Annotated in this window: 53 protein-coding genes (1 of these 53 only partly in view); 22 read left to right on the top strand and 31 right to left on the bottom strand. The window is 71.6% G+C overall.

From position 1 onward, the window contains the following. Both ACIBP6_RS45625 and ACIBP6_RS45620 read left to right on the top strand, forming a co-directional pair. Positions 1-629: the 3' end of a DUF885 family protein gene (locus ACIBP6_RS45625; protein ID WP_397061389.1), read on the top strand. 865 nt of this gene lie to the left of the window's left edge; the window shows 629 of its 1,494 coding nt (coding positions 866-1,494); the start codon falls outside the window, past its left edge; it ends in the stop codon at positions 627-629. 69 nt (positions 630-698) lie between these two features. Beyond that, on the top strand, positions 699-824 hold the full coding sequence (locus ACIBP6_RS45620; RefSeq protein ID WP_397061387.1) for a hypothetical protein: 126 nt from the start codon (positions 699-701) through the stop codon (positions 822-824). Here the strand turns inward: ACIBP6_RS45620 and ACIBP6_RS45615 are convergent. After that, on the bottom strand, positions 815-1,762 hold the full coding sequence (locus tag ACIBP6_RS45615; RefSeq protein WP_397061385.1) for a hypothetical protein: 948 nt from the start codon (positions 1,760-1,762) through the stop codon (positions 815-817). The genes ACIBP6_RS45620 and ACIBP6_RS45615 overlap by 10 nt on opposite strands. Before the next feature lie 98 nt (positions 1,763-1,860). Here ACIBP6_RS45615 and guaA point away from each other — a divergent pair, with 98 nt between their 5' ends. The 4 genes from guaA (at position 1,861) to ACIBP6_RS45595 (ending at position 6,794) form a co-directional block, all read left to right on the top strand. Beyond that, entirely contained in the window at positions 1,861-3,408 is a 1,548-nt protein-coding gene (gene guaA / locus ACIBP6_RS45610) for a glutamine-hydrolyzing GMP synthase (protein ID WP_397061383.1), read from the top strand. Positions 3,409-3,553: 145 nt separating this feature from the next. After that, positions 3,554-4,732, top strand: coding sequence for a PP2C family protein-serine/threonine phosphatase (locus tag ACIBP6_RS45605; RefSeq protein ID WP_397061381.1), 1,179 nt, complete (start codon positions 3,554-3,556; stop codon positions 4,730-4,732). Next, entirely contained in the window at positions 4,729-6,327 is a 1,599-nt protein-coding gene (locus tag ACIBP6_RS45600; RefSeq protein ID WP_397061379.1) for a sensor histidine kinase, read from the top strand. The genes ACIBP6_RS45605 and ACIBP6_RS45600 overlap by 4 nt, the downstream gene beginning before the upstream one ends. Then, the gene (locus tag ACIBP6_RS45595) at positions 6,324-6,794 is read left to right on the top strand and encodes a response regulator (RefSeq protein WP_397061377.1); all 471 of its coding nucleotides are present in this window, start codon (positions 6,324-6,326) and stop codon (positions 6,792-6,794) included. The genes ACIBP6_RS45600 and ACIBP6_RS45595 overlap by 4 nt, the downstream gene beginning before the upstream one ends. Before the next feature lie 4 nt (positions 6,795-6,798). On the opposite strand, the gene ACIBP6_RS45590 is transcribed toward ACIBP6_RS45595, so the two are convergent. The 14 genes from ACIBP6_RS45590 to ACIBP6_RS45525 form a co-directional block, all read right to left on the bottom strand. Further along, the gene (locus ACIBP6_RS45590; protein WP_397061375.1) at positions 6,799-8,430 is read right to left on the bottom strand and encodes a hypothetical protein; all 1,632 of its coding nucleotides are present in this window, start codon (positions 8,428-8,430) and stop codon (positions 6,799-6,801) included. 124 nt (positions 8,431-8,554) lie between these two features. Continuing rightward, the gene (gene ehuA, locus ACIBP6_RS45585) at positions 8,555-9,316 is read right to left on the bottom strand and encodes an ectoine/hydroxyectoine ABC transporter ATP-binding protein EhuA (RefSeq protein WP_397061498.1); all 762 of its coding nucleotides are present in this window, start codon (positions 9,314-9,316) and stop codon (positions 8,555-8,557) included. A gap of 46 nt (positions 9,317-9,362) precedes the next feature. Next, entirely contained in the window at positions 9,363-10,016 is a 654-nt protein-coding gene (gene ehuD, locus ACIBP6_RS45580) for an ectoine/hydroxyectoine ABC transporter permease subunit EhuD (protein ID WP_397061373.1), read from the bottom strand. Then, positions 10,013-10,747, bottom strand: coding sequence for an ectoine/hydroxyectoine ABC transporter permease subunit EhuC (gene ehuC, locus ACIBP6_RS45575; RefSeq protein ID WP_397061371.1), 735 nt, complete (start codon positions 10,745-10,747; stop codon positions 10,013-10,015). Before ehuC ends, ehuD begins: the two co-directional genes overlap by 4 nt. Before the next feature lie 7 nt (positions 10,748-10,754). Then, entirely contained in the window at positions 10,755-11,678 is a 924-nt protein-coding gene (ehuB, locus tag ACIBP6_RS45570; RefSeq protein ID WP_397061369.1) for an ectoine/hydroxyectoine ABC transporter substrate-binding protein EhuB, read from the bottom strand. A gap of 644 nt (positions 11,679-12,322) precedes the next feature. After that, positions 12,323-13,009 (bottom strand): polysaccharide deacetylase family protein, encoded by a 687-nt coding sequence (locus ACIBP6_RS45565; protein ID WP_397061367.1) that lies wholly within the window; start codon positions 13,007-13,009, stop codon positions 12,323-12,325. 63 nt (positions 13,010-13,072) lie between these two features. Continuing rightward, positions 13,073-13,771 (bottom strand): class I SAM-dependent methyltransferase, encoded by a 699-nt coding sequence (locus ACIBP6_RS45560; RefSeq protein WP_397061365.1) that lies wholly within the window; start codon positions 13,769-13,771, stop codon positions 13,073-13,075. Positions 13,772-13,775: 4 nt separating this feature from the next. Then, on the bottom strand, positions 13,776-14,810 hold the full coding sequence (locus tag ACIBP6_RS45555) for a glycosyltransferase (RefSeq protein ID WP_397061363.1): 1,035 nt from the start codon (positions 14,808-14,810) through the stop codon (positions 13,776-13,778). Positions 14,811-14,916: 106 nt separating this feature from the next. Beyond that, entirely contained in the window at positions 14,917-17,142 is a 2,226-nt protein-coding gene (locus tag ACIBP6_RS45550) for a hypothetical protein (RefSeq protein WP_397061362.1), read from the bottom strand. Beyond that, entirely contained in the window at positions 17,139-18,377 is a 1,239-nt protein-coding gene (locus ACIBP6_RS45545; protein WP_397061360.1) for an acyl-CoA reductase, read from the bottom strand. The genes ACIBP6_RS45550 and ACIBP6_RS45545 overlap by 4 nt, the downstream gene beginning before the upstream one ends. Beyond that, positions 18,377-19,426 carry a LuxE/PaaK family acyltransferase gene (locus ACIBP6_RS45540; RefSeq protein ID WP_397061358.1) on the bottom strand — a complete coding sequence of 350 codons (1,050 nt, stop codon included), beginning with the start codon at positions 19,424-19,426 and terminating at the stop codon, positions 18,377-18,379. The genes ACIBP6_RS45545 and ACIBP6_RS45540 overlap by 1 nt, the downstream gene beginning before the upstream one ends. Further along, positions 19,423-20,754, bottom strand: a complete 1,332-nt coding sequence (locus ACIBP6_RS45535) for an AMP-binding protein (RefSeq protein WP_397061356.1) — start codon at positions 20,752-20,754, stop codon at positions 19,423-19,425. Before ACIBP6_RS45535 ends, ACIBP6_RS45540 begins: the two co-directional genes overlap by 4 nt. A gap of 409 nt (positions 20,755-21,163) precedes the next feature. Then, entirely contained in the window at positions 21,164-21,922 is a 759-nt protein-coding gene (locus ACIBP6_RS45530; protein WP_397061354.1) for an SDR family NAD(P)-dependent oxidoreductase, read from the bottom strand. Next, positions 21,897-22,145 (bottom strand): acyl carrier protein, encoded by a 249-nt coding sequence (locus tag ACIBP6_RS45525; protein WP_132623788.1) that lies wholly within the window; start codon positions 22,143-22,145, stop codon positions 21,897-21,899. The genes ACIBP6_RS45530 and ACIBP6_RS45525 overlap by 26 nt, the downstream gene beginning before the upstream one ends. A gap of 160 nt (positions 22,146-22,305) precedes the next feature. Here ACIBP6_RS45525 and ACIBP6_RS45520 point away from each other — a divergent pair, with 160 nt between their 5' ends. The 3 genes from ACIBP6_RS45520 to ACIBP6_RS45510 are packed head-to-tail and all read left to right on the top strand — an operon-like array spanning position 22,306 to position 26,945. Next, positions 22,306-23,370: a hypothetical protein gene (locus ACIBP6_RS45520; protein ID WP_397061352.1), complete on the top strand. Its 1,065-nt coding sequence runs from the start codon at positions 22,306-22,308 to the stop codon at positions 23,368-23,370. Continuing rightward, complete coding sequence (locus ACIBP6_RS45515; RefSeq protein ID WP_397061350.1) at positions 23,367-25,037, top strand: hypothetical protein; 1,671 nt, start codon at positions 23,367-23,369, stop codon at positions 25,035-25,037. The genes ACIBP6_RS45520 and ACIBP6_RS45515 overlap by 4 nt, the downstream gene beginning before the upstream one ends. Positions 25,038-25,058: 21 nt before the next feature. Then, positions 25,059-26,945, top strand: coding sequence for a glycosyltransferase family 2 protein (locus ACIBP6_RS45510; protein WP_397061348.1), 1,887 nt, complete (start codon positions 25,059-25,061; stop codon positions 26,943-26,945). Here the strand turns inward: ACIBP6_RS45510 and ACIBP6_RS45505 are convergent. Both ACIBP6_RS45505 and pseB read right to left on the bottom strand, forming a co-directional pair. Further along, positions 26,942-28,066, bottom strand: a complete 1,125-nt coding sequence (locus ACIBP6_RS45505) for a DegT/DnrJ/EryC1/StrS family aminotransferase (protein ID WP_397061346.1) — start codon at positions 28,064-28,066, stop codon at positions 26,942-26,944. The two genes, ACIBP6_RS45510 and ACIBP6_RS45505, sit on opposite strands and share 4 nt — an antisense overlap. Continuing rightward, a complete protein-coding gene (pseB, locus tag ACIBP6_RS45500) occupies positions 28,066-29,043 on the bottom strand; it encodes a UDP-N-acetylglucosamine 4,6-dehydratase (inverting) (RefSeq protein WP_397061344.1) in 978 nt (325 codons plus the stop codon). Before pseB ends, ACIBP6_RS45505 begins: the two co-directional genes overlap by 1 nt. 103 nt (positions 29,044-29,146) lie before the next feature. Between pseB and ACIBP6_RS45495 the strand changes: the two genes are divergently transcribed. Beyond that, positions 29,147-29,875 (top strand): cytidylyltransferase domain-containing protein, encoded by a 729-nt coding sequence (locus ACIBP6_RS45495; protein ID WP_397061342.1) that lies wholly within the window; start codon positions 29,147-29,149, stop codon positions 29,873-29,875. Next, the gene (locus ACIBP6_RS45490) at positions 29,875-30,837 is read left to right on the top strand and encodes a PseG/SpsG family protein (protein WP_397061340.1); all 963 of its coding nucleotides are present in this window, start codon (positions 29,875-29,877) and stop codon (positions 30,835-30,837) included. The genes ACIBP6_RS45495 and ACIBP6_RS45490 overlap by 1 nt, the downstream gene beginning before the upstream one ends. Here the strand turns inward: ACIBP6_RS45490 and pseI are convergent. Together pseI and ACIBP6_RS45480 are read right to left on the bottom strand one after the other, a co-directional pair. Next, positions 30,834-31,877, bottom strand: coding sequence for a pseudaminic acid synthase (gene pseI, locus ACIBP6_RS45485; RefSeq protein ID WP_397061338.1), 1,044 nt, complete (start codon positions 31,875-31,877; stop codon positions 30,834-30,836). The genes ACIBP6_RS45490 and pseI overlap by 4 nt on opposite strands. Continuing rightward, a complete protein-coding gene (locus tag ACIBP6_RS45480; protein WP_397061336.1) occupies positions 31,874-32,353 on the bottom strand; it encodes a GNAT family N-acetyltransferase in 480 nt (159 codons plus the stop codon). Before ACIBP6_RS45480 ends, pseI begins: the two co-directional genes overlap by 4 nt. A gap of 166 nt (positions 32,354-32,519) precedes the next feature. Between ACIBP6_RS45480 and ACIBP6_RS45475 the strand changes: the two genes are divergently transcribed. The 3 genes from ACIBP6_RS45475 to ACIBP6_RS45465 are packed head-to-tail and all read left to right on the top strand — an operon-like array spanning position 32,520 to position 35,939. Further along, positions 32,520-33,968, top strand: coding sequence for a glycosyltransferase (locus tag ACIBP6_RS45475; protein WP_397061335.1), 1,449 nt, complete (start codon positions 32,520-32,522; stop codon positions 33,966-33,968). Between the two features lie 48 nt (positions 33,969-34,016). Further along, the gene (locus ACIBP6_RS45470; protein WP_246075460.1) at positions 34,017-34,880 is read left to right on the top strand and encodes a CDP-alcohol phosphatidyltransferase family protein; all 864 of its coding nucleotides are present in this window, start codon (positions 34,017-34,019) and stop codon (positions 34,878-34,880) included. Positions 34,881-34,901: 21 nt separating this feature from the next. After that, on the top strand, positions 34,902-35,939 hold the full coding sequence (locus tag ACIBP6_RS45465; protein WP_397061333.1) for a sulfotransferase family protein: 1,038 nt from the start codon (positions 34,902-34,904) through the stop codon (positions 35,937-35,939). Positions 35,940-35,942: 3 nt separating this feature from the next. On the opposite strand, the gene ACIBP6_RS45460 is transcribed toward ACIBP6_RS45465, so the two are convergent. The 8 genes from ACIBP6_RS45460 to ACIBP6_RS45425 all read right to left on the bottom strand — a co-directional run bounded on the left by ACIBP6_RS45460 (position 35,943) and on the right by ACIBP6_RS45425 (position 45,961). Further along, the gene (locus tag ACIBP6_RS45460; RefSeq protein ID WP_397061331.1) at positions 35,943-37,001 is read right to left on the bottom strand and encodes a glycosyltransferase; all 1,059 of its coding nucleotides are present in this window, start codon (positions 36,999-37,001) and stop codon (positions 35,943-35,945) included. Then, entirely contained in the window at positions 36,998-39,673 is a 2,676-nt protein-coding gene (locus ACIBP6_RS45455) for a bifunctional glycosyltransferase/CDP-glycerol:glycerophosphate glycerophosphotransferase (RefSeq protein ID WP_397061329.1), read from the bottom strand. Before ACIBP6_RS45455 ends, ACIBP6_RS45460 begins: the two co-directional genes overlap by 4 nt. Positions 39,674-39,766: 93 nt before the next feature. Continuing rightward, positions 39,767-40,456: an SRPBCC family protein gene (locus ACIBP6_RS45450; RefSeq protein ID WP_397061327.1), complete on the bottom strand. Its 690-nt coding sequence runs from the start codon at positions 40,454-40,456 to the stop codon at positions 39,767-39,769. A gap of 75 nt (positions 40,457-40,531) precedes the next feature. Then, a complete protein-coding gene (locus tag ACIBP6_RS45445) occupies positions 40,532-41,386 on the bottom strand; it encodes an FAD binding domain-containing protein (protein WP_397061325.1) in 855 nt (284 codons plus the stop codon). Beyond that, positions 41,383-43,716, bottom strand: coding sequence for a xanthine dehydrogenase family protein molybdopterin-binding subunit (locus ACIBP6_RS45440; protein ID WP_397061323.1), 2,334 nt, complete (start codon positions 43,714-43,716; stop codon positions 41,383-41,385). The genes ACIBP6_RS45445 and ACIBP6_RS45440 overlap by 4 nt, the downstream gene beginning before the upstream one ends. Further along, entirely contained in the window at positions 43,713-44,195 is a 483-nt protein-coding gene (locus ACIBP6_RS45435; protein WP_132619525.1) for a (2Fe-2S)-binding protein, read from the bottom strand. Before ACIBP6_RS45435 ends, ACIBP6_RS45440 begins: the two co-directional genes overlap by 4 nt. A 70-nt stretch (positions 44,196-44,265) precedes the next feature. Continuing rightward, positions 44,266-44,469: a hypothetical protein gene (locus ACIBP6_RS45430; RefSeq protein ID WP_397061322.1), complete on the bottom strand. Its 204-nt coding sequence runs from the start codon at positions 44,467-44,469 to the stop codon at positions 44,266-44,268. After that, positions 44,459-45,961, bottom strand: coding sequence for a PspC domain-containing protein (locus ACIBP6_RS45425; RefSeq protein WP_397061320.1), 1,503 nt, complete (start codon positions 45,959-45,961; stop codon positions 44,459-44,461). Before ACIBP6_RS45425 ends, ACIBP6_RS45430 begins: the two co-directional genes overlap by 11 nt. 112 nt (positions 45,962-46,073) lie before the next feature. Here ACIBP6_RS45425 and ACIBP6_RS45420 point away from each other — a divergent pair, with 112 nt between their 5' ends. From ACIBP6_RS45420 to ACIBP6_RS45410, 3 genes are all read left to right on the top strand, one after another. Further along, on the top strand, positions 46,074-47,282 hold the full coding sequence (locus ACIBP6_RS45420; protein WP_397061318.1) for an ATP-binding protein: 1,209 nt from the start codon (positions 46,074-46,076) through the stop codon (positions 47,280-47,282). Then, complete coding sequence (locus ACIBP6_RS45415; protein ID WP_132616456.1) at positions 47,279-47,911, top strand: response regulator; 633 nt, start codon at positions 47,279-47,281, stop codon at positions 47,909-47,911. The genes ACIBP6_RS45420 and ACIBP6_RS45415 overlap by 4 nt, the downstream gene beginning before the upstream one ends. Positions 47,912-48,021: 110 nt before the next feature. Then, positions 48,022-49,023 carry a L,D-transpeptidase gene (locus ACIBP6_RS45410; protein WP_397061316.1) on the top strand — a complete coding sequence of 334 codons (1,002 nt, stop codon included), beginning with the start codon at positions 48,022-48,024 and terminating at the stop codon, positions 49,021-49,023. Between the two features lie 3 nt (positions 49,024-49,026). Here the strand turns inward: ACIBP6_RS45410 and ACIBP6_RS45405 are convergent, their stop codons facing one another. After that, the gene (locus tag ACIBP6_RS45405; RefSeq protein WP_397061314.1) at positions 49,027-49,542 is read right to left on the bottom strand and encodes a MarR family winged helix-turn-helix transcriptional regulator; all 516 of its coding nucleotides are present in this window, start codon (positions 49,540-49,542) and stop codon (positions 49,027-49,029) included. A gap of 40 nt (positions 49,543-49,582) precedes the next feature. Here ACIBP6_RS45405 and ACIBP6_RS45400 point away from each other — a divergent pair, with 40 nt between their 5' ends. The 3 genes from ACIBP6_RS45400 to ACIBP6_RS45390 all read left to right on the top strand — a co-directional run bounded on the left by ACIBP6_RS45400 (position 49,583) and on the right by ACIBP6_RS45390 (position 52,199). Continuing rightward, positions 49,583-50,545, top strand: a complete 963-nt coding sequence (locus ACIBP6_RS45400; protein ID WP_397061312.1) for a DMT family transporter — start codon at positions 49,583-49,585, stop codon at positions 50,543-50,545. Positions 50,546-50,589: 44 nt separating this feature from the next. Further along, complete coding sequence (locus tag ACIBP6_RS45395; protein WP_397061310.1) at positions 50,590-51,189, top strand: TetR/AcrR family transcriptional regulator; 600 nt, start codon at positions 50,590-50,592, stop codon at positions 51,187-51,189. Between the two features lie 137 nt (positions 51,190-51,326). Then, the gene (locus tag ACIBP6_RS45390; RefSeq protein ID WP_397061308.1) at positions 51,327-52,199 is read left to right on the top strand and encodes an SAM-dependent methyltransferase; all 873 of its coding nucleotides are present in this window, start codon (positions 51,327-51,329) and stop codon (positions 52,197-52,199) included. Positions 52,200-52,225: 26 nt separating this feature from the next. On the opposite strand, the gene ACIBP6_RS45385 is transcribed toward ACIBP6_RS45390, so the two are convergent. Together ACIBP6_RS45385 and ACIBP6_RS45380 are read right to left on the bottom strand one after the other, a co-directional pair. Beyond that, positions 52,226-52,576: a hypothetical protein gene (locus ACIBP6_RS45385; protein ID WP_397061306.1), complete on the bottom strand. Its 351-nt coding sequence runs from the start codon at positions 52,574-52,576 to the stop codon at positions 52,226-52,228. A gap of 73 nt (positions 52,577-52,649) precedes the next feature. Next, entirely contained in the window at positions 52,650-53,270 is a 621-nt protein-coding gene (locus ACIBP6_RS45380; protein ID WP_397061304.1) for a transposase, read from the bottom strand. Between the two features lie 560 nt (positions 53,271-53,830). Between ACIBP6_RS45380 and ACIBP6_RS45375 the strand changes: the two genes are divergently transcribed. After that, complete coding sequence (locus ACIBP6_RS45375) at positions 53,831-55,111, top strand: cytochrome P450 (RefSeq protein WP_397061303.1); 1,281 nt, start codon at positions 53,831-53,833, stop codon at positions 55,109-55,111. 392 nt (positions 55,112-55,503) lie between these two features. Here ACIBP6_RS45375 and ACIBP6_RS45370 read toward each other — a convergent pair whose 3' ends face one another. Continuing rightward, the gene (locus ACIBP6_RS45370) at positions 55,504-55,812 is read right to left on the bottom strand and encodes a hypothetical protein (RefSeq protein ID WP_397061301.1); all 309 of its coding nucleotides are present in this window, start codon (positions 55,810-55,812) and stop codon (positions 55,504-55,506) included. 297 nt (positions 55,813-56,109) lie between these two features. Here ACIBP6_RS45370 and ACIBP6_RS45365 point away from each other — a divergent pair. After that, on the top strand, positions 56,110-56,316 hold a 207-nt coding region (locus ACIBP6_RS45365), incomplete at its 3' end, for a hypothetical protein (RefSeq protein ID WP_397061299.1).

Below are 56,316 nucleotides of genomic sequence, written 5' to 3'. Positions count from 1 at the left end.
TGATGGCGTGGAACGCGCCCGGCGAGCCGGAGGGCCCGTCGTGGTACCACGTCACCCCGCCCGACCCGTCCTGGCCCGCGCACGAGCAGGAGGAGTGGCTGGAGGTCTTCAGCCGGGCGACCCTGCCGGCGATCAACGTGCACGAGGTCGCCCCCGGCCACTTCTCGCACGCCAGGGCGCTGCGCCGGGCCCCCTCCGACGTCCGCAGGCTGCTGCAGTCGATGTCGTTCATCGAGGGCTGGGCCCACTACGCCGAGGAGCTCTGCGTCGAGGAGGGCTTCGAGGCCGGCGACCCGCGTTTCGAGATCGGCGTCTGGGTGGAGGCCCTCATCCGCGTCACCCGGCTGGCCTGCGCGATCGGTGTGCACACCGGCCAGATGACGGTCGAGGACGGCGCCCGGCGCTTCGAGTCCGACACCCACCTGGCGGGCCCGGCGGCGTTGTCGGAGGCCAGGCGGGCGTCGTTCGACCCGACCTACGGCCGCTACACCTGGGGCAAGCTGCTCATCCAGGACCTGCGCGAGCAGGCGCGCAAGGAATGGGGTGCGGAGTTCACCGTGCAGCGCTTCCACAAGGCGCTGCTCGACCTCGGCGCGCCCCCGCTGGGCCTGATCGGCGCGATCCTTTGACGTGCTCCCCGGCCTGACGGCTGGGGATTCCGGCCCGAGCTCTACTCGCGCGAGGCGGCCGAGCAGGGGGTGGAGCCGTCGGAGATCGCCGACCTCGTGAAGGCCATCCACGACGAACGGTTCCTCGTGCCGGCCGGCCCCTCCCACGCCGGCCGGCCGCGCGGGCAGGCCGAGGACCTGCCCGGCTACCAGTGACGGTCGTGCGCCAGCACCCGCACCACCGCCCCCTTGCGCGGCTTGACCAGCAGCCGCACGGAGTCGCCCGGCAGCACGTCGCGGTAGACCCCCGCGCCCACCTCGTACGCCGTGGCCTTCGCCGAGACGCCGTCGTGCAGGGCGACGTAGTAGCGGGTGCGTGAGTTCGACTCGCCGACCGACTCGACCTTCACCCAGCGTTTGACGACGTGCCCGGCGGCCTCCAAGCGCTCCCGGGCCCGCGAGGGCGCGGCGGGCTCGATCTCGACGCCCTGCCAGCCGCTGCCCGTGAAGATCCACTCCTGCTGCGGGTTCACCGGCACCGGGCCAGGGCCGGCGACCTCCCGGCCGCGCGCGGTCAGCAGGAAACCCCGGCCGCTCACCAGCAGACCGATGCCGGCCAGCCACGACACCATCGTCGCGATCGTTCCCAACCAGGAGATGCCGGACAGGCTCACGGTGGCGTACCAGGGGACGACGAGCGCGACCGCGAGCAGCAGCGGCACGATCATGGTCTGCCAGCGCCGCCGCGCCAGCCCCAGGTCGATGGCGCACTCCCGGACGAGCGGCACGAAACGCCTGTCGAGATCGGCCGCCTCCGGCATGAGCGCGATCACCGGCGCCCGCCGCGCCCCCGCCATCCGGGCGCGCACCCGTTCCAGCGCCCACTGCTCGTACGGGACGAGCGGCCGCTCCGGCGGCGGCGCCAGGGAGAGACGGTCGCCCTCGATCGTCATCCAGCCGCGCGTGACGAGGTCGAACAGCGTCGTGTGGAACACGTCCTGAGGGCGCATGCCGCGTAAGAGCTCCGCCACGGGGGCGGGCACGGCGTCCTCGGGTGCCTGCCGGAGGGCTCTGTCGCGACCGGACACCTTGAAGGCGGCGGCCAGCGCGGCGAACCAGAGCGCCCACGCGGTCACCGGCCAGACAAGATCCATCGTTCTGTGGTAGCACGTCAGGCCCCCGGCGGGCCAGGTGTGAGACGCGGTGCCGATAGACTGGGGCTACCGCATTTCGCCTTTGGGGAGGGTTCACGGTGTCTGAATTCGACACAGTGCTGGTCGTCGACTTCGGCGCTCAGTACGCGCAACTTATCGCCAGGCGAGTGCGTGAGTGTCACGTCTACTCCGAGATCGTCCCGTCGTCCATGACGGTCGAGGAGATGATGGCGAAGAACCCCAAGGCGATCATCCTGTCCGGGGGCCCGTCCTCCGTCTACGCCGACGGCGCTCCCGCCGTGCCGCAGGGGCTGTTCGAGACGGGCGTGCCCACGTTCGGCATCTGCTACGGCTTCCAGGCCATGGCGCAGGCGCTGGGCGGCGAGGTGGCCCGCACGGGGGTCGCCGAATACGGCGGCACCCCGCTGGAGGTGCTCGACCAGGGTGTCATCTTCACCGGCCTGCCGGCGAGCCAGACGGTCTGGATGTCCCACGGCGACAGCGTGGCCGCGGCCCCTGAGGGCTTCCTGGTGACGGCCTCGACCCGTCAGACGCCGGTCGCCGCGTTCGAGCACACCGAGCGCGGTCTCTACGGCGTGCAGTTCCACCCCGAGGTGCTCCACACCGAGCACGGCCAGACGGTGCTCAAGCGCTTCCTCGAGGTGGCCGGCTGCCGCCCGGCGTGGACGATGCTCAACATCGTCGAAGACTCCATCGAGGCCGTGCGCCGCCAGGTGGGCGACGGCCGCGCGATCTGCGCGCTGTCCGGCGGGGTCGACTCCGCGGTGGCCGCCGCGATCGTCCAGCGGGCCATCGGCGACCGGCTGACGTGCGTCTTCGTCGACCACGGCCTGCTGCGCAAGGGCGAGGCCGAGCAGGTCGAGCGCGACTTCGTGGCCGCCACGGGCGTCAAGCTGCGCGTGGTCGACGCCGAGGAGCGCTTCCTGAAGGCCCTCGCGGGCGTCTCCGACCCGGAGGAGAAGCGCAAGATCATCGGGCGCGAGTTCATCCGCGTCTTCGAGGACGAGCAGCGCGCCATCATGGCCGACGGCCCGGTGCAGTTCCTCGTCCAGGGCACGCTCTACCCCGACGTGGTCGAGTCGGGCGGCGGCACGGGCACGGCCAACATCAAGTCCCACCACAACGTCGGCGGCCTGCCGGAAGACATCGAGTTCACCCTGGTGGAGCCGCTGCGCGCGCTGTTCAAGGACGAGGTGCGCCGCGCCGGCGAAGAGCTGGGCCTGCCGCCCGCGATGGTCTGGCGTCAGCCGTTCCCCGGCCCTGGCCTCGGCATCCGCATCGTCGGCGAGGTCACCCGCGAGCGCCTGGCCATCCTCCGGGAGGCCGACGCGATCGCCCGCGAGGAGCTCTCCCGCGCCGGCCTCGACCGGCAGATCTGGCAGTGCCCGGTGGTCCTGCTCGCCGACGTCCGCTCGGTCGGGGTGCAGGGAGACGGCCGCACGTACGGTCACCCGGTGGTGCTGCGCCCGGTGACCTCGGAAGACGCGATGACCGCCGACTGGTCGCGGGTGCCCTACGACGTGCTGTCGCACATCTCGACCCGCATCACCAACGAGGTCCGCGAGGTCAACCGCGTCGTCCTCGACGTGACCAGCAAGCCGCCGGGCACCATCGAGTGGGAGTGACGGTCATCCCCAGGCATACAGGCGACGAGGATGGGAAGAGGAGGCTGGCCCTGGGCCAACTCAGACCGTAGTTGGCAATGGGACATTCAAGGTGTCGATGACTTGGGTGCTCACGTTCGCGGTCTAGAAGGGTGGCAGGGCCTGGATGCCTCATGCGAGTGACGAGAGCCGGCAGCCGCTGGTGCTGCTCGTGGAGGACGACCCGCAGGACGCGTTGATCGTCGAGGAGTTGCTGGCCGACAGCGGTTTCGCGGTGCGCCTGGAGTGGGTGCGTTCGGTCGACGCCGCCCGGCGGGCGCTGCGCCGGCTGCGCCCCCAGTGTGTGCTGCTGGACCTCGGGCTGCCCGACGCGTACGAGTTCTCCGCGCTGTCCTCCGTGCTGGCGGAGGCCGGCGACGCGGCCGTGGTGGTGCTCACCGGCCTGGCCGAGGAGCAGGCGGGCCTCGCGGCGGTGACCGCGGGCGCGCAGGACTACCTGGTCAAGGGCCGGGTGGAGCCCGAGTGGCTGGGCCGGTCGCTGCGTTACGCCATGCAGCGCAAGCAGGCCGAGCAGGCGGCTGTCGCGTTACACGCCGAGCGCATGCGCGCGAAGGAGAACGCCCGCCTGGAGCGCGGCCTGCTGCCGACGCCGCTGCTGCAGAACATGCCGATCGAGGTGGCCACCCGCTACCGCGCGAGCAGGGGCTCGGCCACGCTCGGCGGCGACTTCTTCGACGTGGTGGAGTCCGACGACAAGGCCGTGCACGCGGTGATCGGCGACGTGTGCGGCCACGGTCCCGACGAGGCCGCGCTCGGCGTCTGCCTGCGCATCGCCTGGCGGGCGCTGGTGCTCAGCGGGGTGACCGGCGCCGCCCTGCTGCGCCGGCTCGAACGCATCCTCGAAGCGGAGCGTCCCGGTGGGGAGATCTTCGTGACGATGACCACGCTGGTGCTGGAGCCCGACCAGCGCACACTCAGGCTGTGGCGAGCGGGCCATCCCGGCATGTTGCTGCACGACGGCGACCAGGTCACCCTCGCCGACCCCGGCCAGAGCCTCGCGCTCGGCCTGCCGGTCGAGGCCGACTGGCACCAGGACGTCCTGGAGCTGCCCGAGGACGCCGGGATCACGTTGTACACCGACGGGCTGTTCGAGCGCCGGCTGCCCGGCGAGCCGCCGCGCTGGCTGGGTGAGGAGGGCCTGCTCGACCTCGCGCGCCGCCACGCGCACCTCGACGGCGAGGGCTTCCTCGACGCGCTGCTCGCCGACGTCGAGTCCGTCACCGCGCCCGAGGCGGCGGCCGACGACCTGGCGGTGGTCCATCTGCGCTGGAAGGCACGGTCATGAGCGAGCGGGGGTGGCGGCGGCTGACGGTGCAGGGCTGGTTCGTGGTCGTGCTCGTGGCCATCACGATTCTGATCGCGGTCTGCGCCGGGATCGGGGCCATCACGCTCGACCGTACGAACCGGCTGTCCGACCAGCTGACCACGCGGGTCTCCCCGGCCAGCATCGAGGCGGCCCAGCTGCAGAAGGCCCTGATCGACCAGGAGACCGGGGTGCGCGGCTTCCTGCTGACCGGCGATCGGTCGCTCCTGCAGCCGTACGACGACGGCGTGGCGGCCGAACGGCACAGCCGCCGGCAGCTGGCCGGCCTCGTCTCCGACCGCCCCGACCTGCTGGCCGGCCTGGACGCCATCAGCGCACGTGCCGAAGCGTGGCGCAGCGACTACGCCGGGCCCCTGACGCGGGAGCGCGCGGACGGGTCCGTGTCGTCCGGCGCGGTGGAGGAGGGCAAGCAGGCGTTCGACGAGATCCGGGCGCTGCTGGAGCGGCAGAACGACCGGCTGGCCGATCTGCGCGCGCGGGTGCAGGAGCAGCTCGACCAGGCCGAGCGCACCCGCAACCTGGCGTTCGTCGCCATGCTCGTGGTCTTCCCTGTGGCGGCGCTGGCGATGGCCGTGCTGCTGCGCCGTGCCGTCGGGCGGCCGCTCGACGAGCTGCGCACGGCCTCCCGCCACATCACCGCCGGCGACTTCGACCACGCCATCCCCGCGCGCGGCCCGGCCGACATCCGCGAGGTCGCCAGAGACGTCGACCTGATGCGGCTGAAGATCGTCGAAGCGCTGGGCGAGTCGCACCGCCGGCAGGTGCTGCTGCGCGAGCAGGCCGCCGACCTCGACGCCCAGGCGGTGGAGCTGCGCCGTTCGAACGCCGAGCTGGAGCAGTTCGCGTACGTGGCCTCCCACGACCTGCAGGAGCCGCTGCGCAAGGTCGCCACCTTCTGCCAGCTCCTGGAGAAGCGTTATGGCGAGGTTCTCGACGAACGCGGCACCCAGTACATCCGCTTCGCGGTCGACGGCGCCACCCGCATGCAGGTGCTGATCAACGACCTGCTGAGCTTCTCCCGGGTGGGCCGCGTCTACGACGACCGCTGCCCCGTCGACCTGGGCGAGACGCTGGAGAAGGTGATCGACGACCTGTCGGCCGCCGTCGAGGAGTCGGGCGCCCGCGTCGAACGCCCCGCCGAGCTGCCCAGCGTCGTCGGCGATCCCACCATGCTGGGCCTGCTCTGGCAGAACCTCGTCAGCAACGCGATCAAGTTCCGCGACCCCGGGCGCGCGCCGGTGATCCGCATCGGCTGCGAACCCGCGGAGGAGGGCTGGCTGTTCTCGGTCGAGGACAACGGCATCGGCATCGAAGCCGAGTTCGCCGACAAGGTCTTCGTCATCTTCCAGCGCCTGCACAGCCGCGAGGCCTACAGCGGCACCGGCATCGGCCTGGCGATGTGCAAGAAGATCGTGGAAAACCACGGCGGCCGGATCTGGCTCGACACCGCCTACGCCGGCGGCGCGCGCCTCTGCTTCACCCTGCCGACCGGCCCCCACCACCCGCGGCCGCAGATCGCCGCCGCGGGCACCGATCACGAAGGAAACAGCTCATGACGACCGGGCAACCCATCGAAGTCCTGCTGGTCGAGGACGATCCCGGTGACGAGCTCATCACCCGCGAGGCGTTCGAGGACAACAAGATCCGCAACAACCTCCACGTGGTGAGAGACGGGCTGGAGGCGCTCGACTTCGTCTACCAGCGCGGCGTGCACGCCGGTGCGCCGCGCCCCGATCTCATCCTGCTCGACCTCAACCTGCCGAAGTACGACGGCCGCCAGGTGCTGGAGAAGATCAAGGGCGATCCCGACCTGCGCGCCATCCCCGTGGTCGTCCTGACGACCTCCTCGGCGGAGGAGGACATCCTGCGCAGCTACAAGCTGTTCGCGAACGCGTACGTGACCAAGCCCGTCGACCTCGACCGGTTCATGACGGTCATTCGGCAGATCGACGAGTTCTTCGTCACGGTGGTGCGCCTGCCCGGCCGCGTCGGCGCGACCGGCGGCGAGAACCCCACCGCCTGACGGGTCAGCCGTCCTGCTCCCTGCCGGGGGGCGCGCCGGGCACGACCTCGGGGGGCACCGGCATCGGCGCGGTGTCCTCCTCCAACGGCTCCGTGGGCTCGTCGGTCTCGTCGGCGGTCTCGGGGAGCGGCTCGGTGGGGTCGTCCTCCGGCTCGGGTTCGCTGAGCAGCGGCACGACCGGCTCCGGCTGCGTTGTCCCGGGCTGTGCCGGTGTGCCGCGCAGCCGCCGCGCGCGGGTCCGTACGAGCTCGGCGAGCAGCCGCGCCACGCTGCCGAGCAGCAGCGGCACCAGCAGCACCCCGACGAGGATCGGCGCGGCCATGTACCGGAAGTCCTGTGCCGAGATGTTGGCCAGCACCGCCAGTTGCTGCCCGGCCACCACCGCGGCCACCGCGAGCGCGTACCGGTTGCGCAGCGCCCACGCCGCCAGCGCCACGCTCACGTAACACAGGTACGCCCATGACGCCCCCCGCCACAGCGCCCAGTCGTGGCGGGGGGCGAGGGCTGAGGTCAGCCATCGGTCGGCGAGGTCGTTCAGCCCCATGGACAGCGGGCGCAGCGAGTACACCGACCGGCCGGGGAAGTCCGCCACCTTGCCCGGCCCGACGTAGGTGTCGGCGTTCGGCCGCAGCGACAACCGGTACGTCCCGCCCCCGACCGCCGCCTCGTCCTGCACGGGCCGCCACGCGATCGACCCCCGGCACAGCCGCGCGGAGACGATCGTCGCCGGGTCGCTCACCAGCAGCCGCCGCCACAGGCTCAGCAGCTCGCCGGCGCGCGCGTCGGCCTGCGTCCAGCTGAAGTCGCGCCGCCAGATCAGCGGGTTGACGGTGTAGCAGGTGCCGCCCTCCCGCCACCGCGTGAGCGGGGCCACCGACTCCATGAGCGCCCGGTCCCGGTCGGTGAACAGCTCGGGATGCTGCCGGTAGGCGACCGCGATGTCGCCGTAGGCCGTGTGGTAGACGTACGTGTTCGAGGCCGGGGTGATGCCGAAGCGCGGGAAGACCATGGTGCTGAGCACGAGGGGCAGCGCCGCGGCGAGCCCGCCGGCGACCAGCAGCCGCACGCGTGCCGTACGGACGACCGCCATGAGCCCGAGCACGGCCACACCCGCCACCAGGAAGCCGTTGGCGCGGAACAACCCCAGCGCCGCGAGCGACGCCGCCAGCCCGAGCAGCGCCGGCCCGGTCACGGCCCGCCGCGCCGCGATGCGCGCGCACACTCCCGCGGCCGCCACCGCGCAGATCGTGAACGGCACGTCCTTCCACAACGTCACCGTGAACGCGCCCACCGGCGGGGCCAGCGGCATCAACACGGCCACCGCGGTGGTCAGCAGGCGCGGCGCGCCCAGCGCCTGCAACGACTGCGCGAGATACGTCAGCGCCCCGGCCATGGCCGTGGTCTGCAGGAACGTGACCGCCCCGAGGTCTCCCGTGCCGGTGAAGCTCAGCCACAGCAGCGCGTCGTAGACCACCGAATGGTCGCTCACCCACGGGCCGGCCACGGTGTGGCTGAGGTAGAGGACGGAGTCGCGGCTGAACAGGCCGGGGTAGAAGGCCGCCCACCAGCATCCGAGCACCGCCTGGATGATCAGGAAGGTGGCGAGGGGCGCCCTCGGCCTGCTGTCACGCGCCATGAATTCCGATCCGGGGCTGACGGGAGACGTACGCGAAATATCCTCCCCCAGCCCCCGCGCGCCCGCGGGGAGCGACGCGGAGGCGAGACGCGGTGGTGAGCGCGCTTTTTCAGCCCCTTGAGGCTCAGGCGCCCAGCACCGCCTGGAGGAAGTCCCGGGTGCGCTGGTGCGTCGGCTCGGTGAAGATCTGCTCGGGATCCCCCTCCTCGACGATCTGGCCCTGGTCGAACATGAGGACCCGGTCGGAGATGTCCCTGGCGAAGCGCATCTCGTGGGTGACGCACAGCAGTGTCAGGTTGCCCTGCTGGGCGATGTCGCGCAGCAGACTCTGCACGCCGGAGACGAGCTCGGGGTCGAGCGCGGAGGTGACCTCGTCGAGCAGCAGCACCTCGGGCTCCATCGCGAGCGCCCGCGCGATGGCGACCCGCTGCTGCTGGCCGCCGGACAACCGTGACGGGTGCTCGTCCGCCTTGTCGGCCAGCTCGACCATCTCCAGCAGCTCGCGGGCCTTCGCCTCCGCCTGGTCACGCGGGACGCCGAGCGCGCGCACCGGCGCCTCGGTGATGTTGCGCAGCACGTTCATGTTCGGGAACAGGTTGAACTGCTGGAACACCATGCCGACCTTCTTGCGGACCTGGCGCAGGTGCCGTTCGTCGGCGGGCACGAGCCGGTCGCCGCGCCGCATGTGGGACAGGTACTGGCCGTCGACCTCGATGGTGCCGGAGGTGACGCGCTCGAGGGTCATCAGCAGACGCAGGATGGTGGTCTTGCCCGATCCGCTGGGGCCGATCAGGGTGACGCGCTCGCCGGGCCTGACGTGGAAGTCCAGCTCACGCAGGACGGTCACGTCGCCGAACCGTTTGACGACCTTGTCGAACCGGATCATCCACTGCGGATCGGCTTCGGCGGGGGAGGCGTTGCCTGGCTGCGTTTCAGTGGTCAAGACGGCGCTCCATACGGCGGATGAGGATCGACGCGGGGATCGCGATGAGCAGGAAGAACAGACCGGCGATGGTGATCGGCTCCAGGTAACGGAAACGCTCGGAGCCGAGCTCGCGGGCGAGCCCCATGACGTCGACGACGGTGATCACGGACAGCTGCGGCGACTCTTTGAAGATCGCGACCAGGTAGTTTCCGAGGGCCGGCAGCGACCGGCGTACGGCCTGCGGGAGGACGATGCTCATCCAGGTCCAGTGGCGCGGCAGGTTGAGGGCGACCGCAGCCTCCCACTGGCCCTTCGGCACACCGTCGATGCCCGCCCGGTACACCTCGGCGGTGTAGCAGGCGTAGTGCACGCCGAGCCCGATGATGCCCGTCGTCAGCGCGGTCATGCTGACGCCGAAGTCCGGCAGGACGTAGTAGACGACGAACAGCTGCACCAGCAGCGGCGTGCTGCGGATGAACTCGGTGACCGCGCCCACCGGGCGGCTGATGTACGCCCTGCGCGACCGGCGCAGCAACGCCAGGAACAACCCCAGCACGAACGCGAGCACCGCGCCGCCGAGCGTCGCCTGCACGGTGACGAGCAGCCCCTGGGTGAGCAGGTCGGGCAGGATCTGCAGGGTCCAGTCCCAGTCCCAGATCATCGGGCGCCCTCCACCGCCGGCGCGGATCGGCGCCGGCGGGGGCGTTCACGGCCCACCAACCGCGCCGCCCGCCCCTCGACGAACCTCATCAGCAACGTGATCAGGTACGAGAACAGGAAGTAGATCACCAGCATCAGCGCGAAGACGATCAGCTGGTCGCTGCCCGAGTTGACCAGCAGCCGGCCCTGGTAGGCGAGGTCGGCCACGGTGATGACGGACAGCAGCGACGTCGTCTTGAGCAGCTCGATGAGCAGGTTGTTCATCGGCGGCACCATGGCGACGAACGCCTGCGGCAGGATGACGTGGCGCATCCGCTGGTACGGCGTGAAGTTGAGCGCGACGGCGGCCTCCCGCTGGGCGGGGGGAACCGCCTGCACCGCGCCGCGCACCACTTCCGAGCCGTAGGCGCCCAGGTTGAGCCCCAGCGCCAGGATGCCGGCGGCGACCTTGTCGAACTGGTAGCCCGTGAGGATGGGCATCGCGTAGAAGAGCCAGAACAGCTGCACCAGGACCGACGTGCCGCGGAAGAACTCCATGTACACGCGGGCGACGCCGCGCACGCTCCGCAGGCGCGAGCTCGCCATCAGCCCCACCACGAGGGCGATGGCGATGGCGAGCACGGAGCCGCCGAGCGTGCTCTGCAGTGTGACGACGGCGCCCCTGCACAGGAACGGCATCGCCTCGCCGAGGGTGCCGGGCAGCTCGGCGCTGCACGGGTTGATGGTCGTCATGCTCGCGTCAGGAGGCCGCGCAGAGCTGCTCTGCGGTGAGCGTGGCCGCCTTCTCGACCTCGGTCGCGGTGAACCCGAACTTCTCGATGAGCGGCAGCACGCCGTTCGCGTCCTGCAGCTTCTTCAGCTCGGCGTTGAACGCGTCCCGGAGGGCGGTGTCCTGCTTGCGGAAGCCGAACCCGCCGGCGCCGACCTGCTCCTCGCCGTCGACGACCGGCACGAACGACTCGGTCACCTCCAGCGGCTCGTCGGCGTACTGCTGCTGGAGCGTCCAGCGCAGCGAGACGGCGGTCAGCGCGATCGCGTCCACCCTTCCAGCGAGGATGCCCTTGAAGGCGGCGTTCTGATTGGGGAAGACCTGGATCCGGTCGCCGGGGACGCCGGCGGCCTCCGCGTAGCCCTTCTCGACGGCGCCTTCGAACACGCCGACCGTGGCGTCGCCCTGCGCGACGTCCTCGAACTTCGTGAGCTTCTTGGGGTTGCCCTTGGTCACCAGAAGCGCGTTCGAGGTGGCGTAGTCGGGGTTGGAGAAGGCGATCTCCGCGCACCGCTCGGGGGTGATGGACATGCCGGCGGCGATGAAGTCGTACTGCCTCGACTGCAGACCGGGGATCAGGGAGCCGAAGGAGTCGACGATCTGTCCCTCCATGGTGTCCACGCCGAGCGACTTGAAGATCGCGCGGGCCACCTCGATGGCCTCGCCGGTCAGCTCGCCGCCGCTGTCGCGGTAGCCGTACGGCTGCTCGTTCGCGATGCCGACCTTGATCGTGCCGGCCGCCCTGAGAGCGGCGAGGGGGTCACCGCTCTGCGTGGCACCCGCGTCCTCGACCCGGCTGCAGCCGGCGAGCAGGGCGGGGGCGCCGACGATGGCCGCCGCGGTCAGTCCTGAGTTCCTGAAGAAATCCCGACGCGTCCAGCGGTTGGCCGTCACGCTTTGCTCCCGTTCGTGCCGATATCGTCATTGAGCTCATCAGAGCGCTCCAAAGAGACGGGGGTGTCCCCGTCATCCGGCTCTCTGGGCGAGATGAGCAGGCCAGGCGGGGGTGCCGTGGCCTCGCGTCACGCTTCGCCGCTCCGGCTTCGCTCCCGGGGGATCAGGATGCGGATCGTCGGCCGGCGATGCGGTTCGCCAACGTGTGTCCCGAACCTAGCGAACCCGTCAGGGTGCCTTCTTCGACAGAGTTTCGGCTGCGATGTTTGAGGCCCCGGTAAGTGGGGGTAGGGCATCGCGTTCGTCCGTTTTCGGGGCTTCTGAACGGTGTCGGCCGCGGGTGCCGCGCGGCTCGATCGCCTGCTGAGCAGGCGATACGCCGCTCACAGCGGAGGATCGTCCTCTGTTGGAGGAGCGTTTCGGGAATGTCACGGAAATATCTCGACACGATAACGACGGATCCGTCGCGGCCAAGTTTTACGTGATGTGGATCACAGGGCATTGATGTCATCCTGTGATCCTGATGATCTGACGCGCGGGGCAACTGAGTCGTTTGCCTCGTTTGAGGTGATGTGCGTCACCGTGGAAACGCCGACGGCGGCCCGGGACGGTCACCCGTCCGGAACCGCCGTCGAAGCATCGGTCTAGAAGTAGCTCATCCCGGCCTTCAGGCCCTTGGCGCGCATCAGCGTCGGCACGGTCACCAGGTGGTAGCCCTGCTTCTTGAGCTCCTTGAGGATCTCGGGCATGACCTTCACCGTCTGCGGCACGACGTCGTGCATGAGGATCACGCCGTCACGCTGGGCCAGCTTGAGCACGACGGTCTTGATCTTCTTGGTGTCGCGCAGGCTCCAGTCGAGCGTGGTGCCCGTCCAGAGGATCTCCGCCAGCTCCGCCTGGTCGGCCACGCGCAGCACGCGCTCGTCGGTCTGCCCGTAGGGCGGGCGGTACATCTTCGGCCGCAGGCCCGTCGCCTTCTCGATCACCTCTTGGTTGACCTTGAGCTCGTCGAGGATCTCGTAGTCGAGCAGCGCGGGCAGGGCGGCGTGGGAGTAGGTGTGGTTGCCGATCGCGTGGCCCTGGGTCAGGATCTCCTTGGCCACCTTCGGGCTCTTCTCCACCCGCTCGCCGACCAGGAAGAACGTCGCCTTGGCGCCGGCTTTCCTGAGCGTCTTGAGCAGGGCGGGGGTGTACTCTCCCGGTCCGTCGTCGAAGGTCAGGGCCAGGCATTTCACCCGGCTGCAGTCGACGGATCCCGGCGCGTTCACGGTCGCCTGGGCAGGGAGGGACGTCAGGGCCAGTGAGGCCGCCAGAAGAGCATGAATCACCACGGGCAGCAGCCTAGAGCCAACATCATCCGCCCGAAGGCCCCCGAACATTTCGGTATGGGCACATCACCGGGCGAGCCTGGCCTTGAGGAACAACGTCACCCCCTTGAGCGAGGTCACCGGAAGATAGCGTTCCGCGCGGACGATCGCCGACAGACCGGCGTTGACCACGAGAGACGTGCGCTGCAGGTCACTGCCCCGGGAGCGGCGCCGGCGCAGGGCCACCACCGGCCGCAGCAGCACGTTCCAGCTCCACACCCGTTCCACCCGCAGCCCGGCCTGCTCCACCACGACGGTCAGCGACTCACGGGCGTAGCGGCGTACGTGGCCGACGGCGTCGTCGTGGGCCGACCACAGCGCCATGTCGCACGGCACGGCGATCAGCGCGTGCCCGCCGGGCGCGAGCACGCGGGCGATCTCCGCGGTGACCAGGTCGTCCTCGCGGATGTGCTCCAGCACGTCGAACGCGGTCACCAGGTCCACGCTCCCCGGCTCGAACGGCAGCGCTCGCGCGTCGGCGCGCACGGCCCTCAGGCCGCGCTCCCTCGCCATCTCGACCGCGCTCTCGCAGTAGTCGGTCGCCGTGGCGTCCCAGCCCTCCTCGACCAGGACCCGGGTGTTGCCGCCGCCCGCGGCGCCGATGTCCAGCGCCCGCCCGGGACGGCCCAGCCGGCGCAGCTCCCTGCGCAGGACGGCCCGGCGCTCCCGGTACCACCAGTGGGTGTCCTCCAGCGCGACCAGGCGGCGGATCTCAGAGCTGTCCATCGGATCATTTCCTCGCACGAGCGGAGCGGAGCAGGGCGATGAGGCAGTACGCGGCGGCCACCGCGCCGATCTCCGCCGTCCGGCGGGGGTCCGGCGGCATCCAGAGCAGCGCCGCCGTGGTCAGCAGCGCGAAGAGCACCGCGGCGCGGACCCCCGAGAGCAGGCCCGCGGCGGCGAACGACGTGAGCCGCGCCGCCGCTGCCGCCCGCGGCCGGGCGAGCACCGCATCGGGGTGCGTGGGTCGCGGCTCCGGGCGCGTCACGTCCACGCGGGCCCGCCCCGTGGCCATCGACCAGGCGACCCTGGCCAGCCCCTTCAGGTCGTCGAGCGCCGTCCTGACGATGCGGACGCGGGAGTCGGCGTCCTCGATCCAGTCGACCGGCACCTCGTGCACGCGCAGCCCGTTGTGCTCGGCCAGCAGCAGCAGCTCGGTGTCGAAGAACCAGGCGTCGTCCTCGACCTTGTCCATCAGCGGCCTGACCACGTCGGTCCTGGCCGCCTTGAACCCGCACTGGGCGTCGCTGAAACGTACGCCGAAGCCGTGCCTGAGGAGGACGTTGTAGGAGCGGGAGACGATCTCGCGGCGCAGCGAGCGGCGGGTGCGCGCGCCGTGCGCCAGCCGGGTGCCGATGGCGAGCTCGGAGTGGCCGCTCGCCACCGAGGCGACCAGCGGGAGCAGGGCGCCGAGATCGGTGGACAGGTCGACGTCCATGTACGCCACGATGTCGGCCGGGCTCTCGCGCCAGGCGGCCCGCAGGGCGGCGCCCCGGCCGCGGACGTCCAGACGGCGGGCGTGGACGTGCTCGTACTCCCTGGCCAGCGTGGCGGCGACCGGCCAGGTGGCGTCGGTGCTGCCGTTGTCCACGATCGTGACCCGCCACGGCAGCGGGAACCCGTCGAGGAACGCCGTCAGCGTCCTGACGCAGCCCGGCAGCGCGCGTTCCTCGTTGAGGACGGGGATGACGATGTCCACGCCGGCCAGGCGGGCGGCGGGGGCGCGGACGCGGGGTCTCGGTTTCGTGGCGGCACGCGTGTCCATAGACTCCCCTGGCTGCTCGTGGGTCCAGGGAAAATCGTGGTGGGGGCGTCCAGCGCGGCGCGGGCGATTTCCCGGCATCATTCCCTGATGCGTGCCGAGCCTTTACCTAAAGGCCGAGCGTCTGAGGGCCGGGTTTCTGAGCGGCGAGCGTCTGCGGGTCGAGTTTCTGCGGGTCGAGTTCGTAGACGGACGAGGTCGCGTTGCGAAACCGAAGCAGGGCGAATTTCTCCAGTTGCGGATTCATCCCAGTAAAGAGCCATTTCACGCCGTATTTCGTGGCGAGATGCCGGACGTTCTCCGCCGTCGGCGCCCGGAACACCGCGTCGTTCGCCGCCAGCCGCGCCGAATCCGCGTACGGCAGCGTGAGGTAGGGCGTCACGAACAGCCCGGCGCGCGACAACGTGCTCTCGGCGTACGCCCAGCCCTCGACCAGCACGCGTCGCTCGGTGAACGCCGACACCCAGTAGTGCCTGCTGTCGCACGCCACCCAGCGGGGGTGCAGACAGTGCAGGTCCGTGGCCACCACGTCGCCGGGCGCGGAGTGGTCGCGCAACCACCGCCCGGCCGCCAGGGCGCCCTTGGGGATCAGTCGCTCGCGTTCGTCCTCTTCGAGTGGCAGCACGTGCCCGGCCACCGTCACGGCCGAGGACGGCACGGCGTACCCGGCGAGCAGCGCGGCAAGCCCCGCCGCGCACACGCGCCGCCACACCAGCGCCACCCCCGCGACCAGCGCCAGCACCGCGTACGGCGCCGCCACCCGCACCAGCGCCCCACCGGGGAACTCCAGCCCCGACACGGCCAGGGCCGCGCACGCCCCGAAGCCCGCCGCCAGTGCGGCGCGCGCCCACGACACCCGCGCCGCCGCCAGCACGCCGCACACGGCCGCCACCGACAGATACGGCCGCGCCCCTTCGAGGAAGTAGAGCTGCGAGGCCGCCGGATGCCCGAGCAGCACGGCCGCCCCGATCCCGGCCGCGCCGATGCCGAGCACCAGCAGCATCGGCGGCTCCAGCGCCCGCCGGCCAAGACCCGCCGCCCCGCTCCACACGCAGGCCAGGCAGAACAGGTGCGCTCCTGCCAGCACCACGAGCGAGGTGAGCGGCACCTCGGTCCGTACGCCCGAAACCGCGCCCCACACGTCGCGCATGGTCGCGAACGGCGCGAAAGCCGTGCCCTGCGACCCGCGCCCGAACAGCACGACCTGCGCGAACACCAGGAACCCCAGCGTGACGCCCGCCGCCCCCAGCCATCCGCGACGCAGCCGCCGCTCGGCCAGCCGGCGCACCGCCACCACCAGCACCAGCCCGGCCAGCAACAGCGGCAGATAGGTCGCCTTCGCCCCGCTGAGCGCCGCCAGCAGCACCACGAACGCCACCCAGCCCCGCGGCGAGCGCTCGCCGGTCAGCAGCAGCACCACGGGAGCGAACAGCAGCGCCCCGAACGTCTGCGTGGGGCTCGCCCACACCGTGAACATCGAGCGCGTGCTGAACACGACCTCCTCCACGAGCACCGGCCCGAACAGGAAGTACGTCACCCCGGCCGCCGCCGCCCCGGCTCCCCAGCGTCCGCCCAGCCGCCGCCCCACCAGCACGACCAGCACGACGGTCGCCGCCGCCATCGGCAGCGTGGACAGCCGGTAGACCAGCGTCACCGGGTCGATCCCGGTCACCCAGCTCGTCGCGGCCATCTCGGCGTAGACGAACCAGTGGTACGACAGCGGCTCGCCGAGCACGGACGGCAGCGTGGGCGGCATGTGGTGCCGCAGCTCGCCGACCAGCGCCAGGTGGTAGGGCATGTCCACGTACGCGTCGGTGACCGGCACCCGGTAGAGGAACAACGTGCTCCACACCACCAGGAAGCCGACGATCCCCGCGACCACCCACGCGCACCACATCGGCATGCGCTCGCGTACGGCCGGGCCCCGCCAGTGCCGCCGCAACCCCGGCACGTACGCGAACGCGACCAGCACGGCGGCGGGCACCGCCGGCACGAGCATCGGCAGCCCGGCCGCCCTGGCGGGGATGTAGGCCAGCACCTCGACCGCGTACCCGAGCGCCAGCCCCGCCGCGAGATCAGCCGGCCCGCCCCCGGTCAGCGCCCGCCACAGCAGCGTCCCCGGCAGCATCACCGCAAGGCCGACGTACGCGGCGAAGACGACCAGGTCGCGGGCCGGCACCCCGCACCACAGGAACGCCGCGACGGCCAGCACGCACACGACCCCGGCAGGCGCCCACCGGCCGAGCACCCGGCCGGCCCCGGCAGGCGGCAACTGAGCGAGCTCGCGCCCGGCCTCACCGGGCGGCAGCGTCCTTCCGGATGGCCGCGTGGTCACCGGATGACGGTCACCAGCCGGGTGAACTCGGCCGGCAGGTCGACACCGTCCCACACGCGGTGGAAGCTCAGCGCACTGCCGACCGGCACCATGCGGTCCACGCCGCGCCCGGCCAGCCCCCGGGCCAGCTCCTCCAGCTCGTCACGGCCGAACCCGAAGTGCGTCATCGTCTGGTCGCGCCGCTCCACCAGCGGGGCCAGCTCGGCCAGCGACGCCAGCCGGGCGTGCGCGAACGTCCCCGCGCCCAGCCACCGCCGAGGCGCCGCCGCCGCGGCCGACAGCCGGACGCTGGCCAGCGCGTTGCCGCGGAACTCCACGCTCTCGGCCAGCCCGTCGGCGGCCAGCCCGTACGTGGAGACCCGTTTCTCCACCGCCATCGCCGCGTCGACCCCCCACCCGCGCACGGTCACCACCCGCGCCACGTGGTCGGTGAAGTCGGCCCGCGCCGCCTCGCAGTCACCCTCGTCGCCGACCCAGAACACCGTCCGCGGCGAGGAGCAGGCCGCCTGGTCGAACCAGTAGGTGTCGTTGACGAACCCCTCGGCGGCGGTGACCCGCGCCGCCCGCGGCGCGCACAACCACGCCGCCGCCCGCACCACCGCGAACGACGAACGGTCGGGGAAGGTCAGCTCGCGCGCGTGCGGCGCGAGCGGGTGCCGCCGGATCTCCAGCACCGTACGGTCGCCGCCCCACACCACCCGCAGGTCGCAGGCCGCGGACAGGGCGGAGGTGACGGCGTCGGAGCGGTCGTAGGAGACGATCCGCTGGGTGGCGGCGATCACCGGGTCGGCGCCGTCGAGCGTCTCGTGCAGCGTGTCCAGGATGACCTGGGCCACGGCGCCGGCGCGCGGCGACAGGCGTACGACGTTGCGGTTGCCCATCAGGGCCGACAGGGCCCAGGAGTAGACGAAGACCGTGTCGACGTTCGCGGGCGGGACGTGGAAGACCAGGCCGCGCGGGACGCGTACGTGCTCGCCGGCCAGGCTCTCGACCGTGCGGGCCAGCTCGCTGGGGCGCAGGAAGAAGCCGAGCGAGCCCAGCTCCGGGTGGCGCCGGGCCAGCGCGGGCCGCAGCAGCCGCCGCCCGAACGCGGCCAGGAACGCGCGTACGCGCTCGTCGCCGACCTCCAGCCCGCTGTCCACGTGGAGCGGCAGCTCCTGCACGGGCACCCGCCCGGCGGCGGGGAACCTGACGTCCACCGCCGGGACGTCGAGCGTGGTGACATCGTCCAGCATCAGCCCTGCCCCATCGTGTCGCTGCAGCCGCGCGCCTCCGCCCGCGGCAACCTTCCGAGGACCTCGAACCGCTTGCCCGGCAGGCTCCCGTCGTCGACGCCGCGCACCACACCGAGGTCCTCGGTCAGCAGCACGTGGCCCGGGTACGACGTCGGCAGGGTGCTGACCACCTCGATCAGCCCCGGCACACCGGGCGGCGCCTCCCGCCACGTCTCGGGGTCGCGGATCACGACGTCGGCGAAGTCGGGGCAGTAGAGCCCGTCGCCGTCGGGCCCTTCGAGGAAGACCGTGCCGATCTGCTCGACCATCCCGTAGAAGTTGTGCACCCTGGTCAGCCCGCACTCGGCCGCCAGCCGCCGGCGGAACTCGGCGTTTCCGACCGCCTGCTCGGCCAGCCGCTTCCAGCCGCCCGAGTGGACGAGCACCGCCTGTGACAGATCCACCCCGAGAGCGCGCAGATGCAGCCACACCATGAACGTGAACCCGAACACCAGGAACCGCTCGCGGCCGTGACGCGCCAGGAACTCCTTGACCGCCTCGGCGTCCACCCGCCCCTGCTCGTCCAGCACGAACGTGTGGTCGCGGCCGAAGTTCATCATGCCGAGCACGCCGGCGCCGCGAGCGCTCAGCGTCGGATCGCGTACGACGGAGCGGCTGTCGACCACCAGCATCGGCAGCCGCCGCTCGCCCAGCACCTCGCGGAGCGTGGCGGCCAGCATCCGGGTCTGCGCCGCGGCGGCCTCCCGGTCGAGGTAGATCCGGCTCGGCCGCTGCCCGGTCGTCCCGCTGGACGTCAGCACCCGGAACACCTGCTCCTCGGGCACACTCCGCAGCTCGTGCGTCTTGAACAGCCGCACCGGCAACCACGGCAGATCCGCCACGCGCTCGTACGGCGGCCGCGCCCCGACGGCGTCGAGAATCCTCCGGTACGGCAGGCACGCCTCGCGGTGCCGCTCGGTCAACGCCACCAGCCGGGGGAGCAGCACCGCCTCTTTCTCGGCCGCCCCCAGCTCGAACACCTTCACCGCGTCCCCCCTCGTCGGGCTCACGTGAGCGACTCCAAGGTGCGGTAGTCGACCTTGCCCGTGGGCAGCAACGGGAGCCGATCGAGGCTGCGGACGTCGAAAGCGCTCCAGTGCACCCGCAGCTCGGCCGCCAGCCGTCGCGCCAGGGCCGCGCGGTCGGCCGAGGGCAGCCCCTCCGTCCACACCGTCACCCGGTCGTCGCCGCTGGTGACCGCGAGCGGACCGGCGTCGCGCAGCAGGCGTTCGATGTCGTCCATGTTGACCCGGATGCCGAACGCCTTGGCGATGCGCCGCAGCCGTCCGGTGATGGTGAGGAAGCCCTCCCCGTCCAGCTCGCCCAGGTCGCCGGTTCGCAGCACCCCGCCGAGGTCGTCGCCCCTGGCCAGGTCGTCGGCAGTCTCGGCGTAGCCCATCATGACGTTGGGTCCGTGGTAGACGACCTCGCCGGCGTCGACGCTCAGCCGCCCGCCGGGGATGGCCCGGCCCACGGAGCCCGGCTTGTCGGCCAGCCGCTCGGGCGGCATGACGGCGATCCGGGCCGTGGCCTCGGTCTGCCCGTACATCACGTAGAACCGGTCGGCCTGCGCGGCGAACTCCTTCACCAGCGCCTCGTCGAGCCGCCCGCCCGCCTGCGTGAGCGTGGTGAGCGAAGGGTGCCCCGCCCGCTCGAACCGCAGCCGTCGCAACATCTCGTACTGGTACGGGACGGCGGCCAGCGACGTGCAGGCGTAGGCGTCGACGTCGTTCCAGAACGACCGCTGGAGCAGCGAGTCGTCGGTCAGCACCACGGTCGCGCCCGCGATCAGGTGACTGTTGAGCACCGACAGCCCGTAGCTGTAGTGCAGCGGCAGACTGGTGGGCGACACCTCGCCCGTCCCGATCTCCAACGCCGCCGCGACGGCACCCGCGTTGGCCATGACGGCCTGCCGCGAAAGCCGTACCAGCTTGGGATTTCCGGTCGACCCGGAGGTGGCCAGCAACACCCCGAGCTCGGGATGCACCGCCGCCCCGCCGGTCGTCTGGGCGCGCGGCGGGCCGTCGGGCGCGTGGGCGAATCCGAGCAGCGCGCCCGGCCGGAACCGCTGCACGAGATCGGCCAGCACCCCGGCCGGGAGCTCGGGATCCAGCAGCCCCACCGCCCGCCCGGAGCACCAGGCGCCGAGATACCGCAGGACAGAGGCCAGATCGTTCCGCATCCCGCAGAACAACGGCCCCGGCGGCAACCGCGTCACGATCTCCGCCGCCCGCTCGATCCGCCCGGCCAGCTCGCTCCCCGCGACGATCCCCGACCTCCCGGAAGCCCCAGGAGTCCCCGGAACGATCAGCCGCGCCTCCTCATGCGGAAATCTCATCGCAACCCCCCGAAAATCCCCGGCCCTTCACAAGCCCCGATCCACGGCACCCCGGCGGCGCCCCTCCAGAGCCGGGCCCCCGACGCGCCCATGCCGTCCCTCTCCGTCATGCGCCAAACCCACCCATCCCTGAATGCGCGACCTGAATGCTGGACATCTGCGCCCTTCTGCCATGGACGCCGGAGCGACGCGGGCGCCCGGTCGACAGAGGGCGGACGCGCGTACCTCAGCTCGGGCCGCTGGTCGCGGCACCGCCGCGGCGGACGCTCGTGCGTCAGGGCCCGACGTGTGTCGCCGTGCGTATGAGGGGTGAACCGAACAGGTGCCGCATCGGCGTGGGACGGGCGGTCGGGGGGAAGGCCGGCCCGCGGGGGTCGGGGTTCCCGTCCTGGTGCAGGGCGGGGAGAAGTCAAAGGACCAGCCCGCCGTCGACACCGAGAACCTGCCCCGTGACGAACGCCGCCCCCGGCGACAGCAGGAACGCGACCGCGTGGGCGACGTCGTCGGGCCTGCCGAGTCGGCCGAGCGGGGTGGCCGCCACGGTGGCGGCGCGTGAATGGTCGTCGAGTGTGTCGAGCATGCGCGTCTCGACGTAGCCGGGCGCGACGGCGTTGACCCGGACGCCGGTGGGCCCGAGCTCCTTGGCCGCGGCCCGGGTGAGCCCGATGACGGCGGCCTTGGCGGCGGAGTAGACCGCCTGGCCCGGCCCGCCCGCGCGGCCCATGATCGAGGAGACCAGCACCACGGCGGGGGAGGAGCCCCGGCGCAGCAGCCGGAGCGCGGCCTGCAGGGTGTGGGCCGCCCCCATGGCGTTGACCTCGAAGAGCCGGGTGACGGTGTCGTGGCGGGTCATGCCGAGCAGCCCGGCCTCGTGGACCCCGGCGTTGACGACGAGCGAGTCGAGCCGGCCGTGCCGCTGGAAGATCTGCCGCATCATGGCGGAGACCTGCGCGGGGTCGGCCACGTCGCCGTGGACCGCGTCGGCCGGCCGGCCGGTCCGGGCGGCCACCTCGGCGGCCGCCTTCGCGGCGCGCTCCTCGCCGCGGCCGTGGAGCACGACCGCGTGGCCGGACGCGGCCAGCGTGTCGGCGACGGCCCGGCCGATGCCGGTCGTGGAGCCGGTGACCAGGACGACCCGGGGCTCAGAGCTCGGCGGCGCCGAAACCATGCTTCTCCAGCAGCTCGGCCGCCTTGGCGAACGAGCTCATGTCGATCATCTCGTCGGTGTCGATCATGACGGAGAACTCGTCCTCCATCGTCGCGATCAACGCCATGTGGGCCAAGGAGTCCCACTGCGGGATGGCTCGGTATTCGAGCCCGTCGACGTCGGCGTCGGCGGGGAGATTGAGCGCCATGCGGAAGACGGCCCGCAGGCGATCGAGATGATTCATGATCACTCACTCTCAGTGCTCGGACCACGACGAAGTGTAGCGGCACATGCGACGCATGAGAAACCAAGCCTCCGCCCTCGGTAATGGAACCGTATAACGACGCGTGGCCCGCGTTGGCGGCTGGGAATGTCGGAAAAGACACGGCCACCGTACGGGGGGAATGATGGACGAATCCAATCACTGGTACGGGCACTCGCGCATTCTCGGAAGATACTGCGGCCTCACTGACGAGGCGCCGAAGCGCATTCAGGGCTACCTCCAGCACGGATGGAACTATCTTCACGGATTTCCCCCGAACGACCACTGGTGCAGCCCCGGCTATCCCCGTTTCGTCTGGTCGGACACCCTGCGCCGCCGGGGCTGGTCGATGGGCCGGCGCGGCCACTACCTGATCGGCGCCCCCTGGATCTATCTCCTTGAGCTGGAGCCCGACTTGGGCGTCCGGCCCGAACGTGAGGGTACGATCTGGTATCCCTTCCACGGCTGGGAGAAGTCCTCTGTCAGCGGTGACCACGGACGCCTCGCCGACGAAATCAGAAATGTCGAGATTGGTCCGGTCACGGTCTGCCTTTATTGGCTGGAATTCGCAAATCCGGACATTCGGCAGGCGTACGCGTCGAGGGGTTTCCGGGTCATCTGCCATGGCGACCGCGGATCCCGCTGGGACGGGAAGGGCCGCGACTTCCTGCGCAAGCAGCTGGTAGAGCTGCGACGTCACCGCAGGGTGGCCTCCAACCGGCTCGGCAGCGCGCTCTTCTACGGCGCCTCGGTCGGCTGCGAGGTGGCCGTGTACGGAGACCCGATGCAGTTCGAGGACGAACGCCCCGAGTACGGCGGCACGGCGCGCCGCAAGCGGTTGTGGCCCGAGCTGCACGGCGCCAGCGTCGATCCCGAGCTGGCGGCGGAGGTCGCGCGGCAGGAGCTGGGATTCGAGTATCAGGCGACACCGGAGGAGCTACGGCGAATGTTCGGATGGAAGCGGGCCCGGGCGGCGGCGCCGCCGTCCGGGACGACGACGGCGCGGCGGCGCGAGGCGGCCACACGACGGGACAAGCACCCGGCGGCGGCACCACCCCAGCAGCCCGAGGCGGGACGCCGTGGGCGCCCCAACGACGCGGCGGAACGCCAGGGGCGGCAGGAGCCGGGGGCGCGGCGACGGGAGCGGCGCGCCGACCGGGCCGCGGCGTCGGGACGCCAGAACCCGCCGCGCGGAGTGAAGCCGTGAGCGCACGTACGAACGAGACACCCGAGAACGTCCGCCTGATCGGCGGAGAGATGTTGCTGTGGTCCGACATGTCCGCCGTGGCCGGCGTCACGGAGTGGCAGGGCGCGGCGCTGGAGCTGATCAGGAGGCTGCTGCCGGCGGGCGGCCGGGTGCTGCTGGTCGGGCCGCACCCGCAGCCGCTGGTGGACGAGGTGGTCGCCAACGCCGCGGCGGCGGCCGTCCTGCTGCGCTCCTACCCGGACGCCTGCGAGCTCGGCGAGCGCCACCCGGGCCTCGCGGTGTTCTGCGGGCGGCTGGAGGCGCTCGACGTCGAGGAGCCGTACGACCTGGTGCTGGCGCTCGACGGGCTGCTGCGCACGCACTCCGCCGAGGCGCCGGCGTCCGCCTGGAAGGAGTCCCTGGCGGCGCTGGCCGGCCTGGTGGCCCCCGGCGGGCGGCTGGCGCTGGGCGTACGCAACGACCTCGGCGTGGACCGGTTCCTGGAGGCGCGGCCCGCCGACCGGGAGGGCGGCGACGACCAGTGGGCGCCACACGGCTTCGACCCCAGCTACCCGAGCGGCCCTGAAGCCCTCGACCGCGGGATCGAGTCGGCGGGGCTGACGATGCGGCGCTCCTACGCGGTCTATCCCGACCGGCAGGCCCCGCGGTCGCTGCTGTCCAGGGAGGCGCTGGCACATGATCTGCCGGACGCGCTCGCGTTCACGCTCAGCTCCCGGCAGGACGAGCGCACGCTGGTGGCCGACCCGCTGCGGCTGACCCGCCTGGTGTTCCGCCACCGCTTGGGTGAACGACTCGCCCCGATGTGGCTCGCCGTGGCCACCCGCCCCGCAGCCACCCCCGAGAAGCCCGAAAAGCCCGAGAAGCCCGAGGAAACTGAGGAATCCGCCGGCCCTGGCGCGTCCGAGGAGCTGCCGCTGGGGCTGGTCGAGGAGGGGGCGCTCCTGTACGAGCTCGTCCCCGCGGGCGTCCGCCGCCTCCCCGACGGCGGCGAGCACCCGATCCCGGCCGGCCGCGTGGTGGAGGAGATCCTCGTCGAGGCGTGCGCCCACGAGGACGTCAGGACCGTACGCGAGCTGCTCACCGCCCTCGCCGCCTGGCTGGAGGAGGGCGGCGAGGTGTCGGCGGCGACCGACAGCCTGGTCTACGACGGCGAGCGGTTCGCCGCCATCGGCCCGCCGACCGGCCTGCCCGGGCCGATCGACCCGCAGGTCGCGCTCTGCCGGATCCTGCGCCGGTTCGCCGTGCGCCTGCTCGCGGCCGGTCACCACCACCCGTGGCCGTGGCCGCTGGAGGACGACCAGCTCACGCTGACGCTGTGCGCCATGGCGGGACGCGAGTGCGACCAGCGCGACCTCGACCGGGCCAGGAAGCTGGAGGCCGAGCTGGGCCTGCCCGCCGAGCCGGCCGAGCACGCCCCCACGTACCGCGATCTGCTGCGGGCGCGCGACCGGCTGTCCGAGCAGCTCACCGCGGCCATGGCCAGGATCTCGCGGCTGGAGACCAAGCTCTCCTACCGCGAGCGCGAGCTGGTCCGGGCCAGGGCCAAGCTGCGCAGGACCCAGCGCAGGGCCACCGCCTACCGCAGGACCCTCGGTTACCGCCTCTCCCGCCGACTGGCCCGCCCCCGCAAGGTCGCCCGCCGTGTCATACGCCTGCTGTCCGGCTGACGAAAACGATGAGGAGTGCTCGTGCCGGTTCTGTCGGTGATCGTCCCGTTCTATAACGTCGAGAAGTACATCGGACCCTGCCTTGACTCCATCACCTCCCAGACCCTGGAGGACCTGGAGGTGATCTGCGTGGACGACGGCAGCGTCGACGACGGCCCGGTCGTCGTGGCCGCGCGGCAGGCCGCGGATCCACGGATCAGGTTCGTCAGGCAGCCCAACAAGGGGGTGGGCCACGCCCGCAACGTCGGCCTGCGGCACGCCTCCGGCCGCTACCTCGCCTTCGTGGACGGTGACGACACCGTGCCGCGCGACGCGTTCGGGCGCCTGGTGACCTCGCTGGAGGACACCGGCTCGGACCTGGCCTGCGGCAACGTCATGCGGCTCCACGGCAATGTGCTCGTCCCGTCGTGGGCGCACCGGCAGGCGTTCGCCAAGTCGCGCCGGCGCACCCACATCAGCCGTCACCCGCTGCTGGTCCGCGACCGTATGTTGTGGAACAAGGTCTACCGCCGCTCCTTCTGGGACCACCTCGGACTGAGCTTCCCCGAGCGCATGTACGAGGACCAGCCCGTCGCCATGGCCGCGCATGTCGGAGCCGGTTCGGTCGACGTGCTGGCCAGGGTCGTCTACCACTGGCGGCAGCGCGACGAGCCGGAGTCGTCCATCACCCAGCGCCGTCTGGAGCCGGGCAACCTGCGCGACCGCCTGCTGTCGGTGCTGCAGACGGCCGACGTCCTCGGCCGCGGGGCGCCGGAGCTCAAGGGCGACTTCGACCGCGACACGCTCGACATCGACATGAGCGTGGCCGTGGAGGCCATCGCCGGCATGGGCGCGTCGGCCGACCCGGGCCTGGTGGACCTCGCCGTCCGCTACCTCGACGGGGTGGCGCCCGAGGCGTGGCAGAGCCTCCCGTACGAGCAGCGCCTGCTCGTCCACCTCCTGCACCGGCGCAGGCTGGACGAGCTGTCCGAGACCTTCGCCGACGCGGAGGCGGGCCGGCTGCGGCCCAAGGTCACCTCGACCGGGCTGCTGCGCAGACGCTGGTACGGCCGCCACCCCGCCATGCCCGGCCACCTGGCGGAGGTCTCCGCCGAGCTGAAGCTGAGGAGCCGGCTGGTGAGCCTGGACTGGCGCGAGAGCGTGCTGTCCGGCGCCGGCCGGGCCGCCGTCGGCATGTTCGACGTGAGCGACGTGCGCCGGGTGCGGATGAACGTGTGGCTGCGCGAACGCGGGTCGGGCGCGACCGTCCCGCTGTCCGAAGGGCTCAGCGCCCCCGTCGTGGAGGACGTCAGGCAGGAGGACGGGCGTCTGCTGGAGGAGCAGGCGTTCCCGTTCAGGTTCGCGTTCGACCTGGAGACCTTCACCAAGGCGCAACTCGCCAGGCGCGGCCTGTGGGACCTGTACGTCGGGATCAGGGGCCGGGGGCTGCGGCTGGAGGGCAGGGTCGGCGGACCGCGCTGGCTGCCGCCGCTGATCCCGGAGCCGCGCCGCCGATCGGGCGTGTGGGCGGTCCCGGTACGCGGCGTCAAGGGCGCCTGGAGCCTGCGCCTGCGCCACGCCCAGGCGGTCATCGGCGAGTGCGGTCTCGACGGCGACGACCTGGTGTTCTCGGGGGAGATGGCCGACGTCGGCGACGGCGAGCCGGTGCTCCGGCTGCGCCGCAGGAACGACGGTGAGGAGATGTACTTCCCGGTGGCGCTGGCCGGCCGCGACTTCCACGCCCGCGTGCCGCTCGCCGACATCGACGAGCGGGTGAGCCGCGAGGCGTGGTGGGAGGTGCTCATCGACCACGGCACGGCCGTCCGGCCGCTGGTGCGCACCGCCCACCGGGCGGTCGCGACGGTGGCCGAGCGGCGCTTCCTCATCGACCGCGGTGAGGACGGCTGCCTGCTGCTCGCCGAGCGCTAACGCAGGATGCCGGCCAGCGTCTCGGCCACGCGGTCCTGCTCGGCGTCGGACAGGCCGGGGAACAGCGGCAGCGACAGCTCCTCGGCGTAGTAGGCCTCGGCCCGCGGGCACAGGCCGCGCCGGTAGCCGAGGTCCTCGAACACCGGATGCCAGTACGCCGGCACGTAGTTGACCTGCACCCCGATGCCGGCGGCGCGCATGCGTTCGTAGACCTCGCGCCGCCGCCCGTCGCGCACGCGCACGGGATACAGGTGCCAGCTCGGCCGCACGTACGCGCGCCGGGCCGGCAGCGTCAGCCCGGGCACGTCGCGCAGCAGCGTGTCGTAGCGCTCGACCAGCTCGGCGCGGCGGGCGCGGAAACCTTCGAGCCGGCGCAGCTGGCTGATGCCGAGCGCGCACAGCACGTCGGGCAGCCGGTAGTTGAGCCCGAACGCGTGCACCTCCTGGTGCCAGCCGCCCTCGCCGGGGAAGCGCTGCTCCCCGGGCTCCCTGACCAGGCCGTGGTTACGGAAGCGGGCCGCGCGCCGGAACCGCTCCGGGTCGGCCGCCGCCACCGCCCCGCCCTCGGCGGTCGTCACGGTCTTGGTCGGGAAGAACGAGAACGTCGTCAGGTCGGCGAGCGACCCCACCGGCCGGTCCTTGTACGTCGACCCGATCGCGTGGGCGGCGTCGTCGACCAGCACCGCCCCGGCCCGGTCGGCGACCTCGCGCAGCTCGTCGTAGTCGGCGGGGTGACCCGCGTAGTCGACCGCGGTCACCACCCGCGTCCGTGGGGTGACCAGCGCCGCGGCGGCGTCGGGGTCGAGGTTGCCGGTGTCGGGCTGCACGTCGGCGAAGACCACCTTCGCGCCCAGCAGCGCGGCCGTCGCCGCCGTGGCCACGAACGTCAGCGGCGTCGTGACCACCTCGTCGCCCGCCCCGACACCGGCCGCCGCGTACGCGACGTGCAGCGCCGCGGTGCCGGAGGTGACCGACACGCACGGGACGCCGCCCGTCCAGCGCGCCAGCTCCGTCTCGAACGCGGCCACCGCCGGCCCCGTCGTCAGCCAGTCGCCGCGCAGCACCCCGGTCACCGCCTCGACGTCGGACTCGTCGATCGACTGCCGTCCGTAGGGGAGCATCAGCCGGCCACCATGGCGCGCAGGTCGTCGACCGACAGCCACTGCTCGTTGGTGTCGGAGCGGTAGGAGAAGCCCTCGGGCAGCAGCTCGCCCGTGTCGGGCGGCACGTAACCCCAGGTCGCGATCGTCGGCTGGACGACGTAGCGGTCGGCCAGGCGCAGCGTCCTGCGGCCGTCGTCGGGGCCGATCATCTCCTCGTGCAGCTTCTCGCCCGGCCGCACGCCGATCTCGTAGATCGGGCTCTCCGGTGCGAGGGCCTCGGCCAGGTCGGTGATGCGCATGCTGGGAATGCGCGGGACGTACAGCTCGCCGCCCCGCATCAGCTCGAACGAGTCGACCACGAACCTGACGGCCTGGTCGAGCGTGATCCAGAAGCGCGTCATGCGCTTGTCGGTGATCGGCAGGCTGCCCCCCTGCGCGGCCAGACGCTGGAACAGCGGCACCACCGAGCCCCGGCTGCCGACGACGTTGCCGTAGCGGACGACGGCGAAGCGGGTCTCGTGGGCGGCGGCGTAGTGGTTGGCCGACACGAAGAGCTTGTCGGCGACCAGCTTCGTGGCGCCGTAGAGGTTGATGGGGCTGGAGGCCTTGTCGGTGGAGAGCGCGACCACCTTGCGCACGCCGCAGTCGATGGCCGCCTCCACGACGTTCTGCGACCCGGCGACGTTGGTGCGGACGTACTCGAACGGGTTGTACTCGGCGGTGTCGACCTGCTTGAGCGCCGCCGCGTGGACGACGTGGTCGACGCCGTGCATGGCGCGGGTCAGCCGGTCGCGGTCGCGTACGTCGCCGATGAACCAGCGCAGCCGCTCGTCGTCGCCGAACAGCTGGCGGGCCTCGTACTGCTTGAGCTCGTCGCGGGAGAAGACCACCAGGCGGCGGACCCCGAGCGAGTCGAGTGCGTGGCGGATGAACGCTTTGCCGAAGGACCCCGTCCCTCCGGTGATCAGAATCGACGATCCACTGAGAATGCTCACGTGGCCCCCTGAAATCGCGCGTGCGCGCTGTTGTCGTCTGAGCAGCCGGTAGCATAGCGCGATCGGTCGTGCGCGTTGGGTCACATGGGGGGATGGGAGCGCTGTGCGCATCGTCGGAATCATCCAGGCACGCATGGGTTCGACACGTCTGCCCGGCAAGGTGGTGCGCGAGCTGGAGGGCCGTTCGGTGCTGGCCTGGGTGGTCCGCGCCGCGCGGGAGGCCGGCGCGCTCGACGACCTGCTCGTGGCCACCACCACCGAGCCGGCCGACGACGCGGTGGTCGCCGAGTGCCGGCGGCTCGGCGTCGCCTGGCACCGGGGGCCGGTCGACGACGTGCTGACCCGTTTCGTCCAGGCGCTGGAAGGGCGCCGGTGGGACGCGATGATGCGGTTCACCGCCGACTGCCCGCTGCTCGACCCGGCCGTGATCAGGGAGGCGGCGCTGGTCTTCCGCGCCGTCCCCGGGCTCGACTACCTCAGCACGAGCCTGGCCCGCACGCTGCCGCGCGGGCTCGACGTCGAGATCGCCGGCCGCGCCGCGCTGCTGCGGGCCGACGCGGAGGCCACCGGCTTCCACCGCACCCACGTGACCTCCCACATCTACGCGCATCCGGGCGACGCGCGGCTGCTGGGCCTGGCCCACCAGCCCGCCGCCGACGACCTGCGGGTCACGCTCGACACCGAGGACGACTGGCGGCTCATCACCTCGGTGGCGGCGGCGTTCGGCGACCGCTGCGTGCCCGCCCGCACGCTGGTGAGCTGGCTGCGCGAGCGTCCGGAGGTGAGCGGGCTCAACGCCCACGTCCGGCAGAAGGCCCTGCAGGAGGCGTGATGCCGCGGGCCGGGTTCCGGTGCGACGCCGGAGCGAGCAGCGGGGTGGGCCACCTGGTGCGGTGCGTGGCGCTGGCCGAGGAGCTGCGCTCCCGCGGCGCCGACGTCGTCTTCCTCGGCGAGGTGCGCGGCTCGGAGTGGGCCGCCGCCCAGCTGAGCCTGCGGGGGCTCCCGCTGGTGCCCGCCCCCGCCGAGCCCGCGCGCCTGGCCGCACTCTCCCGCGAGCTGCGGCTCGACGCCGTGGTGCTCGACTCGTACGACCTGCCGGAGCACACCGGCGCGGTGCTGCGCGACCACGGCCTCGCGGTGCTCGCCATCGTCGACGGCGATCCGCGCGGCCAGCGGGCCGACCTCTACCTCGACCAGAACCTCGGCGCCGAGCACCGCCCGTTCCCCTTCGACGCCCGGCGGCTGGCGGGAGCCCGTTACGTGCTGCTGCGTGACAGCGTGCGCTCGCGCAGGCGGGTGGCGCACGACGGCGAGGTGCCACGGGTGCTGTGCTTCTTCGGCGGCACCGACAGCGCGGGCGTGGCCCCCGCCTGGGCCGCGGCGCTGCGGGCGACCGGGCGGCCGTTCGACGGCACGGTCGTCAGCCCCGAGCCGTTCGAGGCGGGCGGGCCGATCACCGTGATCCCGCCCACCGACCGGCTGCCCGAGCTGATGGCGGGCGCCGACCTCGTGGTCACCGCGGCCGGCTCGGCCGTCTGGGAGCTGCTCCACCTCGGCGTGCCCACGGCGCTGACCTGGGTGGCCGCCAACCAGCTGATCGGCTACGAGGAGCTGGTCGGCCGCGGGGTGGCGGCCGGGCTGGGCGACGTGCCCGACGCCGGCTCCGTCGCCGTGCTGGCCGGCCTGCTCGCCGGCCCCGCCGTCCGTGAGGAGCACGGCAGGCGGGGCCGCGGCCTGGTGGACGGCCGCGGCCGCGAGCGCGTCGCCGACGCGCTGCTGGAGATCTGCCGCTAGATCAGGTCCCAGGTCAGCGGGGTGCCGAAGGGCACGTCGCGGGTGAAGCGCCGCCCCATCACCTCGGCGGCGGCCTCGGGTGGCAGGCCGCCGGCGGGCCGGATCGACCGGACGTTCCGCGCCGTCACCTGCTCGCCCGCCAGCACATCGCGTACGACGTACAGCGACCGGCGGAAGCGCAGGCCCTCGCGCTCCGACGGGCGCGGCCCGATCACCGTCTCGCCCAGCGACTGCCAGGCCCGCTCGCTCTCCACCACCAGCACCGCCAGCTCGGCCGGCTCCAGCGAGAACGCGGCGTCGACCCCGCCGTCGGCCCGCGACAGCGTGACGTGCTTCTCGATCAGGCACGCCCCGAGCGCCACCGCCGCCAGCGCGGCCCCGAGCCCCGGCGTGTGGTCGGACAGGCCGACGACCTCACCGGTGAGCGCGCCCAGCAGCGGCAGCGCCCGCAGGTTGCTCTCGGACGGCGCCGCCGGGTAGGACGCCGTGCACGACAACACGGCGAGCCGGCTGCATCCGGCCTCGCGCGCGGCCGACACCGCGGCCTCGATCTCGCCGGTCGTCGCCATGCCGGTGGAGATGATCAGCGGCTTGCCGGTGCCGGCCGCGAGCCGGATCAGCGGCAGGTCGACGATCTCCGACGACGCGATCTTGTACGCCGGCACGTCCAGCTTCTCCAGCAGCTCCACGGCCGTCGGGTCGAACGGCGCCGAGAACGCGGCCAGCCCCCGCTCCCGCGCGCGCTCCATGATCGGCTCGTGCCACTCCCACGGCGTGTGGGCGCGCTCGTAGAGCCGGTAGAGCGTCTCGCCGCCCCACAACTCGTGCCCGTCGCCGATCCGGAACGCCGGAGCGTCGCAGTCGATCGTCAGCGTGTCCGGCGTGTACGTCTGCAGCTTCAGCGCGTGCGCGCCCGCCTCGGCCACCGCGTCCACGATGGCCAGCGCGCGTTCCAGGCTCCCGTTGTGGTTGCCGGACATCTCGGCCACGACGTACGGCGGATGCCCGGGCCCGATCGGCCGCCCCGCGATGGAGATCATGCGTCTTCCCTTCTCAGCTCGATGGCCACGACGTCGCGCGGCACGCCGTCGACGTGCCGCTGGTAGGTCTCCACCTCGACGAACCCGAACCTGCGGTGCATCTGCCTGACCGGCTCGTTGTCGGCCAGCACCTCGCCACGCAACGCGGCGAGGCCGAGCGGCCCGAAGGCGTGCGCGATGGCGGCCCGCTCCAGGCCGGCCCAGGCCGCCAGCAGCCGCCCCGACCGTTCGAGGCCGTCGAGGTCGAGGTAGAAGCCCCAGCGGGCGGCCGCCGGCGTCACGCCGGCGTAGGTCACCACCCCTGCGGCGGCGGCCTCATGGTCGTAGATCAGCACGCGGGTGCCCGTGTCGGCGCGGGTGGCGGCCCACCAGCGGGCGTGTTCGTGCTCGGTGATCTCATGGGTGGTGAAGCTGGCGGCGCGGACGCGCGGGTGGTTGCGCCATCGGCGCATAACCGGCAGATCATCATCTCGCACGTCTCTCAGCACCGCTCCCCCTACGATTCGTGCTCGACCCCTTGCCCAACGTAGCGGATCCTTGTCCGGTAAAGAGCTGATCAGGGACGGCCATCGGACACGGAATCCCGCCCCACGTCACGGCATGCTGCCCTCGACCCGTACCGAGCCAAGGAGCGAATTCGGCATGATCCCCCTGCTCAGCGTCGTCGTCCCGTTCTACAACGTGGAGCCGTACCTCACCGAGTGCCTGAAGTCGCTGGCCGCGCAGACCCTGGAGGACATCGAGGTGATCCTCGTGGACGACGGGTCGGTGGACGGGAGCCGGCGGGTGGCCGAGGACTTCGCCGCGCGCGATCCCCGGTTCGTGCTCGTGGGGCAGCGCAACCTCGGGCCGGGGCCGGCCCGCAACCAGGGGATCCGGCAGGCCCGCGGCGCCTACCTGGCCTTCGCCGACGGCGACGACGTGGTGCCGCCCGAGGCGTACGAGGTGCTGACCGGCAGCCTCGCCGAGACCGGCTCGGACCTCGCGTGCGGCGCGGTCAGGAGGCTCGTGGACGGCGAGCTGGAGGAGTCGACCCTGCACGAGAAGGTGTTCAGGAAGCCGAAGTTGTGCACCCACATCACCGACAAGCAGGTGCTGATCAGGGACCGCACGGTGTGGAACAAGGTCTACCGACGTGACTTCTGGGAGCGGCACGGCCTGGCGTTCCCGTCGGGGATCTACGAGGACGTGCCCGTCGCCATGCAGGCCCACGTGCTGGCCACGAGCGTCGACATGGTGGGCGACGTGGTCTACCACTGGCGCAAGCGCGACGAGGAGGGCACGTCGATCACGCAGCGCCGCAGGGAGCTGTCCAACCTCCATGAGCGCCTGGCGGCCATCCGGTCGGTGCGCGCGTTCTTCGACGAGCGGGCGCCCGAGCTGCTCGACGGCTTCGACTCGCTCGTGCTGGAGAAGGACACCCTCTTCCTGTTCCAGGCGCTGGAGGGCTGCGTCGAGCGGCGCGAGGATCCGGGGCCGCTGCTCGACCTCGGCCGCGCCTGGCTGGCGGAGCTGAGCCCGCACGTGCTGGCCACCGCGCCGTCGCTGCGCCGCCTGGAGCTGCACCTGCTCAGGCGCGGGCTGCCGGCGGAGCTGCGTGCCGTCCGCGAGTTCCGCCGTGGCAGGGACGACGTCACCCGCGTGGTGCCGCGCGGCCGGCGTACGACCGGCTGGTACGGCGACTACCCGTTCTTCCGCAACCGGCGCCTGCGCATCCCCGACGAGGTGTTCGACGCCCGCGACGAGGTCAAGCTGATCGCCGAGGTCGAGGCGTGCGAGCGCGTCGAGGCCGGCTACCGGCTGCGCGTTCACGTGTCGTTCCACCGTGTCGACCGCCGGCTCGCCAAGGTGAGCCTGTGGCTCAGCGACGGCCGCCGCCGGGTGCCGCTGGAGGTCAAGCGCAAGGGCCGGCACGGTTACGTGGCGGTGGCCGACGCCGAACGCCTGGAGGGCGGCACCTGGCGGCTCGGCGTCCGCGCGGAGCTGCGCGGCCTGGTGTTCAAGGGATGGTGCCGGGACGGTGACAGCACTGCCACGTGGCGGATTTCGGTGCCGGGCAGGTCAAGAACAGGCATGGACATCCCCCAGTAGTTCCAGAGAGTGACCACTCCGCGGCCTTCCGTGGTCATGCTGGACTCCATGAGGACCTATTCGCTCGATGACGTCTACGAGACACGCAAGCGGAGAGACTCTTGGTGGACCGTCTATTTCGTGGATCCGGTCGCCTGCCGGGTCGCCCTTCCCGTCGCCAACCACACCCGGCTGACGCCCAACGCGCTCACCGTGTTCTCACTGGTCCTCGGCATGGTGTCGGCGGCGTTCTTCGCGACGAACCAGCTCGCGGCGGGTGCCTGCCTCTTCTACCTCAGTTTCATGATCGACTGCGTGGACGGCAAGATAGCCCGGCTCAAGGGCACGGGGACGCCTTTCGGGCTCTGGCTGGACTACGTGGGAGACCGGATCAGGGTGGTCCTGTGCGCCGGTGGCCTGGCCTACGGCCAGTACGCGCTGACCGGCGATGTGCAGTTCATCGTGCTCGGTGCCGCGGTGGCCGTCCTGGACCTGTTCAGGTATGTCAACGCGCCGCAGATGAAGCGCGTGCGCGACACCATCAGGGAGGGGCGGCAGGAGCCGGACGCCCTGGGCATGGCGCCCCTGGCGGCCGATCCTCTGGGGCCCGACCCGCTGGAGCCGGAACCGCTCGACGTGCTGCCGCCCGGCCGGGCGCCGCGCCCGCGCTGGTTCTTCCGGCTCTACCGGCGGCTCAACCGGTTCCTGGCCCGCCACCGGGTCCGCTCGCACCTGGTCAGCGGCATCGAGTTCCATGCGGCGGTGTTCGTGGTCGCGCCCCTCGCGGGGGCGTGGGCGCTGATCCCGCTCGCCGCGGGAGCGGGGGTGCTGCTGCTGGTCAACGAGGTCTTCCTGGTCTACCGGATGTGGCTCTTCGCGCGCAGGCACGGCGTGAGCACCGCTCAGGAGAGCCGAGAGCACGTTCTCGTCTAAGTTTTCGGGGGTTAGTACGAAATGTCAGACCGGCCAGTCTTCGTCATCGGATGCCCGCGGTCCGGCACCACGATGCTCCAGCTCATGCTCCACTCGCACCCCCGTATGGCGGTGCCGCCGGAGACGCGCTTCCTCGTTCCCGTTTATTACCGGCGCCGCACGTGGGGCGACCTGCGTGTGGCTCACCGGCGCCGGGCGCTGGCGCAGTGGATCGCGACCGACCGCAGCACCAAGTTCCGCGAGCTCAAGCTCGACAAGGACGACTTCATCCAGCAGGTCGTGGACGGGCCCGGCTCGCTCGGCTCGGTCTTCGGCACGGCCTTCCGGATGTACGCCGACCGGTTCGACAAGGTGCGCTGGGGCGACAAGCGGCCGAGCTACGTCAAGCAGGTCGACATGCTGCTACGGCTCTTCCCCGACGCCCAGTTCGTCCATCTCGTCAGGGACGGCCGTGACTGCGTGGCCTCGCTGAAGGAGATGCCCTGGTACACCCTCGACTCCTTCCACGCCATCTCGACGTGGGCCGAGGCCATCGACGCCGGCGGCAAGCTGCGCCGCACGCTGCCCGAGGACACCTACTACGAGCTGCGCTACGAGGACCTCACCGACGACCCGGAGACCGAGCTGAAGAAGCTCTGCCACTTCCTGGACGAGGACTTCTCGCCGTCGATGATCTCGCCGCGTGAGGCGGCCGTCCAGGCCGTCCCGCAGCACAAGGTCTGGCACCGCAACACCCACGGCGAGGTCACCCGCAGCCGGGTCGGCAGCTGGGCGAACCGGCTGGACGACTGGGAGATCGCGCTCGCCGAGCACATGCTGGGCGACCGGCTGGAGTCGATGGGCTACGAGATCACCGGGGTGCCGAAGCCGTCCAAGGAGCACATCGCGGCCTGCCAGAAGACGATGCAGAAGCGCAAGGCCAGCCGCATGCGCAAGGGCATGCGCGACCGGCTCAACCGGCTGCGCGAGCCCGGCCCGGTGGCCGCGATGCTCACCTCGCGTCAGCGCGCGCTGGCCGGCATCCCGCAGCAGCGCTCGGAGCTGACCGAGCCGGTCTGAGCCCTAGCGGTCGATGTGCGCGAACATCGACTCCCAGCGGTCGAGCACGTGGTCGAGGCGGAACGCCTCGGCCCGTGCGCGGGCCTCGGCCCCCAGCCGCAGCCGTTCGGCCCGGCTGCCGACGAGCCGGCCCAGCTCCGCCGCGAACGCGTCCACGTCGCCCGGCGGCACCGGCACCGGCCCGGCGGAGCGCACGCCGCCGGACACGTCGAACGCCACCGACGGCACCCCGTGCGCACCCGCCTCCAGCAGCACGACGGGCAGGCCCTCGTGCTCGCTGGTCAGGCCCACCACCGAGGCGCGCAGGTACTCCTGCGACATCCGGGCGGCCGGCACCGGGCCCCTGAACACCACGCGATCGGCGACGCCCTCGCGCTCGGCGTGCGCGCGCAGCCGTTCGCGCTCGCTTCCGTCGCCGATGAGGTGCAGCTGCCACGGCCGCGGCGCCCCCGAGCGGGCGAACGCGGTGATCAGCCGGTCGAACCGCTTGACCCCCTCCAGCCGGCCCACGCCGAGCACGCGCGGCATGTCCAGCGCGGACACTCCGTCCGGCCAGCTCGCCAGCGGGTTCGGCAGCGTCCAGGCGTTGGGCAGCAGCGCGTGCTCGGAGAACTGCCAGGCGTCGTGCTCGCTGAGGAAGACCGCCTGGTGCAGCGCGGGGTAGTGGCGCCGGATCGAGGCCAGGTGCCAGCAGCCGCGGGCGTGGTCGTAGGAGCCGTGGTACTGGCCGATCGACCGGAACGCCTCCGGCAGCAGGCCGGACACGCGGGTGACCACCGACGGCGTGGTCATGACCGCGTAACCGGGCTCGATCGACTCCAGCAGCCGCCTCAGCCGCCGGTCGGCCCGCCCGCGCGCGAGCCGGCCGTCCGCCCGGCTCCGGCTGATCACGTGCCGGTGGTAGCGCGGGCTCTCCACGTATCGGAACGGCCGGGACGAGCGGTGCAGGCCGACGACGTGCACCTCGTGGCCGCGTTCGGCCAGGCCCTGGGCGAGGGTGTGGGTGACGTGCTGGACGCCGCCGAGCGTGTCGGCGTCCAGGCAGGTGAAGACCACGCTCACAGGGCCGCCTCCTCTTCGCGGGGAGCACGTCGTGTCCCGGCCTGCTGGGGCAGGCCGAAGAAGTCGGCGACGATCCTGGCCGCAGCGTCGCCGTGTTCGTCGGCGCACCACAACTCGCGGAAGGCGGCGTACCTGTCGGCGTACGACGCGTGCCCGGCGGGCAGGTCGCGCAGCGCGGCCACCAGGTCAGCGGTCGTCGTGACGCACGGGCCCGGGGTGATGGCCGGCAGGTCGTGGTAGACGCCGCGCTCCGCCAGGCGGTAGTCGTCCCAGTCGTCGATGTAGAAGAGCATGGGCTTGCCGGTGATCGCGTAGTCGCACATGACGGAGGAGTAGTCGGTCAGCAGCGCGTCGGAGACCAGCATCAGGTCGTTGATCTCGGGATAGGAGCCGGCGTCGCGGACGAAGTGCCGCAGGTGCTCGGGAAGTTTGTAACGTTCCACGGGATGGGTCCGCAGGATCACCACCCAGTCGCCGGCCAGCTCCTCGGCCAGCGCCTCCAGGTCCACGCGGACGGACTGGCCGCTGCCTTTCGCTCGATCTCTATACGTAGGCGCATATAGGAGGATTTTTCGCCCTGGCGGGATCTCCAGCAGGCTCCGCACGTCGCCGGTCACCTCTCCGCGCACGAGCGCGTCGCACCTCGGCGTGCCGTACCGGTAGATCTTGCCGGTGTAGCCGTTCGAGGCCGGGAAGATGCGCGAGAACTCCGCGCTCGGCGAGACCAGGGCGTCCCAGCGGGCGACGGCGGCCCGCCACTGCGCGCGCGGCCGGTCGAAGTCGGCGCGCAGGTCAGGCGCGTCGAACCCGATCGACTTGATGCCCTGGCCGTGCCAGGTCTGCAGGTAGCGGGTGCCCCTGGGCTTGGGGAAGTCCAGCGGGAGGCCGTGGCTGTCGACCCAGATCCCGGCCCTGGCCATCGTCCAGAGATAACGCCAGCTGCCCCGGCGCACGAGCCGCACCCCGGGCGGGAAGTTCGCGCGGCCCTTGGCCACCGACCAGACCGCCTCGATCGGCAGGCCGCGCCGGCGCACCTCCTCGTAGATGGCCCGGGGGCTGCCGGTGCAGCCCCTGCCGACGTCCGACTCGAACAGCGCCAGGTCGGGCCGGGGCCTGACCACCTTGATCAGCAGCTTGTACGCGCGCAGCTTGGTCCGCGGCGTGCCGCAGCGCTTCAGCAGCCGCCGTGCGAACCTGCGGGCGGCGGACTTCGGGGCAGGATCGGCGCGCACGCCCAGGTAGGCGGCGTACCCCTCGGCCCGCAGCGTGCAGCCGGGCAGCTCGATCGGCTCCAGGCGCGGATCCACGAGGAGCCGGTCTGTCGTGGTGCGGCCGTCGGAGACGCGGGTGAAGCCGATGCGCGGCTCGCAGGTGCGCGACGGCGTGAACGTGACCTCGCTGACGTAGCCGCCCTCGCCCGTCGGCTCCGGCGTGATCGGCACGCGCTCCTTGCCGAGCTGCAGGAACGCCGTCCACTCCGCGGGCAGCGCGCCGAACGGGTCGTACGTCCGCACGGTCATCCGCACGCGCCGGCCGTCCGAGGAGACGGCGGTGATCTCGTGGCGCAGCCGGGCGTGCGAGAAGGGCAGCTCGGCCAGCCGCAGCTTCGTGATGTCCAGCTGCGGCGAGACCGAAGTGCCCCAGTACGTCCGCCCGTTCCGCTGCACGGCCGCCCGGGGCGCGGCCCGCGGGCCGGTCAGCGAGGCCGCCGCCACCCGCAGGTCCTCGATGCGGTCGTCCAGGATGAGCCGGCAGCAGACCCGGTCGAGCGGCGGGATCCGCTCGACGACGGCCTCGGGGATCTCCTCCAGGTACGGCCGCACGATCGAGGCGAACTCCTTGACCCACACCACGTCGCGCAGCGGCAGCGGGTTGAGGTAGACCCGCAGGTCCTGGCGGACGAACCGGTACTGCCGGTGCGGCACCAGGTCGCTGGCCCCGTAGTCGCGCAGGATGTCGTCGCTCAGCCGGGCCGCGATGACCCGCTGGCGGACGTTCTCCAGGTCGTCGACGCTCAGCGAGATCGAGCTCGTCGCCGGCGCGCGGTGCCAGTGGTAGACCGTCCACGGCACGACCGCGAACCTGCGCGCCACCGCGTACAGCTCGGCGGCGAAGACGTGGTCCTCGTAGTGGATGTCCTCGGGGAAGCGCACCAGGTGCTCGCGCAGCCAGGCCGTGTCGTAGAGCTTGTTGGTGCTGAAGCAGTCGAGGAACAGCTCGGGGTCCTCGCGGATGCCCGCCACCACCCGCCGCCGGGCGAACAACGACGGATAGTACGGATGCAGCTTCCCGCTCGACTCGAACAGCCGCGAGATCTGCCCCGAGACGAACTCGGCGCCCGTCCGCTCGATCTCGGCCAGCAGGCTCTTGCAGGCGTGCGGCGGCAGCTCGTCGTCGCTGTCCAGGAACATGACGTACGGGGAGCGGGCCGCGTCGATCCCGTCGTTGCGCGGGGCCCCGCAGCCGCCGCTGTTGGCGGCCCTGCGCAGGTAGCGCACGCGCGGATCGCCGTCCATGAGCCGCCGGGCGACCTCCGGTGTGCCGTCGGTGCCGGCGTCGTCCGCGATGATCACTTCCAGGTCGCGCAGCGTCTGCCGGAGCACGGAACGCACGGCTCTGGGCAGTCGTTCGGCGTCGTTGTACGTGATGACCACGACGGTGCAGTCCGGCATCCCAAGTCCCCCCGCTGGTCCGATGGCCTGCGGGAAAGGCACTTCCCCCGCGCTGGGGGAAGTGTCCGGACTTGATTGACTATTTGCCGAAAATCAGCGCGTAATCCGGCGGATCACCCAGACGATGAGCAGCAGCACCGCGACCGCGCCCGCGACCGGCGCCAGCCGCTTCAGCAGCGGCTGACCGGCGACCTCCAGCAGGTCGAGCGCCTCCTCGTCGGCCGTGCGCGAGGCACGCAGCGTGGCCACGGGACGCAACTCCTCCTCGGTCTCCGGCACGGCGGCGAGATGCCGCTCCTCGTCGGCCGTCGCCGCCGGAGCCGGCTCCACCGTGGGCTCGGAGAGCAGCCGCGCCAGGTTGTCGGCGAACTTCTCGATCAGTTTGCCGCCCACCTCGGCCATCACGCCGCGCCCGAACTGCGCGGGCCGGCCGGTCACGTTGAACGACGTCTCCACGCTCACCAGCGTCGAGTCGTCGCGCGGCGACATGCGCGCCTTGACCGTGGCCGACGCCGTGCCGGCACCCCTGGCCTCCTTGCCGGACGCCTGGATGGTCATCGAGTAGGCGTCTTTGTCGACGTCCTGGAACGTGGCAGTGCCACGGTAGGTGACCGTGATCGGGCCGACCTTGACCTTCATCCGGCCGGTGAACGCGTCGCCCTCGAAGGTCTCCAGCGCCGCCCCGGGCAGGCACGGCGCGACCCGCTCGACATCGAGCAGCACCGCCCACGCCTGCTCGATGGGAACCGGAACAGTGAACTCGTGATCGAACCGCATCGCCATCGATCCGCTCCTTCCGATGCCTGTGACACTACGTCGCGGAGGGGGCGCCCGGAAGAGGCGCCCCCTCCGCACCGGTCAGGGCGATCCGGCCGCGGTGCGGACCGCGCGGTGGGTCAGGACCCTGGCCAGATGCCGGCGGTAGTCGGGCTGCGCGTGCAGGTCGGACGGCGGTGAGGTGCCGTCCGCCGCCTGCTCGCACGCCTGGCGTACCGCGTCGCCCAGCTCGACGCCGCGCAGGGCGGCCTCGGTCGCGTGGGCGCGCAGGGGCGTCGCCCCCATGTTCGTCAGCCCGATCCTGGCCTCGGTGATCGCGCCGTTCGAGCGCCGGACGGCCGCCGCCACGCCGACGATCGCCCACGCCTGCGCCGTACGGTGGAACTTCTCGTAGTGGAAACCCCAGCCCTCGCCCGGCTTCGGGATCCGCACCCCGGCCAGGATCTCGCCCTGGGCCAGCGACGACTCCAGGTAGTCGACGAAGAAGTCGGCGGCCGGGATCTCCCGCTCGCCCTGCGCCGACCTGGCCACGAGGACACCGTCCAGGGCCAGCACCACGGCCGGCAGGTCGCCCGCCGGGTCGGCGTGGGCCAGCGAGCCGCCGAACGTGCCCCGGTGCCGGATCGCCGGATCGGCCACGTGCGCCGTCGCCATCGCCACCAGCGGGCAGCCGGACGCCACCGCGGGGGAGCGCAGGACCTCGTCGTGCGTGGCCATCGCGCCGATGAACACGTGGTCGCCCCGGTCGTGCACGCCCTTCAGCTCATCCAGCCGGCCCACGTCGACCAGCTTCGTCGGGTACGCCAGCCGCAGCCGCAGCAGCGGCAGCAGCGACTGCCCGCCCGCCAGCACCTTCGCCTCGTCGTCTTCGGCCAGCGCCTGGCACGCCTCGGCGAGCGAGGCCGGCCGCTCGTAGTCGAACTGCGCGGGGATCATCGCCGCACTCCTTCCAGGGCTCTCCAGACGCGCTCCGGCGTGCACGGCATCCGGACGTCGTGGATGCCGTACGGGCGCAGCGCGTCCACGATCGCGTTCACCACGGCCGGGGTCGAGGCGATCGTGCCGGCCTCGCCGACGCCCTTGACGCCCAGCGGATTGCTCGTCGCCGGGGTCTCCGTCCGGTCGAGCGTGAAGTTCGGCAGGTCGGCCGCCGACGGCAGCAGGTAGTCGGCCATCGTGGTGGTCAGCAGGTTGCCTTCGGCGTCGTACACGGCCTCCTCGAACAGGGCCTGCGCGATGCCCTGCGCGATGCCGCCCTGCACCTGGCCCTCGACGATCAGCGGGTTGATCACCGTGCCGACGTCGTCGACCGCCACGTACGAGCGGATCTTCACCATGCCCGTCTCGGTGTCGACCTCCACCGCGCACAGGTGGGTGCCGTGCGGGAAGGAGTAGTTGTCCGGGTCGAACGTGGCGTCGGAGTCCAGCCGCGCCTCCACGCCCTCGGGCAGGTCGTGCGCCGTGAACGCGGCGTACGCCAGCTCCTGGATGGTCCTGCTCTGCTCCGTGCCGCGCACCGTGAACGCCCCCGCCGCGAAGTCGAGGTCGTCGGGCGAGCACTCCATCAGGTGGGCCGCCAGCCTGCGGGCCTTCTCCCTGACCTTGTCGCACGCCTTGACCACCGCCACGCCGCCGATGACCAGCGAACGCGAGCCGTAGGTGTCCATGCCCTTGTGGGCGATCGCCGTGTCGCCGTGCAGCACCGTGATGTCGTCGAACGGCACGCCGAGCGCGTCGGAGACGATCTGGCTCCACGACGTCACGTGGCCCTGCCCGTGCGGCGAGGTGCCGGTGATGACCTCGACCTTGCCCGTCGGCAGCATGCGCACCGACGCGTGCTCCCAGCCGCCCGCGCCGTAGTTCGCCTCGCCGAGCATCCGCGACGGTGCCAGGCCGCACATCTCGGTGAACGTGCTGACGCCGATCCCGAGCTGCACCGGGTCGCCCCTGTCGCGCCGGTCGGCCTGTTCGGCCCGCAGCTTGTCGTAGCCGAACAACGCCAGCGCCTTCTCCGTCGCCGCCTCGTAGTTGCCGGAGTCGTACGTCAGCCCCGAGATCGTCGTGTACGGGAACTCCTCGTGCCTGATCCAGTTGCGCCTGCGCACCTCGATCGGGTCCATGCCCAGCTCGGCGGCCAGCTCGTCCATCACCCGCTCGATGGCGAACGTCGCCTCCGGACGGCCCGCGCCCCGATACGCGTCCGTCGGCATCTTGGTGGTGAAGACGCCCGTGCAGCCGAACTCGTATGCGTCCATCTTGTAGATCGCGTTGAACATCTGCGCGCCCAGCATGGGGATGCCCGGCGTCACGAGCATCAGGTACGCGCCCATGTCGGCCAGCAGGCCGACCTGGAGCCCGCGGACGCGCCCGTCGGAGTCGGCGGCCAGCCGGACGTGCTGGATCTGGTCGCGGCCGTGGTGGACGGTGAGGTTGCCCTCCGAGCGCGACTCTCCCCACTTGACGGGCTTGCCGAGCTTGCGGGCGAGCAGCAGGCAGAGCACTTCCTCGGCGGTGACCTGCAGCTTCGAGCCGAACCCGCCGCCCACGTCGGGCGCGATCACCCGGATCCGGTGCTCGGGGATGCCGGTCACGACCGCCAGCATGACCCGCAGCACGTGCGGGATCTGCGTGGACGACCACACGGTGAACGACTCGCCGTCGGTGTCGGCCATGACCGCCCGCGGCTCCATCGCCGACGGGATCAGGCGCTGCTGGACGTACGTGCGGTCGATCACGACGGGCGCGTCCCGGAAGGCGGCCTCGATGTCACCCGAGGTGATCGTGACGCTGAAGGCCTTGTTGCCCGCCTCGTGCACCTTCGGGCTGTCGGGGGCCAGGGCCTCGTTCATGTCGACCACGGCCGGCAGCGGCTCGTAGTCGACCTCGATGGCGTCGAGCGCGTCGGCCGCGCGGTAGCGGTCGGTCGCGACCACGCAGGCCACGGCCTCGCCGACGTAGCGGACCTCGTCGACGGCCATCGGCGGGTGGTCGGGGATGACGATGTCCTCGGTGACCGGCCACGCGCACGGCAGGCTGCCCTGCTCGGCGGCGAAGTCCTGGCCGCTGAAGGCCGCCACCACGCCCGGCATGCCGCGGGCGGCCGACACGTCGACGCTCGCGATCCTGGCGTGCGCCATGGGGCTGCGCAGGAACATCACGTGCAGCAGGCCAGGCCGCGTGAGGTTGTCCGTCCACTGCGTGCGCCCCGTCAGCAGCCTGGCGTCCTCCTTGCGCTTCCTCGGCTGCCCCACCTCCTGGACGGTCATGACCTGGTCACCGCCTGCCCCATCTCCTGGGCGCCCCTGCGGACGGCGCGCACGATGTTGCAGTAGCCGGTGCAGCGGCAGAGGTTGCCCTCCAGGCCCTGCCTGATCGTCTCCTCGGACGGGTCGGGATTCTCCCTGAGCAGGTCGATCGCTGCCATGACCATGCCCGGTGTGCAGTAGCCGCACTGCAGCGCGTGCTCTTCGTGGAAGGCCTGCTGCATCGGGTGCATCGACCCGCTCGTGCCGAGGCCCTCGATCGTGACGACGTCGCAGCCGTCGGCCTGGACGGCGAGCACCGAGCAGCTCTTGACGCTCTTGCCGTCGAGCAGGACCGTGCAGGCGCCGCAGTTGCTGGTGTCGCACCCGACGGGGGTGCCGGTCTTGCCCAGCCGCTCTCGTAGCAGGTGGACGAGGAGGACACGCGGCTCGACGTCCTCCTCGTACGTGACTCCGTCGACTGTGACGGTGATTCGGGGCATACGTCCTCCCTCAAAGCAGGGGGAAAGGCGGACACTCCGAACGTACGCCGGTGCTTTTCCCGGTCAAGGTCTACTTCCCGCGAACCCCCCGCGCGATGATCGCCACCAGTCCCGCGAACGCCAATCCCAGCACCATCACCCCGATCAGGATCAGCGGATCCGTGATGGCCCGTGTAACGATCAGAATGCCCAGAACGACGAACAACACACCGCTGAGCAGGGCCATCCAATCCGTGCGGTGGACCCGCCGGGGACGCTCGACGTCACGCGCCACGGCGCACCTCCATGTCGCCGACGCCGCCGCGCAGGTTGAGCACGATCGTGGCGGGCACGCCCTCCGGCTGCACCTCGGGCTCCAGCGTCTGGTTGAAGCGGACGTCAACCCCGCCTCTGAGCGCCCGGTCGATCTGGATGTCGCCCACCTTGTTCCTCGCGTGCACCTCGACCCTGGCCGTCGGCGGCACGATCACCACCAGCTCGCCCGCCGAGACCGCGGCGTTGAACGTCACCGTCGATCCCGGCGCCAGCTCCAGCTCCGACAGGTCGAGCAGGCCGTCGCCCACCCCCACGTCGTAGAGCCGGCTCGCCTCGGCGACGCTGGCGGGGACCCACTCCGACGTGCCGACGTTCCTCGGCACGCCGCCGAACATCAGCCCCATGCCCACCAGCAGGGCGACGACGGTGCCGATGGCCACCAGGCCGGCGCCGCGCCCCCACCAGGCGGCGATGAGCAGGCCCGCGCCGATGGCGATGAGCATGGCGCCGCCGACGATGGTCGGGCTCACTCCGGCTGCCGACTTGGACTGGGCGAGCACGATGATCCCTCCGACGATGAAGGCCAGCAACAGGGTGATCGCGCCGATGTACGACTTCGGCCTGCGCTCCCGCCGGGGGAGCGGGCGGGAGTACAGGGCGGGGTCGTACGGGGACTGGCCGGCCCGCCTGGCGGGGTCGAGCGGCTGGTAGGGGCCGTTCGGCGCGAACGGTGCCGCCTGCGTGCCGTAGTCGACGGCCGTCGGTGGGTCGGCGCGGTAGGCGGGCGGCGGGTCCGCGCGGTAGGCGGGCGGCTCGGGCGGCGGCACCTGGTACTCGGCCGTCACCGCCTCGGGCGCCGCCTGGTCGTGCGGGGGCGCCTGCGGTTCCGCGGCGTGCGCGACCGGGGCTGCCTGCGGTGCGGGCGGCTCGGCCTGCCGGGGCTGCGGCTGCGGGGTGCGTACCGCGGTGGTCGGCGGCGCCGGGTCCGGCTCGGGGGAGCGGACCGGGGCGGGTGGCGGCGTCTCCGTGTACGAGGCCGCCGGGCGCTCCGGGCTGCGCTTCCTGGTCAGCCGTTCCGGCATGGACCGGGCCAGCGCCAGCAGGTCGACCCCGTGGGAATGGGCGGCCAGCAGCGACACGGCCAGGAGCACCCCGACCGCCAGCGTCGCCGTGTCGAGCCACACCGTCATCAGGTTGATCGCGAGCCCGAACCCCAGCACCGCCGTCAGCAGCGCCATCACGGTCTCGGCGTCGAAGTCGCGCCGTGTCCAGTGCTCGATGAAGCCAGGCCGGCCGTTCGGCTCCTTCATGAGCAGGAACGCCGCCAGATAGACGAACAGCCCGACGCCGGAGCCGAGCAGCAGCACCACGAACCCGACCCGGAACACCACAGGGTCGATGCCGGTGTGGCGGCCGAGCCCCGCGCAGACGCCCATCAGGATGCGCCCCTGGCTGCTGCGGCGCAGCTCACGGGGGTCGGCCGAGGGCGGTCTGGGCGGAGCTTCTGTCATGGAACCATCCTGGACCTGACCGGCGGGTGCTCGCATCGGGGAGATCCCTGAGCCGCCCCGGGGGTCGCTCCCTGATGCCCATCACGCGCGGACATGTGACGATGGCGATGTTATGGCTGACCAGAAGACTCTCGCCGAGCAGAGCGGCGACACGCCCTACCGCCGGATGACGCGCCCCATGGAGGGCCGCCTGCTCGGCGGTGTCGCCCAGGGGCTCGCGGCACAGCTCAAGCTCGACCCCGTGGTGGTCAGGCTGATGTTCGTGCTGCTCAGCGTGGTCAACGGCGTCGGCGTGGTGGCGTACGCGGTGTTGTGGATGGTGACGCCGCGGCAGGCGCCGCAGCGGGTGGAGCCGCAGCGCGACTGGAGCCAGCTGGCCGCGTTCACCGCGATCGGGATGGCGCTGTTCGCGTTCGGCTGGCTGACGGGGGCCTCCCAGGGAGGCATCGGCATGTTGCCGTTCGCGGTGGGCGGCATCGGCGCGCTGATCCTGTGGCAGCAGGCCGACCCCGAACGCCGCCGCACCTGGATGAGCGGCGCGGCGCTCAGCATCAGGAAGAACCGCGTGCGCACGCTGCTCGGCGTCGCGCTCGTCGTGGTGGGGGCGGTCGGCTTCCTGTACTCCCAGGGTGAGCTGGCCCAGGCCAGGCCCGGCCTGATGTTCACGGTCGTGGTGGTCGGCGGCCTGGCCGTCATCGCCACCCCCTGGCTGGCGGGCCTGTGGAAGGAGCTGCAGCTGGAGCGGCGCGAGCGCATCCGGCAGGAGGAGCGCGCCGAGGTCGCCGCCATGGTGCACGACTCCGTGCTGCACACGCTCACCCTGATCCAGCGCGTCGCCCACGACCCGCGCGAGGTCTCCCGCCTGGCCCGTTCGCAGGAGCGGGAGCTGCGCAACTGGCTCTACCAGCCGGCCCAGGACGCCGACGCCACCCTCGCCGCCGCCGTACGCCGGATCGCCGCCGAGGAGGAGGACGCGCACGGCGTGCCCATCGAGGTGGTCTGCGTCGGCGACATCGCCCTCGACCAGCAGGGCAGGCTGGGCGCCATGCTGAAGGCCGCGCGGCAGGCGATGGTCAACGCGGCCAAATACTCCGAGAGCCCCGCCATTTCCGTGTACGCCGAAGTAGAGGGTGAAGAGGTCGCGATTTTCGTGAAGGATCGGGGCAAGGGCTTCGACCTCGAGGCGGTGCCGCTCGACCGCATGGGCATCAGGGAGTCCATCATCGGGAGAATGGAACGCCACGGAGGCTCGGCCCGCGTCCGCACCGATCCTGGCGAGGGCACGGAAGTGATGTTGACGATGAAGGTGGAGAAGGCATGACGCGCGTACTGATCGTCGATGACCACCGGTTGTTCCGATCCGGTGTACGCGCCGAGCTGGGCGACTCGATCGAGGTGGTGGGCGAGGCGGAGGACGTCGAGTCGGCGGTCAAGGCGATCGCCGCGCACCAGCCCGACGTGGTGCTGCTCGACGTGCACATGCCCGGGGGCGGCGGTCAGGAGGTGCTGCGCCGGGTGCTGGGCTCCGGCTCCCAGGTGCGCTTCCTGGCGTTGTCGGTCTCCGACGCCGCCGAGGACGTCATCGGCGTCATCAGGGGTGGCGCCCGCGGCTACGTCACCAAGAACATCAGCGGCAAGGAGCTGACCGACGCCATCCGCCGGGTGGCCGAGGGTGACGCGGTGTTCTCGCCGCGGCTGGCCGGGTTCGTGCTGGACGCGTTCGCCTCCTCCGAGGCGCCGTCGATCGACCCGGAGCTCGACTCGCTGACGCAGCGGGAGCGGGAGGTGCTGCGGCTGATCGCGCGGGGGTACGCGTACAAGGAGGTCGCCAAGGAGCTGTTCATCTCGGTCAAGACCGTGGAGACGCATGTGTCGTCGGTGCTGCGCAAGCTCCAGCTCTCCAACCGGCATGAATTGTCCCGCTGGGCCACCGCGCGACGCCTCGTGTGAGTTCTCCGTACGCGGTGTTACGGGATAGTTATCGGCTGTGTGACGACGAAACGGATCAGTCACGTGTCTCAAGAGAAGGAATGCAACAGCTGATCCAGGAGTAGTCCACTGTGAAGCGCGTCCCCCCGATGCTGTCCGCCCTGCTCGCGCTCTTCACCGTCACGGCCTGCGCGGCCGAGAGCGTCCCGGCACCCATCCCTGTCGCCGCCCCCGTCGCCGCGACCGCCACGCGGGCCGCCCCGACGCCGACGGCCACGGCGGCAGTGCCGGTCGCCGCCGCGAAGGCCGTCGCACCGGTGCAGAAGATCAAGCTTCGCGTCGCCGACATCACCCCGATGGGCGAGAAGGTGGAGAAGGTCGGCGTCGGCTTCCCGATCATCGTCACGTTCGACCGTGACGTGCAGGACAGGCACAAGGACGACGTCGAGGCGCTGCTGGAGGTGCAGGCCGACAAACCGGTGGAGGGGGCCTGGCGCTGGGTGTCGGACCGCAAGGTCATCTACCGGACGAAGACGTACTGGAAGCCGCACCAGAAGGTGCTCTTCACCGCCCGGTTGTCCGAGCTGCCCGGCAACACCGGCGCCAAGGACATCTCCCGCCGCTTCGCCGTCGGCACGTCCAACGTCTCCGTGGTCGACACCCGCAAGCACCTGATGAAGGTCTACCGCGACGGCAAGCTCGCCAGGAGGATCCCGATCAGCGCCGGCAGCGGCGGTCTCGTCAGGAACGGTGTGGACGTCTACCTCACCACCAGCGGCGTGCACCTGACGATGGGCAAGAAGGCCGTCGAGACCATGACCTCCTCCTGGATGGGCGTGACGGACCCGAAGGACCCGCTCTACTACAAGCTGGAGATCCCGTGGGCGGTCCGCATCTCCGACAGCGGTGAGTACGTCCACCAGAGCGCCGGCGACTACCACTTCCTCGGCCGCTCCAACCAGAGCCACGGCTGCGTCCGCGCCACCCCGGCCGGCGCCAAGTGGTTCTACACCATCTCCCAGCGCGGCGACGTGGTGAAGATCACCGGCACCAAGCGCAAGCTGCAGTGGAACAACGGCTGGAGCTACTGGCAGCTGAACTGGACCCAGTGGAAGAAGGGCAGCGCCCTGTAGGCGTCACTCCCGGGCCTCCATCGGGGTCTCGAAGCAGGCGAGCCACGTGGCGAGCAGCGCTTCCAGGTGGGCGGCGTCCTCGGGTGCGAGGAGATCGACGAGGCGGCGTTCGTTGCGCATGTGCTCGGCGAACGCCCGGTCGATCAGCTCCCGGCCGGCCGCGGTCAGCGCGACGACCCGGCCGCGGCCGTCGGTGCCGCTGCGGCGGCGGGTGACCAGGCCGTTGCGCTCCAGCCGGTCGATGCGCTTGGTCATGGCGCCCGTGGTGACCATGGTGTGCGCGGCGAGTTCCCCCGGCGCGCGTTCGAAGGGTTCGCCCGCGCGCCGCAGGGTGGCGAGGACGTCGAACTCGCCCTCCTGGAGCCCGTAGCGCTGGTAGACGACGAGCAGCTGTTCGGTGAGGTGGCCGGCGAGGCGGTGCAGTCGTCCGATCACGCCCTGCGGGCTCACGTCGAGGTCGGGCCGTTCGCGGGCCCAGGCCTGCTGGATGCGGGCGACGTGGTCGAGGTGCTCACTCACGGGTTCCAATATAGCTTCCCGGGAAGCTATATTGTCTTCCATGGAAGCTAATTTTCGGTGGGTGCCCGTCACCGCGATCGCGCCGGTGGCGTGGGGGACGACGTACTTCGTCACCCACCGGTACCTTCCGGCCGACTATCCGCTCTACGGCGCGGCGGTCCGAGCCCTGCCCGCCGGTCTGTTGCTGCTGCTCTTCTGCCGTACGCTGCCGCGCGGGTCGTGGTGGTGGAAGTCGCTGGTGCTGGGGACGCTCAACATGAGCGCGTTCTTCGCGCTGGTCTACCTGGCCGCGCAGGTCCTCCCGACGAGCATCGCCTCGACGATCATGGCCACCTCGCCGGTCGCGATGATGCTGATCGCCTGGGCGGCGCTGTCCGAACGCCCCCGCCGGGCCCACCTCGCCGGCGCGGGCATCGGGATCGGCGGCGTCTGCCTCATGCTGCTGGACGGCGCCGTCGCCGTCGACTTCTCCGGCGTGCTCGCCTCGGTCGCGGCCATGGTGATGTCGTCGCTCGGATATGTGCTGGCCAAGAAGTGGAGCGCGGGTGTCGACGTGTTCTCGCTGACGTCGTGGCAGCTGGTCGCCGGGGGAGTGGCGCTGGTGCCGGTCGCCGTGGTGGTGGAGGGCTCGCCGCCCGCCCTGGACGGGCCCGCGCTCGCCGGCTTCGCCTACGTCACGGTCGTGGCGACCGCGCTCGCCTTCGCCGCCTGGTTCGCCGGCCTGCGGCACCTGAGCGCCGGCACCGTCGGGCTCATCGGGCTGCTCAACCCGATGACGGGCGTGCTGCTCGGCGCCGGGATCGCCGGCGAGACGCTGGCCGCGCACCAGCTGTGCGGGCTCGCGCTCGTGTTCCTCGGGATCCTCCTCGGCCAGCCGGCGGCAGCGCGTCTCGTCGCGGTCCTCCGGGCCCGCGCATCTGCCGCAGGTCGCCGACCAGGGTCCGCCCGTGCCATGCGGGACGGCGAGGCGGCCGAACTGAGCCCAGGTCGCACCGGAGGCTGACCCTCGTTTGTCAAGGACGAATGTTCGTTCTACGTTGAGGTGTCATGGCTCGCATGCCCAAGGAGCACCTCGAAGCACGCCGCAGGCAGATCCTGGACGCGGCCCGCCGATGTTTCGTCCGCAACGGCTTCCACGCCACGTCCATGCAGGACGTGCTGGCCGAGGCCGGGTTGTCGGCCGGCGCCGTCTATCGCTACTTCAAGGGCAAGGACGACATCATCGCGGCGATCGCCTCGGAGTCCCTCGGCGAGGTCGCGGCGGCGTTCCGGGTGGACGACGCCGAGCGGCCGCCCGGGCTCGACGACATCGTCGACCTCCTGCTGGGAGTCGACCGCCCGCCGCTGGCCGCCTCCGAGGAGTCGGCCCGGCTGCTGATCCAGGTCTGGTCGGAGGCGCTGCGCTCGCCCTCGCTCTCCGAGAAGCTGCACGAGGTCATGGAGGAGGCGCGCGCGGTGGTCGGCGACCTGGTGAGAGCGCATCAGCGGCGCGGGCTGCTCCCCGCGGACGTGCCCGTCGAGGAGGTGGCCGGGGTGCTCGTCGCCGTCGTGCACGGGTTCCTGGTGCAGCGGGCGGTCTACGGCGGCCGGGCCGACACGGCGGCGTTCCGTGACGGCCTGCGGGCGCTGATGTCGGTCAAGCGATAGAGCGAATGTTCGTTCTTGACTTGGGGCCAGGACACGAGGTTCTCTTGAGAGAACGAGCGTTCGTTTTCGGATGTGCGCGCGTTCCGTGCCCGCCGCTGACCCGGCGCATCGGTCATCGACGAAGAGGAGCAGGACCCGTGACTCACCGACCCGGCGGCCCCGGCCACCTGTCCGGAATCGGCGCGACCGCCCTGGGCGTCGCCGTTCTGCGCGCCCTGGAGAGCCGCCGCCCCGACCGGCTGTTCGACGACCCCTACGCGCAGTTGTTCCTCGACGCCTCCGCCTGGCCCGCCGGCCTCGCGGAGAGTTTTCTCCGCACGATGAGCGAGCAGGTCGCCGTGCGCACCCGGTTCCTCGACGACGCGCTGCTGGCCGCCACGCGGGGCGAGCACGCCGGTGGCCGCCCCGGGCCCGAAGCCGCGTGCGACCAGGTCGTCCTGCTGGGCTGCGGCATGGACGCACGCGCGTACCGGCTGTCGTGGCCCGCGGGCACCACCGTCTACGAGCTCGACCTGCCGGACGTGCTGGCCTTCAAGGGCGCGGTTCTCGCCGAGCACGGCGCGACGCCCGCGTGCCGCCGCGTCGAGGTGGCCGCCGACCTGCGCGAGGACTGGCCACGGGCGCTGACGGAGGCGGGCTTCGACCCGAGCCGGCCCGCCGCCTGGCTGGCCGAGGGGCTTCTCTACGCCCTGCCGCCCGCGGCGGCCGACCTCCTCCTCGACCGCGTCACCGGTTTGTCGGCGCCGGGCAGTGTCCTGGCCGTGGAGCACATGGAGGACTCCCCGCTGCTCCGCTCCGCCCGCGCCGACGTCTCCCGCGAGCTCGTCGACATGTGGCAGGGCGGTCCGGCCGAGCCGCTCGGGGAGTGGCTGACGAAGCGGGGATGGATCGCCACAGTGCGGGACCTGACCGAGGTGCTGGCCGAACACGGGCGAACGGCACCACCCGCGTTCGATCCTGCCCACCCGGGGTCGGGCCGCGGCAGCCTCGCCACGGCGCTTTCCGCGTGAACTCTCAGAGGTCGTTCTGTGGGCGTTTATCCGGTCTGGCGTTGGGCGGTGGTGTCCATGCGTGACGGTTGGGGCAGCGTGAAGAGCCCCGCTCCGGGTTCGACGAGGACGCCCCGGGCGACCATGCGTTCGACCTTGGCGCGCGGGCTCTCGGTGTGCTTGGACTCCATCCCGGTGTTCAGCACCCGGCAGATGTCCTCGACCCGCAGCCCATCCGGCGCCTGCTCCACGATCGCCAGAAACTGCCGGTAGGCGGGCAAGAGCGTCGATGCGGCAGGGGGAGCTTCGGCCAAGTCGCCGGTCCTCTCCAGGATCGTCTCGCGGGTGACGCTCAGCCGAGACACGATCTGCTCGGCAGCGCTGAGCCGCTCCGACAACTCGGTGACTGCTCGCGCAGCCGCTTGACCTCCGCCTGGGAAGCGTGTTCCCGCTCGAGGAACGCACGGACCGTTACACCGCCACCTGCAAGGGATCGCGCCAGGTCGGAGTGGTCGTCCCGGCCAGGCGCCGGGTCATGTTGTCGGTCATCGACGCGGAACTGGCGGGCAGCGTCGCGTAGTCGCGGGCCAGCCGGCGGTGCAGCATCGGGGTGCCGCAGGCCTGCTCGGCCATCCACCGTTTGGGCAGCGGTGTGAATCCGAGGGCATGCGGGTCGCGGTGCACCACCTCCACCTCGATACCTGGACCGGCGCGGCGTGCGGCGACCGCGTTCTTGACTCCCGCATCGGCCCAGGCCTTGGTCACACTGGGGTTGGCGGCGGCGACCTTGTCCAACAGCGCGATGCCGATGGCGTTGTCGTGCACGCCGGCGGCACTCACCACCACCGCGATCACCAGGCCGAGCACATCGGAGTCGATGCCGCGTTTGCGGCCCCGGCTCTTCCTGCGCGGATCGGGCCCGGTGGTGTCGGCCGGGGCGTTGAGGCTGGTGTGCACGGTCTGGGTGTCCAGCACCACCGCGCTGGGATCCTCGGCCCGGCCCGCCCGCTTGCGTACCTGCCGGCGCAGCAGGTCATGGATGGTCTGATCAGTGCCATCATCGCGCCACCGGCCGAAGGAGTAGTACACCACGGTGCAGGGCGGCAGGTGACGCCACTGGCAGCCGGTCCTCGCCTGCTACAAGATCGCGTTCGCGATCTCCCGCATGTCGTATCGGCCCTCATAGCCGCTGACCGACGGGTGCTGCCCCTTCCACGAGGCGACGTCCGGCCGGATCGGCTCCCACCGATGCTCGGACAGATCGCGGGGGTATGACGGGCGCTCACCCATAACTGTCAGTTGAGTGCACCCCTACTCAACGTCAACCCATTTCCAGAAAGTTGCCGCAGATTCGCGGCCACATACCGCTCATACGTTCACAGAACGCCCTCCAAGAAGATGATGCGCCGCCGATCCCTCTGCCGGCTCTCGCGCGCGGATTGGTGAGCGACGCAGTTCCGATGCGTGGGCAGTTCTGGGCGTTCGTTGTTCCAACCGATCGCCTGGAACGAGCGGGCCCTCCCGTGCTGAGCCGCCACCGATCCGGTGGCGCCCGGCCTGGCGCGGGCGCCGGAGCCGTACGTTCGAGCCTTGACAGCCGCACTCGCGGAGCGAGGATGGAGCGGACGGGCGAGCTCACTGGGGGTGCGGCAATGGCGGCGGAGCAACCGTTGAGTCCGGACGGCATCGACTTCTCCGATCCGGGGTTCTGGGCGCGTCCGTTGCGGGACCGCGAGGCTGCGTTCGCCTCGCTGCGCCGGCAGCGCTCGGCCCCTTTCTACGCGGTGACGGAGAACTTAGGGGCCGGGCTGGGAAGCGGCGGCTACTACCTGCTGACCCGGCATGCCGACGTGCTGGAGGTCAGCCGCCGGCCGAAGATCTTCTCCTCGGCGTCGGGGATCAGGATCGCCGACAAGCCGGAGGAGTTCTTCGAGGTCTTCGACTCGATGATCGAGATGGACGACCCGCGGCACGCCCGGCACCGGCGGATCGTCTCCCGCGCGTTCACCCCGCGGATGATCCAGCGGTTCACCGATGACGTGGAACTGACCGCCGCCGGCATCGTCGATGCCGTCGCCGACCGCGGCTCCTGCGACTTCGTCGCCGAGATCGCGGCCCGACTACCCTTGAAGATCATCTGTGATCTCATGGGCATCGACGACAAGGACCAGGGGTTCGTCTTCGAGCGCACCAACAGGATCCTCGGCGCCGACGACCCCGAGTACGCGGGCGAGCCCGGCGCCTCCGGCGCGACGATGCTGCATGCCGCGAACGAGCTGGCCGCCCTGGTCCAGGAGCTTGCCCGGTCGCGCGCCGCCCGTCCGACCGACGACCTGACCTCCGCGCTCGTCAACGCCAACATCGACGGGGAGAAGCTGACCTGGCAGGAGCTGGCGTCGTTCTTCGTCCTGCTCGTCATCGCCGGCAACGAGACCACGCGCAACGCCATCTCCCACGGGCTGAAGCTGCTCACCGAGCACCCCGACCAGAAAGCCCGGTGGCAGTCCGACTTCGAACGGTACGCCCCCGGCGCGGTCGAGGAGATCGTCCGGGTCGCCTCCCCGGTGATCTACATGCGGCGTTCGCTGACCCAGGACTACGAGACGGCCGCCGGGCAGCGTTTCAAGGAGCACGACAAGGTGGTCATGGTCTACTGGTCGGCCAACCGGGACGAGACGGTGTTCGACGACCCGCACCGCTTCGACATCACCCGCGATCCCAACCCGCACGTCGGGTTCGGCGCCGCCGGTCCCCACTTCTGCCTCGGCGCCCACCTGGCCCGGCGCGAGATCACCGTCATGTTCAGGGAGCTGTTCCGCAAGCTCCCCGACATCCGCGCCGCCGGCGAACCGGATCGGCTCCAGTCCAACTTCATCAACGGGATCAAACGCCTGCCCTGCGAGTTCACCCCCACATTGAGCACCGGCTCATAGCCGTCCCGGTCGCATCCAGCGGGCGCCGGATCATCTTCCGGGTGACGACGCCGGTTCCGCCGTACGCGGAACCGGCATCGGTCATTCACCTCGATTCATGGAGTCTCGGCGTATCTCTTGGGACGACCAGCCCGGACGTGACGCTCCGCCACCCGCTGGGGGATTGAGCACATGCTTGATGTTCGTCGCGAGGTTTCCCGGCGATTCCGACATGTCGAGCAATGCGGCAGCCCGATCTGCGGATACCCCCACGGGAGAAGCTTGGTCGAGACTGGTGCGGCTGCCAAGGGCTCGCAAACCGGCCAGGATGGTGACATGACCGAGCCCGGCGCCGCCCGCGCCGGGCCGGAACCCCGAATACTCGTCGACTCGGACCACAACCGGCAGGCCCCCTATCGGAAGCGGCTGCGCCGACGCCGGTCCGTGGCACAGGAAGCAGGGGAGCAGGCCCCCGATGACTTCGGTGGCCCGTCACGATGAGCATTGCGCGGGCGGCCGAGATCCAGTGCAGCACGGTCGAACGCATCGATGGCCGGAAAACCGACCTTCAGCGCCTGCTCGCTGAAGTCCAGCTCGCCGGCGCCCCGGAAGCGGTGGCCGCCGAGGTCGAAAACGTACGCACCGAGGCGGTTGCGCAGGTCGCCGGTGCTGGGAACCGCGCCCAGCAGACCGAGCAGCGGGCCCGCGCTGCCGAGCAGCACACGCGGCCCTCGCCGAGCGGGAAGAGGCGGACGCCGTCGCCGCCGACGCGCTCTACCAGGCCGAGGAGGCGACCGCTCGCGCCGAGCAGGACGCGACCGACGACCGGCAGGTCGCGCACGCCAACGAGCCGGCCACCGCCGCCCGGGAGCAGTCTGAGGCGGACGTGCGGCAGGCCAAGGCGGACGCCGCCGAGGTACGCCAGCAGGCGGACGCCGATGCGCAGCGGGCTCAGGCCGACGCCGCGGCGGCCTGCGCCGAAGCCGAGCAGACGAAGACGGCGGCCGCCGGCACGATCCGTGCCACCCAGGAGCCGGCCGCCCGCGACGTCCAAGCCGCACGGCTCGCGCTGCCCAGGCGGAGGTCAAGCGGCTGCGCGAGCAGTCACCGAGCTGTCGGAGCGGCTCGGCTCTGCCGAGCAGACGAAGACGGCGGCCGCCGACACGATCCGTGCCACCCAGGAGCAGGCCGCCCGCGACGTCCAAGTCGCACGGCTCGCGCTGCCC

This window comes from Nonomuraea terrae (assembly GCF_044465245.1).
Classification (GTDB): domain Bacteria; phylum Actinomycetota; class Actinomycetes; order Streptosporangiales; family Streptosporangiaceae; genus Nonomuraea; species Nonomuraea terrae.
This window is presented reverse-complemented; position numbering and strand designations above follow the sequence as displayed.

Excerpts from the sequence above, each read along its gene's own strand:
- ACIBP6_RS45615 (WP_397061385.1), bottom strand. The coding sequence starts at position 1,762 with ATGGATCTTGTCTGGCCGGTGACCGCGTGGGCGCTCTGGTTCGCCGCG.
- ACIBP6_RS45395 (WP_397061310.1), top strand. The coding sequence starts at position 50,590 with ATGGCTCGCATGCCCAAGGAGCACCTCGAAGCACGCCGCAGGCAGATC.
- ACIBP6_RS45530 (WP_397061354.1), bottom strand. The coding sequence starts at position 21,922 with ATGGTTTCGGCGCCGCCGAGCTCTGAGCCCCGGGTCGTCCTGGTCACC.
- ACIBP6_RS45445 (WP_397061325.1), bottom strand. The coding sequence starts at position 41,386 with ATGATCCCCGCGCAGTTCGACTACGAGCGGCCGGCCTCGCTCGCCGAG.
- ACIBP6_RS45435 (WP_132619525.1), bottom strand. The coding sequence starts at position 44,195 with ATGCCCCGAATCACCGTCACAGTCGACGGAGTCACGTACGAGGAGGAC.
- ehuD (WP_397061373.1), bottom strand. The coding sequence starts at position 10,016 with ATGATCTGGGACTGGGACTGGACCCTGCAGATCCTGCCCGACCTGCTC.
- ACIBP6_RS45595 (WP_397061377.1), top strand. The coding sequence starts at position 6,324 with ATGACGACCGGGCAACCCATCGAAGTCCTGCTGGTCGAGGACGATCCC.
- ehuC (WP_397061371.1), bottom strand. The coding sequence starts at position 10,747 with ATGACGACCATCAACCCGTGCAGCGCCGAGCTGCCCGGCACCCTCGGC.
- ACIBP6_RS45535 (WP_397061356.1), bottom strand. The coding sequence starts at position 20,754 with ATGAGATTTCCGCATGAGGAGGCGCGGCTGATCGTTCCGGGGACTCCT.
- ACIBP6_RS45450 (WP_397061327.1), bottom strand. The coding sequence starts at position 40,456 with ATGGCGATGCGGTTCGATCACGAGTTCACTGTTCCGGTTCCCATCGAG.
- ACIBP6_RS45420 (WP_397061318.1), top strand. The coding sequence starts at position 46,074 with ATGGCTGACCAGAAGACTCTCGCCGAGCAGAGCGGCGACACGCCCTAC.
- pseI (WP_397061338.1), bottom strand. The coding sequence starts at position 31,877 with ATGATCTCCATCGCGGGGCGGCCGATCGGGCCCGGGCATCCGCCGTAC.
- ACIBP6_RS45400 (WP_397061312.1), top strand. The coding sequence starts at position 49,583 with ATGGAAGCTAATTTTCGGTGGGTGCCCGTCACCGCGATCGCGCCGGTG.
- ACIBP6_RS45590 (WP_397061375.1), bottom strand. The coding sequence starts at position 8,430 with ATGGCGCGTGACAGCAGGCCGAGGGCGCCCCTCGCCACCTTCCTGATC.
- ACIBP6_RS45465 (WP_397061333.1), top strand. The coding sequence starts at position 34,902 with ATGTCAGACCGGCCAGTCTTCGTCATCGGATGCCCGCGGTCCGGCACC.
- ACIBP6_RS45440 (WP_397061323.1), bottom strand. The coding sequence starts at position 43,716 with ATGACCGTCCAGGAGGTGGGGCAGCCGAGGAAGCGCAAGGAGGACGCC.
- ACIBP6_RS45605 (WP_397061381.1), top strand. The coding sequence starts at position 3,554 with ATGCCTCATGCGAGTGACGAGAGCCGGCAGCCGCTGGTGCTGCTCGTG.
- ehuA (WP_397061498.1), bottom strand. The coding sequence starts at position 9,316 with ATGATCCGGTTCGACAAGGTCGTCAAACGGTTCGGCGACGTGACCGTC.
- ACIBP6_RS45520 (WP_397061352.1), top strand. The coding sequence starts at position 22,306 with ATGATGGACGAATCCAATCACTGGTACGGGCACTCGCGCATTCTCGGA.
- ACIBP6_RS45600 (WP_397061379.1), top strand. The coding sequence starts at position 4,729 with ATGAGCGAGCGGGGGTGGCGGCGGCTGACGGTGCAGGGCTGGTTCGTG.
- ACIBP6_RS45455 (WP_397061329.1), bottom strand. The coding sequence starts at position 39,673 with ATGCCGGACTGCACCGTCGTGGTCATCACGTACAACGACGCCGAACGA.
- ACIBP6_RS45525 (WP_132623788.1), bottom strand. The coding sequence starts at position 22,145 with ATGAATCATCTCGATCGCCTGCGGGCCGTCTTCCGCATGGCGCTCAAT.
- ACIBP6_RS45545 (WP_397061360.1), bottom strand. The coding sequence starts at position 18,377 with ATGCTGGACGATGTCACCACGCTCGACGTCCCGGCGGTGGACGTCAGG.
- ACIBP6_RS45490 (WP_397061340.1), top strand. The coding sequence starts at position 29,875 with ATGCCGCGGGCCGGGTTCCGGTGCGACGCCGGAGCGAGCAGCGGGGTG.
- ACIBP6_RS45475 (WP_397061335.1), top strand. The coding sequence starts at position 32,520 with ATGATCCCCCTGCTCAGCGTCGTCGTCCCGTTCTACAACGTGGAGCCG.
- ACIBP6_RS45425 (WP_397061320.1), bottom strand. The coding sequence starts at position 45,961 with ATGACAGAAGCTCCGCCCAGACCGCCCTCGGCCGACCCCCGTGAGCTG.
- ACIBP6_RS45505 (WP_397061346.1), bottom strand. The coding sequence starts at position 28,066 with ATGCTCCCCTACGGACGGCAGTCGATCGACGAGTCCGACGTCGAGGCG.
- ACIBP6_RS45415 (WP_132616456.1), top strand. The coding sequence starts at position 47,279 with ATGACGCGCGTACTGATCGTCGATGACCACCGGTTGTTCCGATCCGGT.
- ACIBP6_RS45555 (WP_397061363.1), bottom strand. The coding sequence starts at position 14,810 with ATGGACACGCGTGCCGCCACGAAACCGAGACCCCGCGTCCGCGCCCCC.
- ACIBP6_RS45375 (WP_397061303.1), top strand. The coding sequence starts at position 53,831 with ATGGCGGCGGAGCAACCGTTGAGTCCGGACGGCATCGACTTCTCCGAT.
- ACIBP6_RS45560 (WP_397061365.1), bottom strand. The coding sequence starts at position 13,771 with ATGGACAGCTCTGAGATCCGCCGCCTGGTCGCGCTGGAGGACACCCAC.
- ACIBP6_RS45470 (WP_246075460.1), top strand. The coding sequence starts at position 34,017 with ATGAGGACCTATTCGCTCGATGACGTCTACGAGACACGCAAGCGGAGA.